General features: G+C 45.6%; 45 protein-coding genes and 3 pseudogenes (1 of these 48 running past the window's edge). 29 read left to right on the forward strand and 19 right to left on the reverse strand.

Annotated features, from left to right (window positions below; all coding sequences use genetic code 11):
* Positions 1 to 380 precede the first annotated feature (380 nt).
* The 3 genes from cas2 to cas9 form a co-directional block, all read right to left on the reverse strand.
* Complete coding sequence (gene cas2, locus DW083_RS09935) at positions 381 to 713, reverse strand: CRISPR-associated endonuclease Cas2 (RefSeq protein ID WP_122276196.1); 333 nt, start codon at positions 711 to 713, stop codon at positions 381 to 383.
* A gap of 1 nt (position 714) precedes the next feature.
* Positions 715 to 1,647 (reverse strand): type II CRISPR-associated endonuclease Cas1, encoded by a 933-nt coding sequence (gene cas1 / locus DW083_RS09940; RefSeq protein ID WP_122332272.1) that lies wholly within the window; start codon positions 1,645 to 1,647, stop codon positions 715 to 717.
* Between the two features lie 177 nt (positions 1,648 to 1,824).
* Positions 1,825 to 6,255 (reverse strand): type II CRISPR RNA-guided endonuclease Cas9, encoded by a 4,431-nt coding sequence (gene cas9 / locus DW083_RS09945; protein WP_122332273.1) that lies wholly within the window; start codon positions 6,253 to 6,255, stop codon positions 1,825 to 1,827.
* Positions 6,256 to 7,242: 987 nt separating this feature from the next.
* Here cas9 and DW083_RS09955 point away from each other — a divergent pair.
* The 3 genes from DW083_RS09955 to DW083_RS09965 are packed head-to-tail and all read left to right on the forward strand — an operon-like array spanning position 7,243 to position 9,632.
* Entirely contained in the window at positions 7,243 to 8,016 is a 774-nt protein-coding gene (locus DW083_RS09955; protein ID WP_122332275.1) for an EFR1 family ferrodoxin, read from the forward strand.
* 16 nt (positions 8,017 to 8,032) lie between these two features.
* Positions 8,033 to 9,016, forward strand: a complete 984-nt coding sequence (locus tag DW083_RS09960) for a TlpA disulfide reductase family protein (protein ID WP_122332276.1) — start codon at positions 8,033 to 8,035, stop codon at positions 9,014 to 9,016.
* 4 nt (positions 9,017 to 9,020) lie between these two features.
* On the forward strand, positions 9,021 to 9,632 hold the full coding sequence (locus DW083_RS09965; protein WP_122332277.1) for a hypothetical protein: 612 nt from the start codon (positions 9,021 to 9,023) through the stop codon (positions 9,630 to 9,632).
* Between the two features lies 1 nt (position 9,633).
* Here the strand turns inward: DW083_RS09965 and DW083_RS09970 are convergent, their stop codons facing one another.
* From DW083_RS09970 to DW083_RS10025, 12 genes and pseudogenes are all read right to left on the reverse strand, one after another.
* Positions 9,634 to 10,080 (reverse strand): RNA-binding S4 domain-containing protein, encoded by a 447-nt coding sequence (locus tag DW083_RS09970; RefSeq protein ID WP_255419808.1) that lies wholly within the window; start codon positions 10,078 to 10,080, stop codon positions 9,634 to 9,636.
* A gap of 78 nt (positions 10,081 to 10,158) precedes the next feature.
* Positions 10,159 to 10,722: an aminoacyl-tRNA hydrolase gene (gene pth, locus DW083_RS09975; RefSeq protein ID WP_122332279.1), complete on the reverse strand. Its 564-nt coding sequence runs from the start codon at positions 10,720 to 10,722 to the stop codon at positions 10,159 to 10,161.
* 102 nt (positions 10,723 to 10,824) lie between these two features.
* On the reverse strand, positions 10,825 to 11,412 hold the full coding sequence (locus DW083_RS09980; RefSeq protein ID WP_115498173.1) for a 50S ribosomal protein L25/general stress protein Ctc: 588 nt from the start codon (positions 11,410 to 11,412) through the stop codon (positions 10,825 to 10,827).
* 214 nt (positions 11,413 to 11,626) lie between these two features.
* Positions 11,627 to 12,478, reverse strand: a complete 852-nt coding sequence (locus DW083_RS09985; protein WP_122332280.1) for an SDR family oxidoreductase — start codon at positions 12,476 to 12,478, stop codon at positions 11,627 to 11,629.
* Positions 12,478 to 13,704, reverse strand: a complete 1,227-nt coding sequence (locus DW083_RS09990; protein WP_122332281.1) for an NADH:flavin oxidoreductase — start codon at positions 13,702 to 13,704, stop codon at positions 12,478 to 12,480. Before DW083_RS09990 ends, DW083_RS09985 begins: the two co-directional genes overlap by 1 nt.
* Positions 13,705 to 13,723: 19 nt before the next feature.
* Positions 13,724 to 14,485 carry a DUF1295 domain-containing protein gene (locus DW083_RS09995; RefSeq protein WP_199659166.1) on the reverse strand — a complete coding sequence of 254 codons (762 nt, stop codon included), beginning with the start codon at positions 14,483 to 14,485 and terminating at the stop codon, positions 13,724 to 13,726.
* Positions 14,475 to 15,179, reverse strand: coding sequence for a response regulator transcription factor (locus DW083_RS10000; protein WP_122332283.1), 705 nt, complete (start codon positions 15,177 to 15,179; stop codon positions 14,475 to 14,477). Before DW083_RS10000 ends, DW083_RS09995 begins: the two co-directional genes overlap by 11 nt.
* Positions 15,180 to 15,188: 9 nt before the next feature.
* Positions 15,189 to 15,482 carry a PG0541 family transporter-associated protein gene (locus DW083_RS10005; protein ID WP_122332284.1) on the reverse strand — a complete coding sequence of 98 codons (294 nt, stop codon included), beginning with the start codon at positions 15,480 to 15,482 and terminating at the stop codon, positions 15,189 to 15,191.
* A gap of 165 nt (positions 15,483 to 15,647) precedes the next feature.
* Entirely contained in the window at positions 15,648 to 18,758 is a 3,111-nt protein-coding gene (locus DW083_RS10010; RefSeq protein WP_122332285.1) for an efflux RND transporter permease subunit, read from the reverse strand.
* Positions 18,759 to 18,770: 12 nt separating this feature from the next.
* Positions 18,771 to 19,796, reverse strand: a complete 1,026-nt coding sequence (locus DW083_RS10015) for an efflux RND transporter periplasmic adaptor subunit (protein ID WP_122332286.1) — start codon at positions 19,794 to 19,796, stop codon at positions 18,771 to 18,773.
* Between the two features lie 35 nt (positions 19,797 to 19,831).
* Positions 19,832 to 21,214, reverse strand: coding sequence for a TolC family protein (locus DW083_RS10020; RefSeq protein ID WP_122332287.1), 1,383 nt, complete (start codon positions 21,212 to 21,214; stop codon positions 19,832 to 19,834).
* Between the two features lie 35 nt (positions 21,215 to 21,249).
* Positions 21,250 to 21,861 (reverse strand): annotated as a pseudogene (locus tag DW083_RS10025) (TetR/AcrR family transcriptional regulator).
* Between the two features lie 199 nt (positions 21,862 to 22,060).
* Here DW083_RS10025 and DW083_RS10030 point away from each other — a divergent pair.
* Both DW083_RS10030 and DW083_RS22725 read left to right on the forward strand, forming a co-directional pair.
* Positions 22,061 to 22,843 (forward strand): AraC family transcriptional regulator, encoded by a 783-nt coding sequence (locus tag DW083_RS10030; protein WP_233552113.1) that lies wholly within the window; start codon positions 22,061 to 22,063, stop codon positions 22,841 to 22,843.
* Positions 22,825 to 22,989: a helix-turn-helix domain-containing protein gene (locus tag DW083_RS22725; RefSeq protein WP_233552114.1), complete on the forward strand. Its 165-nt coding sequence runs from the start codon at positions 22,825 to 22,827 to the stop codon at positions 22,987 to 22,989. Before DW083_RS10030 ends, DW083_RS22725 begins: the two co-directional genes overlap by 19 nt.
* 24 nt (positions 22,990 to 23,013) lie before the next feature.
* Here DW083_RS22725 and DW083_RS10035 read toward each other — a convergent pair whose 3' ends face one another.
* Entirely contained in the window at positions 23,014 to 23,532 is a 519-nt protein-coding gene (locus DW083_RS10035) for an HdeD family acid-resistance protein (protein WP_115498183.1), read from the reverse strand.
* 349 nt (positions 23,533 to 23,881) lie between these two features.
* Here DW083_RS10035 and DW083_RS10040 point away from each other — a divergent pair, with 349 nt between their 5' ends.
* The 18 genes and pseudogenes from DW083_RS10040 to DW083_RS10120 all read left to right on the forward strand — a co-directional run bounded on the left by DW083_RS10040 (position 23,882) and on the right by DW083_RS10120 (position 43,307).
* Complete coding sequence (locus DW083_RS10040) at positions 23,882 to 24,628, forward strand: FAD:protein FMN transferase (RefSeq protein ID WP_233552116.1); 747 nt, start codon at positions 23,882 to 23,884, stop codon at positions 24,626 to 24,628.
* Positions 24,625 to 25,947: a Gfo/Idh/MocA family protein gene (locus tag DW083_RS10045; protein WP_115498185.1), complete on the forward strand. Its 1,323-nt coding sequence runs from the start codon at positions 24,625 to 24,627 to the stop codon at positions 25,945 to 25,947. The genes DW083_RS10040 and DW083_RS10045 overlap by 4 nt, the downstream gene beginning before the upstream one ends.
* A 2-nt stretch (positions 25,948 to 25,949) precedes the next feature.
* Complete coding sequence (locus DW083_RS10050; RefSeq protein WP_122332324.1) at positions 25,950 to 26,180, forward strand: hypothetical protein; 231 nt, start codon at positions 25,950 to 25,952, stop codon at positions 26,178 to 26,180.
* A 174-nt stretch (positions 26,181 to 26,354) separates the two neighbouring features.
* The gene (locus DW083_RS10055; RefSeq protein ID WP_122332289.1) at positions 26,355 to 28,370 is read left to right on the forward strand and encodes a beta-L-arabinofuranosidase domain-containing protein; all 2,016 of its coding nucleotides are present in this window, start codon (positions 26,355 to 26,357) and stop codon (positions 28,368 to 28,370) included.
* Positions 28,371 to 29,466: 1,096 nt separating this feature from the next.
* On the forward strand, positions 29,467 to 30,006 hold the full coding sequence (gene hpt / locus DW083_RS10065; RefSeq protein ID WP_122332291.1) for a hypoxanthine phosphoribosyltransferase: 540 nt from the start codon (positions 29,467 to 29,469) through the stop codon (positions 30,004 to 30,006).
* 102 nt (positions 30,007 to 30,108) lie between these two features.
* Complete coding sequence (locus tag DW083_RS10070) at positions 30,109 to 30,678, forward strand: adenylate kinase (protein WP_122332292.1); 570 nt, start codon at positions 30,109 to 30,111, stop codon at positions 30,676 to 30,678.
* An 80-nt stretch (positions 30,679 to 30,758) separates the two neighbouring features.
* A pseudogene (gene obgE, locus DW083_RS22730) lies at positions 30,759 to 31,918 on the forward strand (GTPase ObgE).
* A 10-nt stretch (positions 31,919 to 31,928) separates the two neighbouring features.
* Complete coding sequence (pgeF, locus tag DW083_RS22735; protein WP_233552144.1) at positions 31,929 to 32,714, forward strand: peptidoglycan editing factor PgeF; 786 nt, start codon at positions 31,929 to 31,931, stop codon at positions 32,712 to 32,714.
* A gap of 115 nt (positions 32,715 to 32,829) precedes the next feature.
* Entirely contained in the window at positions 32,830 to 33,144 is a 315-nt protein-coding gene (locus DW083_RS10080) for a nucleotidyltransferase family protein (RefSeq protein WP_122332294.1), read from the forward strand.
* Complete coding sequence (locus DW083_RS10085) at positions 33,141 to 33,833, forward strand: B3/4 domain-containing protein (RefSeq protein ID WP_122332295.1); 693 nt, start codon at positions 33,141 to 33,143, stop codon at positions 33,831 to 33,833. Before DW083_RS10080 ends, DW083_RS10085 begins: the two co-directional genes overlap by 4 nt.
* Positions 33,834 to 33,974: 141 nt before the next feature.
* The gene (locus DW083_RS10090) at positions 33,975 to 34,175 is read left to right on the forward strand and encodes a winged helix-turn-helix domain-containing protein (protein WP_115500898.1); all 201 of its coding nucleotides are present in this window, start codon (positions 33,975 to 33,977) and stop codon (positions 34,173 to 34,175) included.
* Between the two features lie 150 nt (positions 34,176 to 34,325).
* The gene (locus DW083_RS10095) at positions 34,326 to 34,619 is read left to right on the forward strand and encodes a hypothetical protein (RefSeq protein WP_122332296.1); all 294 of its coding nucleotides are present in this window, start codon (positions 34,326 to 34,328) and stop codon (positions 34,617 to 34,619) included.
* Between the two features lie 5 nt (positions 34,620 to 34,624).
* Positions 34,625 to 34,915, forward strand: a complete 291-nt coding sequence (locus DW083_RS10100) for a cell division protein ZapA (RefSeq protein ID WP_115500896.1) — start codon at positions 34,625 to 34,627, stop codon at positions 34,913 to 34,915.
* Between the two features lie 110 nt (positions 34,916 to 35,025).
* Entirely contained in the window at positions 35,026 to 36,561 is a 1,536-nt protein-coding gene (rny, locus tag DW083_RS10105) for a ribonuclease Y (RefSeq protein WP_122332297.1), read from the forward strand.
* Positions 36,562 to 37,500: 939 nt separating this feature from the next.
* Entirely contained in the window at positions 37,501 to 39,954 is a 2,454-nt protein-coding gene (locus DW083_RS10110; protein ID WP_199659163.1) for a SusC/RagA family TonB-linked outer membrane protein, read from the forward strand.
* Between the two features lie 35 nt (positions 39,955 to 39,989).
* Positions 39,990 to 40,835: a hypothetical protein gene (locus tag DW083_RS22260; RefSeq protein WP_199659164.1), complete on the forward strand. Its 846-nt coding sequence runs from the start codon at positions 39,990 to 39,992 to the stop codon at positions 40,833 to 40,835.
* 18 nt (positions 40,836 to 40,853) lie between these two features.
* Entirely contained in the window at positions 40,854 to 42,386 is a 1,533-nt protein-coding gene (locus DW083_RS10115; RefSeq protein WP_233552122.1) for a RagB/SusD family nutrient uptake outer membrane protein, read from the forward strand.
* Positions 42,387 to 42,407: 21 nt separating this feature from the next.
* Positions 42,408 to 43,307 carry a glycerophosphodiester phosphodiesterase family protein gene (locus DW083_RS10120; RefSeq protein WP_122332298.1) on the forward strand — a complete coding sequence of 300 codons (900 nt, stop codon included), beginning with the start codon at positions 42,408 to 42,410 and terminating at the stop codon, positions 43,305 to 43,307.
* A gap of 25 nt (positions 43,308 to 43,332) precedes the next feature.
* Here the strand turns inward: DW083_RS10120 and DW083_RS10125 are convergent, their stop codons facing one another.
* From DW083_RS10125 to DW083_RS10140, 3 genes are all read right to left on the reverse strand, one after another.
* Positions 43,333 to 43,986 carry a M28 family peptidase gene (locus DW083_RS10125; protein ID WP_370038987.1) on the reverse strand — a complete coding sequence of 218 codons (654 nt, stop codon included), beginning with the start codon at positions 43,984 to 43,986 and terminating at the stop codon, positions 43,333 to 43,335.
* Entirely contained in the window at positions 43,928 to 44,140 is a 213-nt protein-coding gene (locus tag DW083_RS23605) for a DDE-type integrase/transposase/recombinase (RefSeq protein ID WP_158582107.1), read from the reverse strand. The genes DW083_RS10125 and DW083_RS23605 overlap by 59 nt, the downstream gene beginning before the upstream one ends.
* 752 nt (positions 44,141 to 44,892) lie before the next feature.
* Positions 44,893 to 48,849, reverse strand: a complete 3,957-nt coding sequence (locus DW083_RS10140; RefSeq protein WP_122332302.1) for a hybrid sensor histidine kinase/response regulator transcription factor — start codon at positions 48,847 to 48,849, stop codon at positions 44,893 to 44,895.
* A gap of 304 nt (positions 48,850 to 49,153) precedes the next feature.
* Here DW083_RS10140 and DW083_RS10145 point away from each other — a divergent pair.
* The 6 genes and pseudogenes from DW083_RS10145 to yidC all read left to right on the forward strand — a co-directional run.
* Positions 49,154 to 50,940 (forward strand): annotated as a pseudogene (locus DW083_RS10145) (DUF1793 domain-containing protein); the annotation flags it as partial.
* A 72-nt stretch (positions 50,941 to 51,012) separates the two neighbouring features.
* Positions 51,013 to 51,990, forward strand: coding sequence for a family 43 glycosylhydrolase (locus DW083_RS22265; RefSeq protein WP_199659167.1), 978 nt, complete (start codon positions 51,013 to 51,015; stop codon positions 51,988 to 51,990).
* A 39-nt stretch (positions 51,991 to 52,029) separates the two neighbouring features.
* Positions 52,030 to 53,838 carry a glycoside hydrolase family 2 protein gene (locus tag DW083_RS10150; RefSeq protein WP_122332303.1) on the forward strand — a complete coding sequence of 603 codons (1,809 nt, stop codon included), beginning with the start codon at positions 52,030 to 52,032 and terminating at the stop codon, positions 53,836 to 53,838.
* A gap of 4 nt (positions 53,839 to 53,842) precedes the next feature.
* A complete protein-coding gene (locus DW083_RS10155) occupies positions 53,843 to 55,696 on the forward strand; it encodes a glycoside hydrolase family 2 protein (RefSeq protein ID WP_122332304.1) in 1,854 nt (617 codons plus the stop codon).
* 225 nt (positions 55,697 to 55,921) lie between these two features.
* Positions 55,922 to 57,529, forward strand: a complete 1,608-nt coding sequence (locus tag DW083_RS10160) for a CTP synthase (RefSeq protein WP_122332305.1) — start codon at positions 55,922 to 55,924, stop codon at positions 57,527 to 57,529.
* A gap of 8 nt (positions 57,530 to 57,537) precedes the next feature.
* Positions 57,538 to 57,671: the start of a membrane protein insertase YidC gene (gene yidC, locus DW083_RS10165; protein WP_122332306.1), read on the forward strand. Its footprint extends 1,771 nt past the window's final position; 134 of the gene's 1,905 nt are visible here — the first part of the coding sequence; its start codon is at positions 57,538 to 57,540; the stop codon falls past the right edge of the window.

Here is a 57,671-nt window from a genome sequence, read left to right on the forward strand (position 1 = left end):
GCTTTCAATCTATTATCTTTGAACATACTGAAAACAACTATTCAATCGAATGGGAATTCGAGTTTCTTCCGTTGTGATTTGCTTTCAATCTATTATCTTTGACATACTGAAAACAACATTTTCATGAGATTAACTTTCTTTATTGGCGTTGTGATTTGCTTTCAATCTATTATCTTTGACATACTGAAAACAACCATTTTCTGATGAAGCTATTCAATATTATAGTTGTGATTTGCTTTCAATCTATTATCTTTGACATACTGAAAACAACTGATTGTGTGCAATTAATTGTGGCTCAGTACTTAATGTTTGCAATTAGAAAATAAAAAAGTAGTTGTTGTTCAGTAAGAAATCCTGCTTGCAAGGCAGGATTTCTTATTTTAAAAAAGTTCAAGTTGCTGGCCTGGAGTGTTTATTGGTTGCTCTTTTTTACCGAAGAATAGTTCTATGTTGCCAAATTGCTTATCTGTTATGCATAGAATACCGACTTGACCATTGGGGGGAAGAAAGGATTTAACTCTTTTTATGTGTACATCTGCATTTTCTGCGCTTGCACAATGACGAACGTAGATGGAGAATTGGAACATAGTAAAACCGTCCTTCTGCAAATTCTTTCGGAAATCAGCATAGGCTTTCTTTTCTTTTTTTGTGTCTGTCGGAAGATCAAAAAATACAAGAACCCACATAATACGATATTCACTAAATCTATTCATATTACATTTCCGGATATGCTATGTGGCGAAGTTCACCACTAAAACATTTGTATAATGAAGCTGTCGTTTGACTTACAGCAACCATGAGAGGACTACGTTTCCCGTTCACAGAAACTTCCAAAGTCGGGATCGTTAATAACTTTGCTTTTATTTCTTTTGATAGATCTGCAATGTCACAATTACTGTTTATAATGCTGACTATTAATTCATCAACATACGGACGATAAGGCTCCATTATATCATCTGCCAGACAATAGGCATTGTAGCGATTATGATGATGGATGCCTAATGTTGGAAGTAAACCGCTTGATACAAGTCCTCTGGCAACCACTGCACGCAAAATGGCATATCCATAATTTAATAAATTATTGGGAGGAATACCTTCTCTATCTCTGGTAAAACCCTCAATCTCAGGAAAAAGATTTTTCCAGTAATAGGCTGCGGCACGTGCTTCTAAATTATCCGGGTCGCCACTTCGGACATCATTAGCCCATACACGCATGTTCTTAATTCCACAATTTCGACATTTAGATAAGACTGTTGCTTGATTCTCAATTTTCATCTTAATCGTTTGTTGCCAAAGTTGTTTTTTTAACGGTAAAGATGCATCCAATTGATCCCGGAAACGTTCATTTTGGGTCGTATTTCCACATAAAGGCAGCATAAGTCCAACAGGCATGCTTTTACAGTCGCATGTAATAACGGCACAGTTGTTTTCAAGAAGAGCCTCCAATACCCCGGAAGTTATTGTAATCTGCTTATGGTCTAAAACAACAATTCCAATATCTTCTATAGGTTTACTTCTAACCGTGTCTCTTTTGAAACTATCCGGTAAAGTATCATTTTTCTCTACTTCAGGAAGCTTGATTATCAATTGATTGTTTTTCAATGATAGATATGCTGGATTCCCGAAGTATAATGTGCTTTTTATCATGGTAATTTAGGTTGTATGAATTTTATTTATAGTATCTTTATAAAGTTGTTGAAACAAATTATTATATCTTATTAGGATGAGTAATATGACCTAATCTATTTACATTAATGAGTATGCAAATTTCTTTAATCATTTCATCACTCCAAGCTCTTTGTGCTTTGTTGTTACTTCCAAGTTCTATTGTTTGCATAATTGGATTGGCAATATGAGAAGGTATAAAGTGTCCTCATTTCCGGTACAACTTACCATTTTATATATTCTGCTATTATCCAATTCTTCATTAATATGTCCACTGTTAATTTCGTCTTCTGTTGGAATATACACTAAATCATTAGGAGAAAGCCAGAATAATAATTTATTCCCATTTTTGTCTTTATCAGGAACAGGTGGGCATCCTTGTTTTAGATTCTCTATGACAATATTTAAAGGAATAGTTTCGTAGGTTCGTTTTCTTTCATCTGTTTGATAAATTGCAAAAAACAAGTTTGTTCCTTTGGCTGCTTCAACATATTTATCTTTTTTATTACCTTTTGTGCCAACTGCAAATTTCTTGCCAATAGTTTCATAAACTCGTACTTTTATAATTGGTTGGTGAAACTTGCCATTATTGAATTGTATAATATTTTTATTCATTTCTTCAATTCCTTCAGGCGAAAAGGCTAAATCGGGATTATTTCCTTTTGTCGATAAGTAATTGAGTAAAATTTTCTGTATGGCTGTGTCTGTAACTGATTCTTTGATTTTCTTTTCATTGAAAGAAGTGTTAAGTGATTCCCTTACAGCGGAGTAGCCATTATCGAAGTAATAAACTTCAACTTTTGAGACATCAACATCTTGAAATTTATATTTTCTGTCTTTGAAGTATTTATTAATTATATCAGTATTATAATTGTCTTCATATAAACTGATTAGATGCTTTATCTCTTCTTTTAATCTTTTATCTACAATACTTTTCCAATTCTTAATTGCTTCGCTAAATCGTACTGTTTTGATTTTCCGTAAAGAAACTTGTGCATAAACTGTTTCTTTGTGCAGCGGTTTGCGAATGGCCCAATTAAAACCTTCTTGTTTGACCTTTATTTTTTTTCCGTCTTTGTATTTACTGTATTTATTTGTGGCTTTATTGATTATCCTTAAGTTCTGCTTGAAACTAACGATAATTTTAGACAATTCATTTTTGGCCTCAACAGTGAATTTATCCCAAGGCTTCTTGAATTCTGAGAATTTGTATCTTTCTTTGCCATCCTTGTCAATCCATTTTTCTGTGTAACGCAATTTGCGCTGTAAATCATGACGCGAATTCTCGGATTTTGCAGATTGATTATTCAGCAGATTTATATGGTCGCGTGTGACACAGGCAATTACTAAGGCATCCATTGCGTGATGACGATGGTCAATTCGCTTTTTTTGAAATCCTTTTGATAATTCTAATGGCACAGTTGGCAGAAATTTTTGGTATTGCTCATTCCAAGCGGTGAACTTACTTGTTTCAGTCAGTTGATTCATTCTCTCGAAGCGTGGTAAAATTAAGTCGTTCCAAATATCGTTCAATCCCCAATCCTGCTTTAAGATCGTTGTTATTTTCCCATTTACAGGCAGTACATTTTTGGAATTAATGCCGTCATCATTGCTGTCTGCACGAACGATGTTGGATAGAAGAGCTGAAATAAACTTGCTGATGTAACGGGTGTCATTCATTTGCCGTTCAATCATTTTATCTGGGATTTCTTCCAATAGTAGTTTCGTCTTTTTGGAACGGTTTTTAGAATAATGCCGGTTTACAAATTCCATATATTCTGCCTCTTCTAATATTTTCACAGATTGTCCAAGCCCTGTTTCAATAATTTCTCCGTGGTGATTTTTGATAAATTCTAAGCCAAGTTCTCTGTCTTTCTTTTTATTAACAGCTGCTTCGCAAATCACTTTATTACTAAGACTGTTATCAAAATAACGACTTTGTGGAATTATATGTTCAATCTCGTAGGCAGATGTAAATAGTTTTCCAAGCGGAATTATTTGTCCTGTGTAAGGCGAGCGATAACGCTGTTCGAGCCATAATTTATAACGTTGTAAATCTGCACTGGACGGTTGTGCAGTTTTGCTGATTTTGATAATAAAATCTTTATCGCTATCGCTGTCTGTAATATTTGAAATGGCATATTCTTCGTAAATTTTTAAGATTTCCTGTTGTATTGGTGAATATGGGCGAACATTCTCAACATTGCTGTCATTTTGTAATTCTGCGAGCAATGCCTTAATACGGAGATTGGTGTTTTCGTTTTCTATTACCGTATTAGCTATTTTCTTACGTTCTTCGGATGTGTTTTTCATTTCACGTCCAAGCTCAATATGAATTTCGTCGAAGAAATTTTCGTGACTGTGGCCATACTGTTTCCATATATCACGTACTACTCGCAAAGTCTCAGTAATAACCTGTTCCACAATAGGGTTACGTAATGAATGTTGCTTAAATTCATTCAGATATTCTTCCAAATCGGTAACATTTTTCCATTTTCCTGCAATTTCAGCTTCAGAATGTCTGTCATAAACAATGTATTGGGCGAGCCAAAGATGTAGGCCTTGAAAATGATACTCTTCTGTTAGTTTTATTGTTTTTTCTCGGACTCTTTCTTTTATTTTCTCATCATATTCACCTGTTATGATTTTGGAAATCCGAACTTTTGTGTTTTCATCTATGGCTGCATATTTCCAGTATTTTCCAATCCGCATCAATGGCAATAGTTTTTTGATTGCTTTTTCTGAGTATGAACCGTATTCGCTTTTGAATGGTGGAAACTTTTTAAAATTTTCTACGAAGGATTCAGTTTCTAAATTGTACTTTATCGCAAAATTTCTCAAAGCTTGTTCATATTCTTTTTTATCAGTGACAGAATAGATTATATGCCAAAGTTGATATTCGCGCGTTCCTAAATTTGCGCTTCCATGTTCTTCTGTCTTTCTGTCAATAAATTCTTTTGTGTCAATTATTTCCAAAAAATTATCAGGCACATTTTCTACTTTTGCCAAGCGTGTTGATAACATGGTATGGGTTTCGTTGCACGGATATTTCTTGTCTTCTACATAGTTCCAACGGTATTTATCTGTTTCGTTTTTCCCCTTTATATCTTTTTGTTTCAATAAATATTTAATAAGTATATTTTGTTCGATGTCTTTACGATTGTTCAAGAAGTCAAATAAATTTTCCAAATCTTCGATGTTGGTTATAAACGTTGTTGTAACCTCTGTTTCGTTATCTTTATTATAAATTTTCAAATTATACAACCATTGCCATAATCGAAATTCCTGATAATAAGGATTTGATTTGGGAATGCCTTTTAGATATTCCTTAATAGTATTGTTATTTTTGTCCTTATATATTCTGAATTCCAGTGAGCAGTTTCCTATTGACGACTTTTGACTTCGTAGCGGACGTTGATAGAAAATGATGTCATTCACAAACAGATGTATGAAATCCAGATTGCTTAAAAAGGACTGCTGTTCGGTGTTGTTTCGGTACAATTCCCTCACACAATCGTAATATTTTTCTTCGGTAAACAGTTCTGGCTGTAATTCAATTTGCTTTTTAAGAATAGCCAGAAGCTCCTCTTTATAAAACTTACGTTCGATAGTACGTACTAATTTACCACGAATTTTTTGTGTTGGATTTTGTAAAAGAGCCTCGTAAATGAATGCTCCGACTGTTTTTTGTGAATGCTCAATATCTGCTTCGGTTTTCTTTTTGAGCAATGTCCAATCATTCTCATTTGGTGCTCTAAATGAGCGTTTTTCATTACCGTCTTTATCGGTTTTTGTCGTACCGTCATCATTTAAATCGGTTGTAACAATAAAATCTCGTACTTTGTCTTTCCAATCGTATAAAGGGTTTTTGCTTGAACGACGATAAATCCAACCGTTTTCTAAATGTAGTGAATACCAAGTTTCGCCTTTGCTGTTTGGTTTTTCATCTGCAACAACATCAATAATTTTTAAAGAGTGAAATTCTACAGATTTGTTCGGCATTTCTTCTTCCTCTTCTCCACGCAACTGGTAATAGCCTCGTTTTGTATTGAAATTTAGAATGATCCATGCAAGTTCTTCTTTTAGAATTTTATGAGTTAAAGCTTTTTTGCGGAGATAGTAGATTGTCCAATCATAGGGAATTTTTATTTCTTGTCCGTTTGCTTTGAAATCATTAAGCATTTCATCGAAAGAACTTTGGAATAAAAATTTGAATTTTCCATCTTTGTTTCTAACCCAAGGTAGTTTTGTTTCTGTTTCAGGAATGAATTTACCAAGATTGTTGACAAAGTCAATGCTTTCTGCGTAATGCTTAGGTAGAAAGCCTAAAATATTAAGTACTCTATGTAGACGCTCGCGCCTTAAATTACAACGTTCATATAATCTTCTCGTTCCTCTGAAACTAGTACGTTCTGCTGTTTGAGAAATGGAATTTCCAGCATCAAAATTCCCTAATATATCTTGGCTCATAGGGATAATTCGACTCCCAATTCCCAATATCTTTCCTTGTTTACTGTTGAAATCTTGTTCTATCAATGACCAGCCGACACTATTTGTTCCTAAATCCAGTCCTAATATGATCTTTTCCATGGCTTTATTTGTATGTTTTTTCAAAAATAAACAATAAAAACAAATAAGCACTTGTTTTTGACGAAAATATGAATATCTTTGCCTCTACAAAGATAAATTGAAGCAAATCACAATAAGGATTATTCCGTTGTGAAAACATTTAGGGCGGGGCAACTCGCCCTCTTTGTTTTATGGGGAAATGGAGGTTCACCCGATATTATCCTCTCACCCGATAATCATTGGAGATAAACACAAGGATGAGGTAGGTGATACAGATCAGTTTAAACCTGGCAAGTTTCGAATCTTCCGCAAACCTGAAGATTACAATAACCCCCTTTTTAGCCGTTTTTCTATTTCATCCGAAATTCTGATCGATTTTGGATTGACTTTTTTCATGGTTTTAACCTGATCGGATGACAATAGATAAAATGAGGTGCCGAGCCCATTCCAAAAAATGTGCAATTTGATAGCCGAGAACTGGATACGGCAGCAAAGTGATAAAGTTTAACTCCCGGAGAATCGAATATTTGAAAATAAAACGGACGGCGTTCCAAATATACAAAGGAAATTCAGGGGGCTTTTTGCCCTGAAGACGGTCCTTTTTTCAATTACGACCGTCCTAATCGCCATTACGACCGTTCTAATCTTCGCGAGGTGCCGAGTGCACTACACATTAGCACGGTCGTAATGGCAAAGAGGACGGTCGTAATGGCGGAAAACGCTCAAAAAAGAGGAAAAAGTCCCTTTTTGAGGTTAAAAAAGTGGATTAACATTTGTTTTGTTTTGGATGTCTTTTAGACTTGAAAAATGCGTTTTATACAATAAGTCCCCCCTGCGGCAGGCTCTCTTTTGTCAAATAATGAATTTATTTATCCCCAATGATTAGCGGGTGAGCCTAAATTTAATTCCATTGTAGTCATAACACTGTTATTTAGGTTTCTTAATAAGGAAAGGGTAAGATATATTCTTCAATTATACCTACTTTTGCATTTGAAACAAAATAGGAATATGATATTTTACTTTACAGGAACAGGTAATTCGCTTTGGGTGGCAAAAGCCTTGGGAGAGGCATTAGGAGAACCGTTGGTTCCGATTGCAGATGAATTGCGTAAGGAGGACAAAGACTTGGTTTATCCGCTCCGCCAGGATGAAAAGATACTGTTTGTCTATCCAGTACATTCCTGGGGTCCGGCGGTGCCGGTGGCCCGTTTTATCTCCCGGTTGGTGTTGGATGGATATGCCGGACAGTCCGTATATTCCGTTTCTACTTGTGGAGATGAATGCGGATATGCAGATCAGCTTTTGGAAAAAGCCTTGCGCAAACGACGTTTACCGCTTACTGCCGCCTATTCCGTGATTATGCCGAACAACTATATCCTGCTGCCCGGTTTCGACGTGGACAGTAAAGAGGTGGAAGAACAGAAGTTGCAGGAAGCGCCTGCACGGGTCGGGGAAATCATTGAAGCGATCTGTAGTGGGCAAGATTCCAGTTTATATACGCAAGGAAGCATGCCTTTCCTGAAAAGCCGGCTTGTCTATCCTCTTTTTGCCCATTTGGCAATCGGGAGAAACTCATTCCGGGCGACAGATGCCTGTATTTCCTGCGGATTGTGCGAACGCATTTGTCCTACCGGAACGATTACCTTGCAGGAAGGGAAGCCGGTCTGGTCGAATACCTGTGTGCAGTGTGTCGCCTGCATCCACCGTTGTCCCGTCCGAGCAATCGAGTATGGCAAGGAGACGCTGAAAAAAGGAAGATATCATCATCCTCAAGTTAAATAATAAATAAACAGATAAAATGAAACGATTAGCAGTAACAGCCCTGGTGGCCCTGACGTTGGCAAGTTGCCAGGAAACGCCGAAAGGTTATGTGATAAACGGTGAGGTAGCCGGTATGCCGGAAGGTAAAATCTACCTCAAGTCATTCCGGAATAAAATGTTTTTTGATGTCGACACAGCTGAGGTGAAAGACGGGAAGTTCACGTTTAAAGGAGAAGTAGACCAGCCGTTATTGTTTGGTCTGGCAACCGAAAATATGGATTATCCGGTTCAGCTCTTTGTCGAGAATACGACTATGGATGTAAAGATCGGTGATGACGGAGAAACGATTACGGTACAGAACTCACCGGTAAACGCCGTCTTTCAGGAGAATGCCGACAAGGTTTTTGAGGACGGCTACGACATTGATAGCCTGATTGCCAAATATCCGGATTCGCCTGCTGCCGCCTTCTACCTCTATCGCTATTTTACCTATCAGTTGCCGCTGGACGACTTGAAGGCGACCCGCGCCCGGATTTCGCCGGCATTAGCCGATTGCCCGTATGTGAAAGATTTGGACGGCATCATCAAGCAGCTTGAAAATGTGCAGATTGGTAAGACTGCGCCGGAGTTTTCTTTACCTGATACGGCAGGCGTTTCGGTATCGCTTTCCGATTTCCGGGGCAAATATGTCTTGTTGGATTTCTGGGCATCCTGGTGTCCGCCCTGCCGTCGCGAGAATCCGAATGTCGTCAAGGCATTCAACGAATATAAGGATAAGAACTTCACCATCATTGGGATTTCCTTAGATAAGGATAAAAGCAAATGGCTGAAAGCGATTGCCGATGATAACCTGACCTGGACACATCTTTCCGACCTGAAATACTGGGATTCCGAAATACCGGCGCTCTACGGTGTGCGTGGCATTCCGGCCAATGTTTTGTTGGACCCGGACGGCGTGATTGTCGCCAAGAATATAACCGGTGAGGATTTGCATCAGAAACTGAAGGAAGTAATCAAGTAGAGCGATGCGTACGTATAGCGTTATGACTTTATTCCTGCTTCTCTGCCTCTCTCTTTCGGCGGCGGAGAAGCAGGATTTTGATACGGCAGTGCGTGCCGCCGTATCCCGTCAGATGCAGACTTATCCGAAATCGACATTGAAAGACCTGTATAAGAATTTCTTTCAGGATAAGTTCGGCCCCGGGCATATCATCGGCGATACGGCGGCGGCCGGTAATTATCTGCGCCGCGAACTTGCTTCCTACACGGAATGTTCCGGCGATATTGCCGAGCCGACCGGCTGGGAAGGTAATTTTCTTCGGGTGAACCTCTCGGTTATCAAAACCGGACAGATTCCCTATGCGACCTTTTTCGATGCCTTTGTCCGCAGTGTAAACGGGATTCAGCCAGTAACGGTTGCCGAATGGAAAAAGGAGTGGCTTCAGATCGAGGCGATTATCCGTTCCATGGAACTGGCTTTACCTGGTTACGAAGCCGACCGGAAAGAGATTGAAGAACGGTTGGACAGGGGAGAGTATGTCGGACATCACAGCAAAGTCTTTGAAGAAACCTACTCGCCTCATTACCGTATTGTCAGCAAGGATATATTTGAGAAGGAATTGAAACCGTTGCTGTAGTTTATTCATCCTCGTCCGGATCTCCGAAATCAAAGTCGAAGTCGAAACCGTCTCCGGCCATTCCCGGATCAGTGAACTGTTCCAGTTCGCGGCGGTCCTTTTTGGTCGGACGGCCTAAGCCGCGTGCGCGGTCGACAAAACCGGAGATGCGGTTCATTTCCAGGATTTCATACTGGTCGGGTGTCGTTACGTTTTCCAAAAAGCCCGGCACCAGTTTGGCTCCCATGCGGTGCTCCGTTAAGTCGAGCACTTTGAATGAGTAGGTGATAGGCGGTTTGCGCACCTGTATCACTTCGCCGACTTTGATCATGCGGGAAGGTTTTATTGTGACGCCGTTTATCATGATCCGGCCTTTCTTGCAGGCCTCGGCGGCTATCGTACGTGTTTTGAATATGCGGGTAGCCCACATCCATTTATCTATACGGACTCGTTCATAATAATTGACAATTGATAATTGACAATTGACAATTGGAAAACTGACAACTCTCTTTAATTGTCAATTGTCCATTGTTCATTGTCCATTTATTTATTTATTATTGTATAGGTTCATCGTATTCTGTACTCCGGCCAGGCAGAAACTTTTGACGATTTCCACGGCCCGTTTCATTTTCTCCGGCATAAGCTGGAGTTCTTCCGGCGGAAATTTGCCCAGCACATAGTTGATCTGTCCGCCACGCGGGAAGTCGCTGCCGATACCGAAGCGGAGGCGACTGTATTCTTGTGTGCCCAACAATTGCTGGATGTTCTTCAAGCCGTTATGCCCGGCATCACTGCCTTTGGGTTTGAGGCGGAGCGTCCCGAACGGAAGCGCGAGGTCGTCTACTACAACCAGCAGGTTTTCTACCGGGATATTTTCTTTCTGCAACCAGTAGCGGACGGCATTGCCGCTCAGGTTCATGAATGTGTTCGGTTTCAGTAGAATCAGCTCACAGTTCTTGACACGCATCCGGGCAATTGCGCCATAACGTTCTTCTGTAAAAGGAACGCCGGCATCTTCCGCCAGTGCGTTTACCACACGGAATCCGACATTGTGGCGGGTTCCTAAGTATTCGGAGCCGATATTACCAAGTCCTGTTATCAAATATTTCATTGTCTGTTTATTTTGGGATGTACATCAGGTATCTTATATATAGCAAAGGGAAGAATACTCCGTTAGAATATCCTCCCCTTCGATTATTTGATACAATACTGATTATTGTGCTTTTGCCTGAGCACCACGAGCGGCACGAGTCAACTGAACGGCGCAGACAACTGCGTTCTTAGCGTTTATCAGTTCAAGACCTTCGAAGTGCAATGAACCAACCTGCATAGTCTTTCCTAAGCCCAGGTGGTCAACATTGATAAATAATTTTTCGGGGATAGCAGTGTAGATCGCTTTTACTTTCAGCTTTCTCATCTGCAGGCTCAACTTACCACCGGCTTTAACACCTTCAGCGTGACCTTCCAGAACAACCGGAACTTCCATTACAACCGGTTTCTTATCAGATACTTCCATGAAGTCCATGTGCATGATAGCATCTGTTACAGGCTGGAACTGGATGTCTTTTACGATAGCCATCGTCTTTTTGCCGTCGATAGTCAATTCTACGACAAAGATTTCAGGAGTGTAAACCAGGTTACGAACGCTGTCTTTTGTGATGATGAAGTGAGTTACTTTTTCACCGCCGTACAGTACAGCAGGGATTTCGTTGTTCTTACGCATAGCTTTCAAAGCTCTCTTCTGGTCTGCAGAAGTAGCTGCTACTTCTCTTGACTTTCCTTCTAATTGAAATGTCTTCATTCTTTTTTAATTTTTGTGTTACTCAAAATTAGATGTTTATGCTTTCTAATTTCCCATCACACGTACGGGGGTTAAAAGCGGTGCAAAGGTACGATTTATATTTATATCTGCAAAATCTTGTCTGCATGAAATTTTAGTTCCATAGGCATGAAACTAAAATTCCATGGGCATGGAACGGAAGTTCATGCCTATGGAACTAAAAAGGCATGCCGGTTCAAAAATGGAATCCCTTTTGTCTGAGCAAAATTTCCGTGTCGTCCCAGAGCTGTTTTTGCTGAATATGATGCAGGATGCGTTCCGGAACTTTTGTCTCTTTGCAATTGGCATAACAACAACCGCTTTTCTCTTTCGGTTCATCCGATAGGGCGAGATGGATGGCTGTAGCGGCTCCTTGTGCCGGCGTTTTGATAAACGGGCGGAAGAAGATGTCGGTCAGCGGGTCGAACCAGGCTTTCATCGTGATCATATTGGTGCTGACAATTCCCGGATCCGAAGCGTTTACCGTAATTCCTTTTTCCCGGATACGTCCGGCAAGTTCCTGTGTGAACAGCAATAAAGCCAACTTGGTATTTCCGTAGACCGGGATGCGGGAGAAACGTCCGCTCTTTCCTTTTTCAAAGAAGTCGGGACCGATCTTGCCGATGGCATACGTGCAAGATACCGTGTTCACGATACGGCAACCGGGTTGTATCAGCGGTAATATTTGCCGGGTGAGCATGTAAGGCGCCACGTAGTTGACGCTTACGATTGTTTCCAGCCCATCCTCGGTTCTGCGTACCGGAGTGGTCAGGATTCCGGCATTGTTTATCAAACGGCTGACGGGACGGCCTTCTTTCAACAATTGGGCGGTGAAGGTGTTAACGGCCGACAGGGATGCGAGGTTGACAGGGCGTACTTCTATCTGCGTGTTTCCGGTTTCGTTTTTGATCCGTTCGCAAACAAGGGCCGCTTTCTGCGGGTTGAGGCAAGCCATGATCACCGGATAGCCCTCTTTTGCGAGCGCTGTCGTGATGACTTGTCCCATGCCTCCGTCGGCACCGGTTATGATGGCTAATCCTTTTTCCATTACTTATATTCCAGTTTTTCTATTTCTTTGATGATACTTTTGGGTAAGTTCTGAATATGTTTGTGGCAAGCCATTTCGATGGAATACATGCGGGCGATGCAATAGTTGCTGTGTCCGCAGTCGCAACGGGCATGCTCGTCTTCCTTCATCTTATTGACGAATGAAGGATCGTTCAGCAAGGCGCGTGCCATGCTGACAAACTCGAAACCGTCGCCCAGTACTTCGTCTATCTTCTCGCGTGAGATCAGTCCGCCTACATACACAAGCGGCATTTTCAATGCAGCCCTGAACTTCAGCGCGTCTTCGAGGAAGTAAGCCTCTTTGAACGGCTCGGACGGGATCATGAGGTGTCCGGCCATTTTAACGCCGATCGGCAGCCAACCGAAAGGCATATAATGCGTCATCGTATGGATCGGCATCGTACCGCGCATCACATACATCGGGGCACGGCTGACGAAACCGCCGCTCAGCACCAACGCCTGCGCTCCGCATTCGTCCTGCAGGGTGCGGGCTACTTCGATCGTTTCGTCGAGTTCCATTCCGCCTTTGAATCCGTCGCGCATATTCACCTTGACCAGCACGGCCATATCCGAACCGGCTGCTTTCATCACCTCGTCCATGCACATTTTCATGAAACGCATCCGGTTTTGCAGGCTGCCGCCATATTCGTCTTTCCGGTGGTTGGTGTAAGGAGAGAGGAACTGGCTGATCAGGTAGCCGTGTCCGGCATGTATCTCGACTGCATCCATGCCGGCTTCGCGTGCCAGATGCACGGCCTGCCCGAATGCTTTGGAGATTGCTACGATCTCGGAGGGTTTCATGCCCCGGACAAGCGTAGGGGAGTAGATATTGAAACCGCTGGATGCCGATATAGGCGTACATCCGCAGATATTTTTATGAGACATGTTCCCGCAATGTCCGAGTTGTACGGAAGCGGCTGCACCTTCTTTATGGATCGCATCGGTGATACGTCTTAATCCCGGAATGATCTCCGGCTGCATCCACAATTGCCTTTCAAAGGAAAGTCCGCTCTGGGTGACGGCCGCATAAGCTAATGTCGTCATCCCGATTCCGCCGGCTGCCACTGATGTGTGGTAGTCGTACAACATATCGGAAGGCGCGTTTCCCGGACACATGCTTTCGAATGCTGCCGCCCGTATTGTCCGGTTCCGCAAGGTCAACGGCCCGATCTTCGCAGGTGTGAATAGAACAGATTCTTTTTCCATAACTGTATGTGTTTATCTTTCAATATATAAAAGGGATCACCTGTTTCCGGTTTCCCAGTTCGTTTCCAAACATAGCTTTATATTTATGATAGATGGTGTTGGCGCGAGGCACCAGATTGGCAAAGGTCCACCAGGCGAATACGGCTCCGCTTGCGCTCCAGGTCAGGATGGCAAAACCGCACCATTCCACTATTTCGCCGAAATAATTAGCCGAAGTTACATAGTTGAACATTCCTCCTTTGGGCAGGTAATGCTTTGTGTCGCCCGGTTTGCGCAGATGGCGGACGATATGGTCCGAATGAATATTGATCCCCATGCCGGTGAAGAAAAGGATTGTCCCGATGATGAATTGCGGACTGTACAGCCAGCTTTCGGTGTACATATCTTGCGGGGCCAGGTGGAAAATCCATTCTCCTTGCATATATCCGTTCAATATGTTGAAAGTAATCCCCATCAGCATAATTCCCGCCGGCATCTTGCTATTGCCTTTTATCAGCAGAGGGAAGATAAAAGCTCGCTGGAAATAATGCAGTTCGAAGAACAGGAATATCAGCAACGGCACCGTTTCAAACTGCCTTTCCGAGCCGTTCCATAATAGGAACATCACAATGAAAACAGGTGCTTCCATACAAATCCAGGCAATCCGGTTCGGTATCGGAAAGCCCCATTTCTTGTCGAACAGCATTCCGTAGCCGGCTTCCACAAAGTAAAGCGTGATGAAAACAATGGCGGCAATGGCTGCCATTACAATTAGAAATAAGGTGAAATGTTCAGTCGTCATCATCATCGTATGTTGATAATTTGTATCCTTTCCCGTGAATGTTCACGATCCGGATTGTCGGATCGTCTTGTAACAGTTTGCGCAACTTGGTGATATAGACATCCATACTGCGGGCATTGAAATAGTTGTCGCTTTTCCAAATGACTTGTAGGGCCTGCATCCTGTCTATCGTCTGGTTGGCATGCTGGCACAAAAATGTGAGCAAGTCCGCTTCTTTGGTTGTCAGCTTGGTCGTTTTGTCTTCGATAGACAAGAGTTGCTTTTGTATGTTGAATTTGAACTTGCCGAAGATGTAGATTTTTGTCTCTTTCCTCTCTTCCGGATGATAGCGCTTTTGTATCGCTTTCATACGTGCCAGCAGGATTTCAAAGTCCAGCGGCTTACGTATCACGTCATCGGCATGGAAAGAAAATAATAAACTGATATCTTCTCTGGTTGGGTGATCACATAAGAAAATAACAGGGATTATTTTCTCCGAACTCTTCATCATAGCGACAAATGTTCGCGTCTCTTTTACGGCCAGATTATTATCTATAATACAAAAATTGAAATGACCGGAGAGGAAACTCTCGTACGCGGTTGTTTCCTGGTCAAATACCTGTGAGTCGTATCCGGCGGCTTTCAAATTGTCTTGAATAATAGCTCCCTGGTCATTGTCTTTACTAAAAATAAGAATGTTTGAGTGATCGTCCATTATCTCCTTTTATATTGTTTTTTCGATGTTCCAGACGAAAGCCCGTAACCCTTGGGCTTCTGTCTTTTGATCCATCTGGCGAAGTATTTCCAGGAAATTGTCGACCTTTTCATCGTCCACCATTGCCAGGATTGCCGAGTTTGATGTCGGCCAGGCATGGCTTCCGTAATGAGGTTCACCTGTCTTACTGCCACGTCCCTGCACTTCGTCCCAGTATGTGAAGCCCCGGATATTATTTCGGTCCATCACACTAAGGATCATTTCGTAATATGCTTGATTAAATGATACAAATATAGCTTTCATATATGTTATTTCTATTATAATTTACTCTTTTTTTTAAATGTATATTCATCTATATGCTTAGATAGCATACTGCTTATATCTGTAGATGACATATTATTCATCCTCTTAGATAGGGTATTATCTTTGTTGTAGGATAATACCTTATCCAAAAGAATAGAGCTTTATTTATCTGCTTTTTGCCAGCTTCCGCCGTCTGCGGCGAACTCCGTTTCCGGCAAATACACTGTACACGACCGGTACGATCACCAACGTAATCAATGTGGATACCGAAAGTCCCCATGCCACCGTCATACCCATCGAGCGCCACATTTCCGAACCTTCGCCTGTCCCGATCGCCATCGGAATCATACCTAATACGGTTGTCAGCGTTGTCATCAATACCGGGCGGAGACGGGATTTACCGGCTGCCACGACTGCCGTCAGGATTCCCATGCCGCGTTCACGGCAAAGGATAGTGTAGTCGATCAACACAATACCGTTCTTTACTACGATACCCATCAACATAATCAGACCGATCAGTGCCATAACACCCAATGGAGTCTGTGTTATTGACAGTCCCAGTATGATACCCGTAAAGGCAAACGGTATGGAGAACATGATCACAAACGGGTCTGTCAACGATTCGAACTGGGCGGCCATTACGATAAATACCAGGATAATGATCAGAATCATCAGGATGGTCAGGTCGAAGAACGTATCCATCTGGTCTTCATACGTACCGCCTAACTGCCAGCTTACATCCGAAGGAATATCCATTTGCTTCAGCTGGGCGCGGGCGGCAGTTACGATATCACTCATCGCCGCACCTTTTCCGACTACGGCCGAAACGGTGATGATACGCTCGCGGTCTTTACGTTCGATAGTCGGCGGAGTCATGCGTTCGACGACTTTTCCCAAGTCGCGGATGCGGATTCCCTGGCCGGAAGCATTGTAGACCATGATGTTCTCGATGTCTTCGACCGACTGGCGGAATTCGGGCGCATAGCGGACTTTGATGTCATACTCGTCGCCGTCTTCACGATATTTAGATGCGGTAGAACCGTTGATGCGGTTACGAAGCGCCAGCGCGGCTGTCGTAATGTTCAGGCCGTTTATCGCCAACTTCTCACGATCGAAGTCTACCTGATATTCGGGAATATAGTCCTCACGGCTGATATTGACCTGCGAGCAGCCTTTTACTTTACGCATCCGTTCGGCCAGTTCAGCTGCCACTGCATCGGTACGGCCGAAGTCGAAACCGTAGATCTCGATACTGACGGCATTCTGTCCGCCCATACCTTCTTCCTGTCCGCCTTCGATCACTTTGAATGTCTTGATCTCCGGATATTTGGCCAGATCTTTACGCATCTCCTCGCATATCTCGACCATACCGCGTTCACGATCGCCGACGCTCAACATATTGATATAGAAGTCGACGATATGTGTTCCGTTATTGCTTAACTGCGCCCAGGTGTTGTCGGAATCGGCCTGTCCTTCGGTGAAGTTACTGGTCTTTATTTCCGGATATTTCTGGCGGAACAGTTCGTCTATCTCCAAAGCTAACTTACGGGTGATATCTTGCCGCGTGCCGACAGGCAGTTCGATATGGACGCTGATCTGTGCATTATCCTGAGTCGGGAAGAACTCTGTCTTAATCGTCGGAACCAACATCATACTGCCGGCAAAGATCAAAGTTGCCCCTGCTATCACGGTTTTTCTGTGACGTACCGCCCAATAAAGGAAGCGGGAATAACCATGATCGAGTGCATCCAGCGCCTTTTCGATCGGAGTGAAGAACAGGACATACAGACGCCCTTTGTTCGGATTCAGCCTGAGCAGTTGCGAACTCAACATCGGTGTCAGCGTCAAGGCTCCGACCGTAGATACAATCATGATGATACTGACGATCCAACCCAATTGCTTGAACAAGATACCCGCCATACCCGTCACCATTGTCAACGGTAGGAACACCGCCAACATCGTCAGGGTGGAAGCGACAACAGAGATTGCCACCTCATTGGTCGCATGGACGGCCGCCTGTTTCGGTGCGCTACCCCTCTCGATATGGGTCGTAATGTTTTCCAATACCACGATCGCATCGTCCACAACCATACCGATCGCAATGGAAAGGGAGCTCAGCGAGATAATATTCAGTGTGTTGCCCGATGCCAGCAAATAGGCGAACGAGGCAATCAACGAGATCGGAATGGTCAGGATGATGATAAACGTCGCCCTCCAACGTCCGAGGAAGATGAATACCACTAACATAACGATGATGAAGGTGATGAAGATCGTCTCTTTCAAACTGTCGATTGTATTCAGAATGTTAGTCGAAGTATCCATGATAACTCCTAACTTAACATCCGACGGAAGGCTTTCCTGGATTTCCGGTAACCGCTGGTGTACCTTTTTGGCAATGTTCACCGAGTTGGCTCCCGATTGCTTCTGGATCACGATCATACCGCCCTTCTTTCCGTTGTTGAAAGTTTCCTGTGCACGTTCTTCGATGCTGTCCTCGATACGCGCAACGTCGCGGAGGTAAATCGTTTTATTGTCCTTGTGCCCGATGACCAGGTTGTCCATCTGGTGGGCGTCCGTAAACTCACCTTGCACGCGGAGTGCATAAGCATTGGAACCTATATCCACGCTTCCGCCCGGCGTATTCCGGTTTTCCTGTGCGATGATGGAGGAGATGCCTTCGATCGAAATGCCGTAGGCTTCCAGCTTGTAAGGATCGCAATAGACTTGTATCTCGCGTGTCGGCGTACCGGAAATAGACACGGCGCCTACGCCGCTGATACGGGCCAACGGGTTTGAAACCTTATCATCCAGTATCTTGTACAGGGCATTCGTGCTTTCTTCCGCCGTAACCGACAGGATAATAATGGGAATGTCGTTCGTACCGAATTTGAAGATAATGGGATTGTCCACATCATCCGGCAGCATCGGTTCGGCCACGTCCAGTTTATCGCGCACATCATTTGTCGCCACGTCGATATCCGTACCGTAGTCGAATTCGAGTGTGATGATCGATATGTTTTCACGTGACTGTGACGTGATGTGTTTCAGGTCGCTGACACTGTTCAGCACATTCTCCAACGGTTTGGAGACGTTCATCTCGATATCCGCAGCACTGGCACCGGCGTATGAGGTCATGACCATGATGGTGTTTGTCTCGATCTCCGGCAGCAAGTCCACAGATAATCGGGTTAATGAAAAAAGACCGAAGATAACGATTGCCACAAAGACAAGGGCGGTCGTAACCGGCTTTTTTACCGCTGTTGCATATAAGCTCATAGTATTTGTCTCTTACTTTTCGATTTCTACTTCCATTCCGTTGTTCAAGCGGCTCTGACCGGATACGACTACCTGGTCGCCGCTGTTGACACCTGAAATGACTTCATATTTGTTACCCATACGACGTCCGAGTTGTACCTTTTCATAGGAAACTTTGCCGTCTTTATATACATATATATAACGGTCGCCTGCACCTGACTGTTTTACGATAGACAAATCCGGAGCGACTACATGGTTTTGTGTACCGAAGCCCATTGTGACACGGGCGAACATACCCGGACGGACACGTTCGTCGCTGTTGTCTATCTTGATTTCGACCGGGAACGTACGCGTGTTCGAGTCGATAGTCGGGTAGACCAGGCTGACTTTCCCTTTGAAGACCTCGTCGCCGTACACATCCAGCCGGATATCGACCTCTTTTCCCTTCTTGACTTTTGTGAAGAGGCTCTCGGATACGTTGACCATCAGTTTGACCGGACGGATTTGTTCTACAGTGAAAATAGGCGAACCTCCGTTGTACATGTCGCCGCTGTCATAATTGCGGGCGGTCACGATACCTGTCACCGGGCTTAGCAACTGCGTGTTCTCCTCCAGGTTCTTGTAGGCTGCACGGCTAACATCCAACTGCGTCTTCTGGGCATCCCAGGCCGATTTGGAGGCGCCGCCCACTTTGTACAGTTCGTCGATACGCTTAAATTCCAGCTCCTGGTTGTCCAACTGTATTTTAGTCTGTTTGAGGTTCGTCTCATCCATTTTGACCAGCAACTGGCCTGCTTTTACATGGTCGCCCACTTCGGCAAACAGTTTCGCGATGCGCACCGGTGTCTGCGGGGCGATATTGTTAGAGATGTTGGCTTCGACAGTTGCCGTAAACTCACTGATCTGCTCCACGTCTTGTGCCGAAACGGTTTCCACTCTTACGAGAACCTTGTCATTGGTTGTCTCTGCCTGCGCCGCCTCTTTCTTTTCTCCTGAGCAAGACAGCAGTAAAGGCAAAATGAGAAGGGATATGAAGTGTTGTTTTCTATTTGTTTTCATATTGTGATGTATTATTCTGTATGTATTTCTGTTTCTTAAAACTCTTGTTGGCCCAATACTTTTTCCAGGTCTGCTTTTGCGACCATATAATCGTAAATAGCTTGATTGAAATTTAGTTTGGCCTGCGTCAGCGCCAGCTCCGAATCATTCATTTCAAGCAGCGTCCCGGCTCCCGTATCATAGCGCTTTTGTGAAATCATGTAACCCCGTTCGGCCTGTTCCACTCCCTTTTGCGAAGCGTCGAACCGTTTGACACAAGTGTTCATGTTGTCCACATATTGCTTGATGGCAAGTTGCAGGTTCCGCTGCGTATCTTCCCGCTGGAGGTTGAGCTGTTCGATAGAGTTTCTCGTCTGTTTGATTTTGTAGAACTTGCTCCCGCCGGAAAAGATCGGAATCGAAAGGGAAACGCCGATCATCGAATAAGGATTCCACAGATAGTTCTTAAACTTGAAATCATTGTTCATCGCTGTCCACTGGTACATCCCCGTGAGTGAAAGCGTAGGCAGATAATCGAATTTTTGCATCGTCAACGTCTTATCCAACTGTTTGGCCTGCAAGTCCATTTGCCTTAAATCCGTGTTGTCGGCCAATGTCGTGTCTGTCGACAGGAAATCGCCGAACAGGTCCGATTTGAAATCGGTCAGTTGTCCTTCGCACTCGATGTTTATGTCCAGGTCCATGCCCAGCAATGCTTTCAGTTGCCATTTGGCAAGCACCAATGCATTTTCAGCCTGCAGCATATTCGGTTCGCTGTTCTTCACAGTAACGTTTGCACGTATCAGGTCGTATTCGGCAACTGTTCCCTGGTCGAATTTCTGTTTGATGTCCAGGTAGTTCTCCATTGCATTGTCGTAACTTTCTTTGAATACGCGGTATGAGTCATTAGCAAGAAGTACGCCGTAATAGCTTTTCTTTACCTGGTTGACCATCGCTATCTTGGAAGAACGTGCCTGCTCGATGGCCATTTCCACGTCGACAGCCGAAATACTCAAGCTTTTCCACAGGGCTGCGTTTACAAGCGGTACAGAAGCGTTGAAGCCGAGACTCCAGTTGTTGTCACGCCCCACTTCGATCCCTTCGTCCATGCTCGGCATGTCTTCCATCCCCGGTATTTCCGTGCTTCCCATATCGAAACCGTCCATATACATCACCTGCTTTTTCAGGGTGCGGTTGTAGTCGGCTGCGAAACTGATTTGGGGAAATAAAGAGGCATAAGAACCTTTTTGCGCATATTTTTTCTTTTGGATTTCCTTATCTGCCACTTTTACGGTGGGATTCTCGCTCAGCGCAATCTCCAAGGCTTTCCCTATGTCAAGGACAAGCGTGTCCTGGGCTTTGACAGGGATGAAGACCAGTGCGGACAGTGATACCAGTACGATCCGCATCATCTTTTTAGTAATTAAGATTTGTTCCATTTAAAGTAAATTTGATTTTAAATAAAATCACCTGTTCAGTCTAATTGTTTGTGAATATGTTTTTGTAAATAACGGTCTAAAATAGCAATTCCTTTTTCCGTGGATATTCCTCGCAGAAAGGCAAACAGAATCGTGTTGTACACTTCAGCAACGGAATGATTCGAGAGGGCGTCGGACGGGCGGATCATTTTAGCCTGCTCTTTAGCCAATAACGCTACAATCTCGAAATTGACATTTGGCTCGAAAACCCCTTCTTTGGCACCTCTTGACAGTAATTTGATGCACTTTTTCAAAAACCGGGACTTTTCTTCTTCCGTCTTTTGCATCGCTTTAGGATAACGTTTCAAGTCGTCATAAAACTTCTTGTTAAACCAGCGGGGGCGCTTCATCAGTTCTTCATAAAAGAGCATAACGACATCCAATGCTGTTATCGGTTCGGATTCAAGTTGTTTCATCTAGACTCTCATCTTATTGTAGCTCATGCTGAGACATTGCATCAGTAGTGTTTCCTTATCTTCAAAGAGTTCATAAAGAGTCCGCTTGGACATACTTGTGCTACGCTCAATGTCGTCCATGCTGACATTCTTTATTCCATGCTCCGAAAATAAGTCGAATGCCGTTAACATTATTTGTTCTTTCAGAATCATTGATTTGAATGATTATTTTGAATGCGATCAGATGCTGCAAAGGTCTGTCTAATTTAGAAAACTAAAAAGGTTTATTCTGTTACGGAATTAGTCGAAAACGAAAAGATATGGGGAAATGTATTCTTAAAAAACCGTTATTCATTGGTAAAAAATGAAACTTTACTGTGCTTAATGAAAAAATGTTTATCTTTGCAAATGTATGATTAGTAAATATGTAGAGATGGAAAAGCTTCCTTTGATAGAGTTGGCGGAACTAAATAAGAGCATCATATTCCGTGATAGTTTTCAGGATATATTTTCGGTAGCGGATCTGGACGGCAGCATTGAATTTGGGGATGTCGACGCCCCGGAACGTTATGCCCCGATGAGGCTGGATGCACTTTTGATGGTCCTGACCTTTGAGGGTACGCTCGAGATCAGCCTGGATTATGTGCCTTATACGATTAATCCGAATACTTTTATCACGATCATGCCGACGCATGCACTTCAACTTAATAAAATCAGTCCGGATTTTAAAGGCCGCCTGCTGATTGCTTCCAAAGAATTTCTGGATGACTGCAATACCAGCTATGGCAACCGGAACCATTCGATTGCGAACTATATGGAAGTCCGCAAAAATCCTTGTACCGAGCTTGAACCCGAAGAAACTCAGAAATTGGAGGAAAGCATAGGTGTTATACAGGAGAAGATGAAGGAACGGACGCATTTTTATCAGAAAGAATTGGTACAGAATGCCTTTATCGGCTTTCTGTTGGAACTGGCGAATATCCTGTTAGGCAAAAAGGATCGTCTGATCCGGCCGACCCTTTCCCGCAAGGAGGAATTGTTCGAACAGTTCCTGCAATTGTTGTTCGAGCATTGCAAAGAACAGCATGTGGTCACTTTTTATGCGGAGAAGCTGTTTATCACGCCGCAATATCTTTCGCTTATCCTGAAAGAATTGACCGGCAAATCTGCCAATAAATGGATAGACGACGCCTGATCGTCGAGGCTAAAATTCTGTTGAAAGCCCCGCAGGCCACTGTCCAGCAGGTTGCGGATGTCCTTCATTTCTCCGACCAGTCCACTTTTGGAAAGTTCTTTAAGAAACATATGGGGATTTCCCCGATGGAATACCGTAAGTCCTGAGACATACGGTATTCTTTTTATTTGTTATCTTTTTCTGAATTTATACCAGTTGATCAACTCGGATATTCCGTAAATCAGGCAGGCAACGCCGAAGATCACGAATGTGTTGGCTGCCGCCCCGAACGGATAGGCGAGAATCATAATACCGGTTATCAGGATCAATGCCGGTATGATATAAAAGCCGTAAGGCACGATACTCCATTTACGGGCCGAAACAAGCGAATATATCTGCTGTGCCCCTGCAATAACCAGTAAAGCTCCCAGGATATACATTAATATACTGACAAAAAACTGCGGCATGATTACTAACCATGCTCCGAACAGGATGCTGCCGGCGCCGTCGATCGGAAACATCGGACTGGGTTCGCCCTCCACCTTCTCACGGGTGAAATAGTTTAAGAGCGAGAATATCCCGGGTATGATAAAACAGATTCCGATTGTAATAACCAGATAAGTGACAGCCGCTTCCGGCCAAAGAACCAAAACAAGCCCCATTACGATCGCAAATATGCAGCGCAGGACCGAACCATTTAAACCTTTCATATAAATTGTATTTAGAATCTATCTTTTTTATATAACAACGAGGTACGTTATTTTCTTCTGAAAGTAAAGAGAAAATTGATTTTCCCGGTAACCCGTCCGGGTGAAATAGACAGTTCCGGTAAGTTTCAGAAAGCAGGCTTGCCGGACACATAAACAAAAATAAACGCTAATTTGAAAACCTTTTGAGAAAAAGACTGTTTCATTGCCTTTGTAAAACGAACAAATGGCTTATATTTGCAACGTGTGTACGCACACCTCTTGAACCTGTGTAAAAAATAACAAATGGCTTATGTCTTATTCTAATTACTATGCTGCTTCCGGGCTTTTTCATGGATCTATGTCGTCGGTAATGGGAACACAGTTTGACATTCTGATGGTCGGCAGTGATTCCGCGCTGCTTGGCACGGTTTGGGAAAAGGTCGAGTCGGAGGTCCGGCGGTTGGATAAGATGTTGAACCGCTTTGATCCGGAAAGCGAGGTGTCGTTTGTCAATCGGGAAGCCGGGCATTATCCGGTATCGGTAGGTGAAGAACTTTGGGATATATTGCAGAACTGCAAGCGTTATTATGAATTGACGGAGGGATATTTTGATATTACCTTGCAAGGATTTGATCAGTTATTGCTTACGGAAGAAGACAAAAGCATCTTTTTCTTCTCCGAATCTTTACATATCGATCTTGGCGGGTACGGGAAAGGATATGCGCTTGCAAAAATACGGGAGTTACTGGAAGAAAATAGGGTCACTAAAGCGCTTGTGAATTTCGGAAACAGCTCGGTGCTGGCTGTCGGCACGCATCCGTGCGGGGCATATTGGCCTGTCGGGCTCGATAATCCGTTCACGAAAGAAAGGGTGGCGGATCTGAAACTGTGTGACAGTTCGCTTTCGACATCGGGCAACATGCCTTCACATCCGCGCCACATCGTAAATCCGCATACCGGGGCGTTTGTGGAAGACAAGAAAATGGTGTCGGTTGTCGCGAAAGATCCGGTGGTGGCGGAAATATTGACTACCGCTTTTATGATTGCCGATGAGGAGCGTATTCCGGAAATTGCCTCGCAATTTGATATTTATGAAAAACATGTATATAAGTTATGAAAAATGATGAGAATTCAGTCAATTTAAGCCGACGGGACTTCTTCAAGGAGCTGGGAATGATCGGTGGAGGCGGTGCGCTGCTTTCCGCATTTCCCTGGTTGCAGTCCTGCAGTGCTGACGACAAAGCGCTGATCGCCAAGGAGAAAGTGCGGATCGGTTTTATCGGTACAGGTTCACGTGGGCAATACCACCTGAATAACTTGAAGACAATCCCTTATGCCGATGTGGTTGCCTTATGTGATAATTATCCTCCCCATCTGAAAGAGGCTTCCGCGCTTTATCCGAAAGCAAAGACGTATGATGATTACCGGAAGTTGCTGGAAGACAAAGATGTCCAGGCTGTCATGATTGCTACCCCGTTATACGAACATGCGCATATCACAATCGATTCCCTGCATGCAGGCAAGCATACGTTCTGTGAAAAGTCGATGGCGATGACCTGTGCGGATTGCTTGGATATGTATAATGTATTCAAGGAATCGGGAAAAGTGATGTTTATCGGCCAGCAACGTTTGTACGATCCTAAATATGTGAAGGCGATGGAGATGATTCATGCCGGTCTGTTGGGCGAAATCGGCTCGATACGGGCTTATTGGTTCCGTAATAACGACTGGCGCCGTCCGGTTCCTTCTCCCGATTTGGAGCGTAAGATTAACTGGCGTTTATATAAAGAATACTCATGCGGTCTGGTGACCGAGTTGGCGACTCATCAGTTGCAAGTCGGTAACTGGGCGTTGAAAATGTTGCCTGAGAAAGTGGCCGGTATGGGCGATATCGTCTATTGGAAAGACGGCCGCGATGTCTACGACAGCATCAACCTGATCTATCATTACCCGAACGGCGTGAAGATGACCTACGAATCGATGATCGCCAATAAGTTCTATGGCCTCGAAGAAGAAATCTTAGGCAGCAAGGGAACGATGGAACCGGAAAAAGGCAAATATTATTTTGAAGATGCCGAACCGGCTCCCGGTATCCTGCAACTGATCAACCAGATCGAACATAAGATGTTCGACAATGTTTCGTTTGCCGGTCCGAGCTGGGTGCCTGAAACGGCGTCGGTCAACAAGGGACATCTGATTATGGACAAGGTGACTTCAATCAGCGGACAGTCGTCTGTCGGCGCTGCAGGTGACGGTTCCGTCGAGTTGGTTACCGCTTTCTGTGAGTCCGCCATTACCGGGAAACCGGTCCCGAACCTGGTGGAAGAAGCCTATTATTCTTCTGTGCTCGGCTTGTTAGGCCTGCAGGCGATAGATGAAGGACGGGTGATTACTTTCCCGGATGAATATAAAATACCGTATCTAAATTTTGCATGATTATGAAAGACATCTTATTAACTGTAAAGAGACAAAAAACGGAAATTAAGGTTTTCTGTGTTTGTATCGTGCTTGCTTATCTGATGAACATCATTGCGATCATTGCATACGGTACAAGTTGGTCCGAACTTTGGACACAATCCTTATGGATGCTGCTTATCACTTGCGGCTTTTATGGATTGTCAATTGCGCTTCGCCTGCTGTATTATGGAATACGGCAGTTAAGGAAATAATCTTCCATGCCCATCCATCTAAAATTTCATGCCCATGTAATTCAATTTTCATGGGCATGAAATTTATTTCTTCATTCTCTCCCCCTTTTGCATGATTCGTGAATGTTTTTGATTGATTTCTTATCCTGTCTTTCTGTCGGATTACTTTCCTTTGTCCTATAATTCTGATTAGACATGAAAAAGACAATTTTACTATTCTCAATTCTATTAGCGTCGTGTGCCGGAGAGCAGACGCAGGAGATACAGACGGTGGAACGTCTGTCCACAACATCTCGAAATGACTATTATGTAAGTAACCGGTCACCTTTGCAACCACAGCAATTTATCAAGCTGCCTGCCGGAAGCATCGAACCCGAAGGCTGGATACGGGAACAGATCGAATTACAGAAAAACGGCCTCTGCGGCCATCTGGGAGAGATCAGCGCCTGGTTACAAAAAGGCGACAATGCCTGGCTGAAGAACGGAGGCGAATGGGGCTGGGAAGAAGTGCCTTACTGGCTGCGCGGTTATGGAAATATGGCTTATGCGCTGAAAGACGAGGCGCTGCTCAAGGAAACAAAGTTCTGGATAGAAGCCATCCTGGCAAGCCAGCGTGAAGACGGCAACTTTGGCCCTGTCCATCTGAATAACGGCAAGCAGGATTTCTGGCCGAACATGATTGTCCTCTGGATCATGCAATCTTATTTTGAATACACGAATGATAACCGGGTGATCGATTTCATGGCAAATTATTGCCATTATCTGCAAACGGTTCCGGATGATGCTTTCCTTTCCAGTTATTGGGAAAACAGTCGCGGAGGCGATAATCTTTGGAGCGTGGTCTGGCTGTACAACCGTACGGGCGACGAATCCCTTCTTTCGCTGGCCGATAAAATCCACCGGAATACGGCTGACTGGACGAAGTCGACGCAACTTCCGAACTGGCATAATGTGAATATCGCCCAGTGTTTCCGCGAACCGGCCACTTATTTCCTGTTTACAAAAGACTCGGCCATGCTGGATGCCACCTATAACGCGCAAAGCCTGATACGCCGCGCTTTCGGACAGGTCCCGGGTGGAATGTTCGGAGCGGACGAGAATGCCCGCATCGGTTTCTTCGATCCCCGGCAGGGAACGGAGACTTGCGGTTTTGTGGAGCAGATGGCGTCCGACGAGATTATGCTCCTGATCAGCGGCGATCCTTATTGGGCTGACAATTGCGAAGATGTGGCTTTTAACAGCTATCCTGCCGCTTTGATGCCGGATTACCGGGCGTTGCGCTATCTGACTTGTCCGAATATGGTCGTCAGCGACTCACGCAACCACCATCCGGGTTTGGACAATCGGGGACCGTTCCTGGCAATGAACCCGTTCAGCAGCCGTTGTTGCCAGCATAATCATGGCTTCGGTTGGCCTTATTATATGGAACATTTGGTATTGGCAACGCCGGATAACGGAGTGGCAGCCGTTCTTTATAACGCTTGTAAAGCGAATGTGAAGGTGGGCGACGGAACGGAAATCACGTTGCATGAACAGACAAATTATCCTTTTGAAGAAATGACACGTTTTACGGTCGGGACACCCAAAGCAATTTCTTTCCCGTTCTATCTCCGCATACCTTCCTGGTGTAAGAATGCTTCTATCCTGATTAATGGCAAGCCGCAACAGGCAACGTTGGAAGCCGGGACTTACGCCCGTATCGAACGGGAGTGGAATAATGGTGACGAAATTGTGTTGAACCTTCCGATGGACTATTCCGTCCGCCAATGGCAGGTGAACAAGAACAGTGTCAGTGTCAATTACGGCCCGCTTACGCTCTCGTTAAAGATAGATGAAGAATACAGGCAAGTTCCGAGTACCGAAACGGCTGTGTGGGATTCCAAATGGCAGGAAGGCGCCGATGCTTCCGCTTGGCCGACTTTTGAGATTCATCCGGCAAGCGCGTGGAATTATGCTTTGAAAGTAAAGTCTCCCATAACATTGCAGCGCAAGAACTGGCCGGCTGATAATAATCCGTTCACCTTGGCATCCGTCCCGATGGAGTTCAAAGCCCAGGGCCGTTTAGTACCGGGATGGAAAGTTGATGAATACGGACTGTGCGGCGTTTTACCTTACGAAAACGCTCCTAAATCTGACCGCCTGGACGAAATAACACTGGTCCCGATGGGAGCAGCCCGTTTGCGTATATCTTCGTTCCCGGTGGCGGAGTGAGGTTCAGGGCATAGGGGTTCTATCGGTAAGACGCTACGTTTGTATTACTGGACGCAGACGGGCGCTGATAACGCAGACGAACGCAGATCATTTATTGTTTTAAAAGAAAATAAGTCTGCGTTTCTCTGTATTATCTGCGCCTGTCTGCGTCCGATAAATACGAGCAAACACCCTGTTAAATCATCATTTATTTGTCAAATTTAGAATCTCCTGTAATTAAAGAAAAGACAATAACCCCCTTTTCAGCCGTTTTTCTATTTCGTCTGAAATCTTGATCGATTTTGGATTGACTCTTTTCACGGATTTACCTCTTCCGGCTGACACCGGACGGAATGAGGTGCCGGGATCATTCTAAAAAGCGTGCAATTTGATTATCGAAAACAGGAAACACCGACAAAGTGATAAAGCTTAACTCCCGGAGAATCGAATATTTGAAAATAAAACGGACGGCGTCCCAAATATCCCAAGGAAATTCAGGTGCTTTTTTGCCCTGAAAACGGTCCTCTTTCCAATTACGACCGTTCAAATCTCCATTACGACCGTCCTAATCTTCGCGAGGTGCCGAGTGCACTACACATTAGCACGGTCGTAATGGCAAAGAGGACGGTCATAATTGCGGAAAACGCTCAAAAAAGAGGAAAAAGTCCCTTTTTGAGGTCAAAAAAACGGATTAACATTTGTTTTGTTTTAGATGTTTTTTGATGCTGAAAAATCCGTTTTTTACAATAAGCCTCCCCTCTTCCTGCCCCTGTGTTTGTTCAGTTTTTTACGCCTTGCATGATCCCGGAGTCTGTATCCATATTGTTGATCTGTTTTCTACGGCTGCTGGATTGTTTGCCGTAATTCAGGTTCAGGCTTAATTTAACCAGGAAAGACCTGTTGTTTGTCGTGTGTATTATTTCTGTGTTTTAATTTATTACTTTCTGAGAGCTCTCTATCTATGCAGACAACCGGGACGAAAATATATTTTCCGGGGAACATTATTTTTTGCAAATTAGTTGTTCTCCGCTTGGATGAACTTCTCCGAATCTGTACAAAAATAGTAATAGTTACCCGAAAAAGTTGTACATTTGTCCCCTCGAAAATCAGACGGAATATGGATAAGATCCGATTAAAAGACAAAGAATTTGAACTCTTTATCCCGGAAGCGGAGATAAAAGAAGCGATTGCAAAGGTGGCGGAGCGTATCCGGGCCGATGTGAAAGGTACGAATCCGTTGTTTGTGGGAATCCTGAACGGAGCCTTTATGTTTACGGCCGAACTGATGCGCCAGTTGGACGAACCGTACGAGATTACTTTTGCCCGCTATTCTTCCTATAAGGGGACCAGTACGACCGGCGTTGTCCGTGAGATCATGCCCGTGCAAGCTGATGTAAAAGGGAGGACTTTGATTCTGATTGAGGATATTATCGATACCGGGTTCACGATGCAATACGTGATGGACAAGCTCCGTAAAGACGGTGCAGCCGATGTAAAACTGGCAACGATGCTTTTCAAACCCGATTCGTTGAAGTGTGATTTGAAACCCGATTATGTCGGTATCCGGATTCCGGGCGATTTTATTGTCGGCTACGGACTGGATTATGACGAGATGGGGAGGGCTTACCGGAACATCTATAAGATAATTGAAAGTTGAGAGTTGAAAATTGAAAGTTATTAGATTAATGTATAATGGGTGGCAATAGGGGGGTGATTACAATTATTCATTCTTAATTGTCAATTAAAAAGCAAACTTTTTATGTTGAACATTGTTATTTTTGGTGCTCCCGGTTCAGGAAAGGGAACACAGAGCGAATTGATTATTGCTGAATATGGCGTAGACCATATCTCTACGGGTGATGTTTTGCGTTCTGAAATGAAGAACGAAACTGAACTGGGCAAGATTGCTAAGGATTACATCGAAAAAGGACAGTTGGTTCCGGATGAACTGATCGTCGACATGCTGGCAAAAGTTCTGGACAGCAAAGAGAACTCCAAAGGTGTTATCTTCGATGGTTTCCCCCGTACGATCCCGCAGGCAAAGGCACTGAAAGAAATGTTGAACAAGCGCGGTACGGACGTATCGGTTATGTTGAACTTGCAGGTTGAGGAAGAAGAACTGATCAAACGTCTGCTGGAACGCGGTAAAGTATCAGGGCGTTCAGACGACAACCTGGAAACAATCAAGTCAAGACTGGATGTTTATCACAAACAGACCGCTCCTCTGGCTGACTACTATATTGGCGAAGGCAAACATGTTGCTATCGAAGGTATGGGTACCGTCGAAGAAATCTTCGGCCGTATCAAAGAAGCAGTGAATAATTTGTAAATTGATCAATGTGCCAATATGCCAATTTAAGTATCATTATTGGCACATTGGCATATTCGCACATTAAATAATTATTTTTTATGGCTGAATCAAACTTTGTAGATTATGTAAAGATCTATTGCCGTTCAGGTAAGGGCGGTAGAGGGTCTTCTCACTTTCGCCGCGAGAAATACATTCCGAAAGGAGGTCCCGACGGAGGCGATGGAGGGCGAGGAGGCCATGTGTATCTTCGTGGGAACCGGAACTACTGGACGCTCCTGCACCTGAAATACGAACGCCATATTATGGCGACGAACGGTGAAGGAGGCGGTGCCAAGCGCAGTTTCGGGAAAGATGGCGAAGACCGTGTGATCGAAGTTCCTTGCGGAACTGTCGTGTATGATGCCGATACGGGCGAGTTTATCTGTGACGTGACCGAAGACGGACAGCAGGTTATGCTGTTGAAAGGCGGTCGCGGCGGCTTGGGTAACTGGAACTTTAAGACTTCGACCAATCAGGCGCCTCGTTATTCGCAGCCCGGTGAGCCGGCGCAGGAACGGATGGTGATCATGCAATTGAAGTTGCTGGCCGATGTCGGTCTGGTCGGTTTCCCGAACGCGGGTAAGTCTACGTTGCTGTCGGTGGTTTCGGCGGCTAAACCGAAAATCGCCAATTATCCGTTTACGACGCTGGAACCGAACCTCGGTATCGTGAGCTATCGCGACAACCGTTCGTTCGTGATGGCCGATATTCCCGGTATTATCGAAGGGGCCAGCGAAGGTAAAGGATTGGGATTGCGCTTCCTCCGCCATATCGAACGTAACTCGCTGCTTCTGTTCATGGTGCCGGCCGATGCGGACGATATCAAGAAGGAATACGAAATCCTGTTAGGCGAGTTGGTCAAGTATAACCCCGATTTGCAGGATAAGAGCCGTGTGTTGGCAATCACGAAAAGCGATATGCTGGACGAAGAGCTGATCGAGGCCCTGTCGGAAGATTTGCCGGAAGGCGTTCCGCATGTCTTTATTTCTTCGGTTGCCGGAATGGGAATTGTCGAGTTGAAAGACCTTCTGTGGAAGGAACTGAACAAGGAGACTTTCCATGAGGTGGAGCGTATCGTACACAAGAATATCGATGTCAGTTCGCTTGCGCTGGATGATGACGATTTCATTATTCCTCTTGAAGAGGACGATCCGGACGACGATGAGGAATATGAAGAATACGAGATTGGGACGACGAAGATGAAGATACTTCAAAATGATAAAGTAAAGATGTTGCAATTTCCCGGGTTAAGCGGGGATTGCAACATCTCTCATTTTATAACCACCCGTCGGGGCGGTGTGAGCGAAGGGGCGTATGCTTCCTTTAATCCCGGCGAATATAGCGGAGACGATCCAGAGGCCGTCCGGATGAACCGGAAGCTTCTTTCGGATGCTATCGGAATCCCTCCCGAAAGGATTTTTGCCCCTTTTCAGGTACATGGCGCGGAGGTCCGCTCGATCGAACCTTTCTTTCTCTCCCTTCCTTTGGATGAACAGCGGATTTATCTGGACGGCGTAGATGCTTTGGCCACCAATGTGCCGGATGTTTGCGTCGCGGTTTCGACTGCCGATTGTGTTCCCGTATTGCTTTATGCTCCCGATGTAAAAGCCGTAGCAGCCGTTCATGCCGGTTGGCGGGGAACGGTACGGCAGATTGCGGTTAAAACAGTCAGCTTTCTTATGAAGGAATATGATGCCGATCCGCTTTTGATGAAAGCCGGAATCGCACCTTCTATCGGTCAGGATGCCTTTGAAGTAGGGGAGGAGGTGGTGGAAGCGTTCCGGGAGGCTGGTTTCGATCTGTCACGTATCGTGAAACGGAATGCCTCGACCGGTAAAGCCCATATCGACCTCTGGGAAGCCAACCGTTTGCAGCTATCGGACTGCGGACTTGCCGCCGCAAATATCGAAGTCGCCGGAATCTGCACCTACACGCACCACGACGAATTCTTCTCCGCCCGCCGTCTGGGTATCAAAAGCGGACGTATTCTTTCCGGAATTTGCCTTCATGCCTGAAACAAATAGAAAAGTTGTTTTCTGTAAGGATTTGTGTTATCTTTGTGATACATTGTTGGATGTATATTTATGGAACTGTTGGCTTGATCCGATTTAATTACTAAACATAAGAGTTATGAGACGAACGGATGTAGTGGAACAAATCAAGAAGGTGGTGCATGAAGTTGCTCCTACAGCTAAAGCAATTCTGTTTGGCTCGGAAGCACGTGGTGACGCTCGCCCGGATAGTGATATTGATTTATTGATTTTAATGGATGGAGATAAACTCTCACTGGAAAGCGAAGAGGCTGTTACATTGCCCCTCTATGAATTGGAATTAAAAACAGGAATCGCTATCAATCCTATTGTTATGTTGAAAAAGTTATGGGATAATCGCCCATTCAAAACGCCTTTTTATGTTAATGTTGTAAATGAAGGAGTTGTGCTATGATACAAGTTTCAATATCAGAAGAAGTTTCCAGCGCTTGTCCGGACCTGCAAGTCCTGGTGATAGCCTGTCAGGTCAGGAATTCGGAGCCGGATGAACAACTCTGGCGGGAGATCAAGGCAGAAGAAGCGGCTGTCCGGGCGACGGTCAAACTGGAACAAATCAATAAGTGGCTTCCTATTCAGGCTACGCGCCAGGCCTATAAACGGCTGGGAAAAGATCCGAACCGTTACCGTCCTTCTGCGGAAGCCTTGCGCAGGCGTATTCTTCGCGAGTTGCCCCTTTATAAGGTCGATACATTGGTCGATCTGATCAATCTTGTTTCTATCCGCAGCGGTTATTCCATAGGAGGTTTTGATGCGGACAAGATCGAAGGCGGTAAGCTGGTGCTGGGTGTCGGAAGGGAAGGCGAACTTTATCATGGGATCGGTCGCGGCGAACTGAATATTGCCGGATTGCCTGTTTATCGCGATGCCATTGGCGGCATCGGAACACCGACCAGCGATGAGGAGCGGACGAAAATCGGGTTAGACACCACAAGCCTGTTAATGATTCTGAATGGTTACTCCGGGTTGGACGGTTTGATCGATGCCGGAAAGTATGCGGCAGGCCTATTAAGCAAATATGTTTCAGCTACAAACATTGAAATGGAACTTGTTTCGGCCGGTAAACGGACGGAAATAGTACTATAATAGTACTGTAAGTGTGTTAAATATGCTTGCAAAGTATAAAAAGCGCCTGTTTTTATGCTAAAAAACATCTATTTCCTTTTGTTTTAATGGATTAATCTATAAATTTGTCCCCGTTAACGAATTAACAAAACAAAAAGAAACATGATCGAATTGATTGGAACAAACGCCGGCCTTGTTTGGACAGCACTGAACGAAGGCGGTAAAATGAGTGTTAAGGCAGTAAAGAAAGCAACTAAAATTAAAGCAGAAAAAGATATGTATGCTGCTTTTGGTTGGTTGGCAAAAGAAGGCAAGTTAGCTTTCGAAGAAGTTGAAGGTGAATTGTACGTTGCGTTGGTATAATAGAGCGTAACTGAAACTATTAGAAGGAGGGCTGTTCGGATTTTGGTTTGAACGGCCTTTTGTGTATCCGGACGTTTTCTGTCAAAAAAACAAACTGATTGTTGTTTTATTCAAATCTAAAGTTTACTTTTGTGTAGAATTTGGTGTGAAATGACCGAAGATCATAAAAGATTGTTGGCTGTATTTGAGGTTAGAGTTCGTGATTTGATGGAGCTTTGCGATAAGCAAAAACAGAGAATCGGCGAGCTCGAAGGTTTTTTGGTTCAGAAAGGAGAAGAACTTCAGCAGGCGATAAAGACGATCGAAGAGTTGAATACTAAATGTGATAACATGCTGACGGCGCGGGTTGTTTCCGTAAACGAAGGAGAAATGAAAAGCGCAAGGATGCGGTTATCGAAGTTAGTGCGGGAAGTAGACAAGTGCATTGCACTATTAAACGAATAGAGGCGATGGACGATAAATTTCTTATACATGTAGAGATAGCCGGTAAAAGTTATGGTATCAGAATCGACCGGAGTGAGGAGCAGGAAGCCCGTAAGGCTGTCAAGCAAATCCGGATGAAGATGGACCAGTACCGGAAGAAATATTCCGAAGTGGATGTAAAAGATTTGTTAGCCATGGTGGCCTTTCAACTATCGGTGGAGAACGTGAAGTTGGAGGAAAAGAATGACACAAGTCCCTTTACTGAAAAGATACAGGAACTGACCGATGAACTGGAAAGTTACCTGAAGGATAAATAGTTGTAAGAATTAAGAAGATGCGTTTCCGCACTGCTTTGCATGGTATATCCATGTGAGGGTAGTGCTTTTTTTGTATATAATAATATAATAGAATTTAAACTATAAGTAAAATGGGAATGAGCATAATCATAGCACTGGTAACCTTCATCGTTGGGGGCTTGCTTGTGTGGTTCGTGATGAGAGTCCTTATGAAGTCGAGGTATGACGCCGTCATACGCGAAGCTGAAAAGGAGTCGGAAGTAATGAAGCAGAAGAAGCTCCTTGAAGTAAAGGAGAAGTTTCTTCATTTGAAAGCGGATCTGGAAAAACAGGTTTCCGCACGTAATTCAAAAATCCAGTCGGTTGAGGCTAAGTTGAAACAGCGCGAATTGAGCCTGAACCAGCGTCAGGAAGACCTGCAACGCAAAAACAGCGAAATGGATGCCGTCAAGGAAAACCTGGCTGCCCAATTGGAACTGGTTGATAAAAAGAAACAGGATCTTGAGAAACTGTACCAGCGTGAGATCGAACATCTGGAAACCCTTTCCGGACTTTCTGCCGAAGAAGCAAAAGAACGTTTGATCGAATCATTGAAAGACGAGGCCAAGTCCGAAGCTACTTCCTTCATTAACGAGATCATGGAAGAAGCTAAGATGACAGCCAACAAGGAAGCGAAAAAGATCGTTATCCAGTCTATCCAGCGCGTTGCTACCGAAACGGCGATCGAGAACTCGATTACCGTATTCCATATCGAATCCGACGAAATCAAAGGCCGTATCATCGGTCGTGAAGGGCGTAATATCCGGGCGTTGGAAGCAGCTACCGGTATTGAAATCGTGGTAGACGATACGCCTGAAGCAATCGTGTTGTCCGGCTTCGATCCAGTTCGCCGCGAGATTGCCCGTCTGGCTCTGCACCAATTGGTACAGGACGGACGTATCCACCCGGCCCGCATCGAAGAAGTCGTGACGAAGGTAAGAAAGCAGGTGGAAGACGAAGTGGTGGAAACCGGTAAACGTACGGTGATCGACCTCGGTGTCCATGGCTTGCATCCTGAACTGATCCGTATGATCGGTAAGATGAAATACCGCTCTTCTTACGGTCAGAACCTGTTGCAGCATGCACGCGAAACAGCCAATCTTTGTGCCGTAATGGCATCCGAATTAGGACTGAACCCGAAGAAAGCAAAACGTGCCGGATTGTTGCACGATATAGGTAAGGTGCCTGATGATGAACCGGAATTGCCGCACGCAATCTTAGGTATGAAACTCTGTGAGAAATATAAAGAGAAACCGGATATCTGCAATGCCGTAGGCGCTCACCACGATGAAGTGGAAATGCAGACGCTGTTGGCTCCGATCGTACAGGTTTGTGATGCCATCTCAGGAGCCCGTCCGGGTGCCCGTCGTGAGATCGTAGAGGCTTATATCAAACGTCTGAATGATCTGGAACAATTAGCACTCTCTTATCCGGGTGTCGTAAAGACATATGCTATCCAGGCCGGTCGTGAACTCCGCGTGATCGTGGGAGCTGACAAGATCGACGATAAGGATACCGAAAATCTGTCAAATGAAATTGCAAAGAAAATTCAAGATGAAATGACTTATCCGGGACAGGTTAAGATCACGGTTATCCGTGAAACCCGTGCGGTAAGTTATGCTAAATAGTTTTTTTCATTTAAGATTGATTATAATAACGTGTGGGCTGGTCTGTGGAAGATCGGCCCTCTCTTTTTTACTCCCGCCTGTGGGATAATTCCTCATTATGTATGGATTAGTAGATAGGAAGGTTTGGATTAGTTATTAGGAAGTGATGATTAGACAGAGTATGTTGGACAAAGGAACAAAAGAACAAATGATGATTTAGCGGTGTGTCGCGGAAGCCTCGTAGCGGTTCGCGAACCGCCCCTACGAGGCCGTGATCCGCACCCCGTTAAATCATCATTTACAGGTTTACAATTTCTTAAATGTGATCCCTTATAACTTTCAACTATCCGAGGGGGCTTATTGTAAAAAACGTGTTTTTCAGGTTCGAAAAACATCCGAAACTAAACAAATGTTAATCCGTTTTTTTGACCTCAAAAAGGGACTTTTTCCTCTTTTTTGAGCGTTTCCAACAATTGCGACCGTTCTCTTTGCCATTACGACCGTGCTAATGTGTAGTACACTCGGCACCTCGCGAAGATTAGGACGGTCATAAGGGCTAAAAAGCACCTGAATTTCCTTGGGATATTTGGGACACCGTCCGTTTTATTTTCAAATATTCGATTCTCCGGGAGTTAAGCTTTATCACTTTGTCGGCGTTTCCACCTTTCGGTAATCAAATTGCACGTTTTTTGGAATGGGCTCGGCACCTCATTTTATCTATTGTCATCCGATCAGGTTAAAATCATAAAAAGAGTCAATCCAAAATCGATCAAGATTTCGGACGAAATAGAAAAACAGTCGAAACAGGGGGTTATTGTATTAAAATATAGTTGACGCTTAGCTTTGTTGCCGATTGGCTGAAATATAAAATTAATGCCTTTGTTATACCTTGACAATATCGTTTAAAGTTCTTTGCAGGCGAAAAATAAATAAGACTGTGTAAAATTAAAAAAGAGAAGGATGAAAAGAAAGTACTTGGCTTTTACGGTGCCTGCTTTGTTCTTTGGTGTTGCCGGCATACATCCGTTGTTTGCTTCGCCTCTGGATGCAAAAGGATCGATCGAACGTATGGTTGTCAGCCAGCAAGTCGCTGTGGTTAGCGGAGTTGTGTCGGACATGAATGGCGAGCCGATTATTGGAGCGAATGTTGTCGAGAAAGGAACGACTAATGGGACTGTTACGGATATCGATGGTAAGTTCACATTGTCTTTGCAGAATAAGCAGGGACTCATTGTCGTATCTTACATCGGTTTTAATCCGAAAGAATTGCCGGCAAAGACAGGTGAAACGCTGTCTATCCGGCTGGAAGAAGATAGCCAGAATCTGGATGAAGTGGTTGTGGTCGGATATCAGACCATGCGTAAAACAGAATTGACCGGTGCTGTTGCCAGCCTGAAAGCCGGAGAATTGAACCTGACAACACCGAACGTAGGACAGAGTATGGTCGGTAAGGTGGCCGGTGTACAGATTTCGCAGGTGAGTGGTGCCCCTTACAACGGAACGAAGATCCGTGTGCGTGGTACGGCTTCCATTAATGCAAGTTCTGACCCTCTGTATGTGATTGACGGTTATCCTTCCAATGAAGATCTTGTTATAAATCCGGAGGATATCGAGTCTATAGAAGTGCTGAAAGATGCAGCTTCCGCCGCTATCTACGGTTCCCGTGCGGCCGGCGGTGTTGTCTTGATCACGACCAAAAGGGGGAAGACCGGCAAAGCGCGTGTCGACTATAATTTCCAGTTCAGTGTCAACCAGCTGGCAAAGAAGGTCGATATGCTGAATGCGCGTGAATTTGCCGAGCTTCATGTCGAAGGCCATAACAATGCGTATAAGAACCTGTTGCTGAATGCCGGTAAGGAATGGAGCGATTCTTATTTCGGCGATACCAACGAGGTGCGTGCCCAACGTCTGGGATCGAGCAACAGTGCTGCCATGATTCCGGAATTCATGTATAATTTCGCCACACAGGAAATCTTGGATCCGAAATACGATACGGACTGGCAGGACGAGTTGTACAGGAACGCCCCCAGCCACCGCCATTCTGTTTCTGTTTCGGGTGGTAGTGAAAGTATCCGTTACCAGGTGAGCGGCGGTTTCCAGAACCAGGAAGGTATCGTCTTGTCTACCGGCCAGAAAAGAGCGAACTTGCGCAGTAACCTGGATATAGATGTAAACCCGAAGTTGAAGTTGGGAGTGAATTTCTCCATGTCGGCGAATTGGAACCATGAAATCCAGGAAGGCCGCTTTAACCAGGGACCTGTATTGGGCGCACTGGTTTACGCTCCTATATTCCGTTGTTATGATGACAGCGGCAATTTGGTCAAAAATGAAATGGCTTCCTATTCGAGTGCGTATGGCATGCAGCAGATCGAGAACCCGGTGACGCTGGCCACGGAAACAAAGATTTCCCGGGATGGAATGCGGAATACGTATAATGTGTTCGGAACATACGAATTGGTCAAGAACCTCTTCTTCAAAGCGAACTTGGCCATGTACAATTATAATGAGAAGTATGAATTTTATAAGCCGACCAGCTTGAGCAGCGGAGCCAATCCCCCTTACTCGGACGAAGCTAAGGCCGATGCATATGCCCTTTCCAAAAATACGGGAGTAAGGGATTACCTGGGTGAGTTTACGCTAAGCTATAATAAAAGCTGGAATGATATTCATAACTTCAGTGGCGTAGCCGGTTATTCGTTGCAACAGAACGAAAGAGACATTGTGGAAGTCAAGGCAACCGGTTTTGAGGACGACCATATTAAGGAAGTGACCGGTCATGGGGCGGATGCCAGCAATCTGACGCTGACTAACAATACGTTAAAGTCTATCTGGACAATGGTTTCCTATTTTGCCCGTTTGAATTACAACTTTACCAATAAATATTATCTGACGGCTTCTTTTCGTGGAGATGCATCTTCGCTCTTCGGACCTTTGAACCGCTGGGGATATTTCCCGTCTGTATCCGGTGCTTATACGATCTCGAACGAATCTTTTTATAAAGACAGGCTGGGCAGTTCTTCTTCTCTGAAGTTGAGGGCAAGCTGGGGTATGAGCGGAAATAACGATATCGGGAACTATAACTTTTTACAGGTGATGAGTTCGCCGACGGGCGTTGTGATGGGGAATGGCTCTGTCAATTCGGCTATGTATCCGGGAGCATTTAAGGACCAGGCTTTGGGATGGGAGTCGACTTCGCAGTTTAACGCCGGTTTCGACTGGTCTTTCATGAATAACCGCTGGTCATTGTCTGCAAACTACTACCTGAGTTATACGCGTGATCTGCTGTTTGAACAGCCTGTTTCCGCCATTTCGGGTACGACTTCCATGTTGACAAACCTCCCGGATTCCAAAATCCGTAACCAAGGTGTCGATATCCAGGTGGATGGACGTATCTTCCGAAGGATTATGAGCTGAAGCTAAGCGGCAATATCTCGGTAAACCGTAACAAGGTGATGGATTTGGGCGGTGGCAATACGATTATTACCAATGGTGCGGAGCGTTCCTATAAGACACATATCACAGAAGAGGGACAGCCGATCGGTATGTTTTATGGTTTCAAGGTGGCCGGCATGGTGCGCGAATCGGATATGGCGAATATCGCGGAAGACGATAAATATTATAACAGTTCTACCAAATCTTTCCCGGAAGGCTATGTCCTGAAAGGTCCGGCCCGCTCTTTGTCCCAGACAACGGCTTTGGCTCCCGGCGACATTTATTTTGAAGATGTGAACGGAGACGGGGTTGTGGATGATGATGACAAACAGGTGATCGGTTCACCGCATCCGAAGTTCACGTATGGTTTCAATTTGAGCGGACGCTACAAGGATTTTGACCTGGCAGCTTCGTTTAACGGCTCTTATGGCAACAAGGTGTTGGACGGGCAGGACTATTATATCTTCAATATGGAAGGTTCCGGCAACCAGTATAAAGTGGTGACCGAACGCTACCGGAATGAGGCAAACCCCGGCAATGGATGGATCTATCGTTCTTCGCGCGGCGGTACGCAGAGCAACAGTACCCGTCTGTCTACGTTCTACCTGCAGGATGGTTCGTTCTTCCGTTGCACGAATATAACACTTGGCTATACAGTTCCCGGCATCGCACGTTTTGCGAATGGGTATATTAGTAATATCCGTTTGTATGTCGCTGTGGATAATCCGTTTACCATTACAAAATATAGAGGGTATAATCCGGAGGTGGATTATAATGACGGTTCAAACCTGACGCCGGGTGTGGATTATGGTAAATATCCCCTGGTACGTGCCTACAATGCAGGTATCCAGTTATCTTTTTAATTGTAAAAAATAAGTAGAATGAAAAAGAATATTATAATATCGACGGCATTGGCAGCCATGCTTTTATCCTTTTCTTCGTGCGAAGGTTTCCTGACACAGGAAAACCCGAACAAGATTGCTGCCGAATCTTATTTCCAGACGGAAAATGATGCAGAAAGGGCCTTGAATGGCGTTTATCTGGCTTTAAGGAGCAACAACTGCCTGGGAGAAGGGAGTACCATGTTCACGGAAGAGCGTTCGGACAATATGGGACGTCTGGATAACCAGTCCAGCTCAGGCGAGCCTTTCCAGTTTACCGATTTCTCCTTGTTGCCCAGTAATACCTATTTGAAGAACCACTGGGTGGCGATGTTTACGGCAGTAACCCGCAGTAATTTCCTGCTGACTTATATAGATGAGGTAGCCTTTGAAGATGAGGCGGTCCGCACGAGATATAAGGCGGAAGCCAAATTTGTTCGCGCCCTGGTCTATTTTCATCTGGTACGCAAATGGGGAGACGTGCCTTTGGTCACGACCTACCTGACGACAACAGAGGAGATCAATGCCAATACGTTCCGTGAAAAGAAAGAAATGGTGTATGCTCAAATCGTGCAGGACCTGAAAGATGCGTTGAACAGCAACCTGCCGGATATCCAGCCGGAGTCGGGGAAGGGACGGGCTTGTAAAGCCGCTGTCAGCGGATTGTTAGGACAGGTCTACCTGACGATGGCTACGACCTTGTCCGATGGAAACAAGGATTCGTATCTTCAGCAGGCGAAGAGCTATCTGGAGATGTGTTATGGTATGCGTAAGTTCGGTTCACTGAGCGAAATACCCTACGAAGATGTATTTGATGTGTCCAAGAAGTCGACCTGCCCGGAGATTATTTTCCAGATTGTGTACAAACAGGGGGATAAGGATTATTACTCCTCCATCGCTGCCAACAACCAGGCAAAAGGCGAAACGATAAACTCCCAGAAGAAATCGACCGGTGCCGGTAATTATGTGAATACGGATATCGTAAAGGAGTATGAAGAAACGGATTTTCGTAAGGAATGGTCGGTGAAATATGCGGATGATGCGGTTGCGAAGTCCTATTTTATCACGAAATTCCGTGATGTCAGCGATGCTGCGGGAACGTTGGGATATGGTGGTAATGACTGGATATTGATGCGTTATGCCGATGTTATTCTGATGCTGGCGGAAGTCAATATGTATCTGGGGAACGAAACGGCGGCTATCGGTTATCTGGATGAGGTGCGTGCACGTGCCGGAATGCCGGGTTATGCGGCAATGCAAAGTAATGCCGCTTATAAGACCTTATGCCCGACTCTCAAACTGGCAATCCTCCATGAACGCCGGGTTGAACTGGCATTTGAGAACCATCGCTGGTTCGACTTGCTCCGCTTCTTTACGGCGAACGAGTTGGTTACTTATATCCATAATAAGAAACAGGATGATTATGGCATCTCCAATATAAAGAATTTCGGTACGAAGGATATCTATTACCCGATTCCCTTCGACGAGTATAAGTTGAATCCGGAATTAATGTATCAGAATCCGGGATATTGATCAGACACAGAAAAGAAGCAAATGAAAAGAATACTTTTTATTATAGTTAGTTGTTTAGTCATGCATTGCACGCTTTCCGCCCAGGAAAGTGTGCAATCACTAATCCAGGCGTTGAGAGATCCTGCCTCGAAGAAAGTGTTGGTGGTTTCTCATCGTGGCGACTGGCGGCATGCGCCCGAAAACTCGTTGCAGGCGTTTGAGAATTGCATCCGGATGGGAGTGGATATGGTTGAAATCGATTTGAAGATGACTAAAGACGGTCATTTGGTATTGATGCACGATAAAACCATTGACCGGACAACGGATGGCAAAGGTGCGCCTTCTGATTATACGCTCGAAGAGATACGGCGCTTCCATTTGAAGGACAGTGCGGGCGAACTTACCTCTCACGTAATCCCGACATTCGAAGAAGTGCTAGATTTATGCAAAGGAAAGATACTGATCAATGTCGATAAGGGCTACGAGTTCTTTAAAGAAGTATATGCCTTGACAGAGCAGACGGGGACAACGGAACAGGTCGTGATCAAGTCCGGCAACCGGTTGAAGAAGGTGCAGGAAGAAAACGGCGATGTCCTGAATCGGGTAATTTATATGCCTATTATCAGCTTGGACAGTCCGGATGCCAGCCTGATAGTAGACGAATACTTGGCGATTTCCCCCGTGGCCATAGAGTGTTGCTTCAAGACCGAAATGCCCGAGGTTATACAGCTTTTACAGAAGATAAAATCTTCCGGAAAAACAAAGATATGGATCAACTCCCTTTGGCCGTCATTAAATGCCGGACATGATGATGAACGGGCCGTCACCCGGAACCAACCGGACGAATCGTGGGGTTGGATCCTTTCCCAAGGGGCTTCCCTGATTCAGACGGACCGTCCTGCTGAGTTACTGGAATATCTGGAGGGAAAAGGCCGTAGATGAATGAATAAAAGTTCAGCTTCCGGCGTTACTTGTATAGTCCTTCTCGCGACAAGAGGTGGTCCAGGTTGGCAACGCCTAACGTTACGATCGCCATCACCGTAGCAGCCTGTTCCTGGTATTCCGGGATGCTCTTGCTGTAGGTGTCGCGTTCGGTATGCCAGATTTCGCCGTAGCTGAAGTTATAGCCTTTGATATCCTGTTCATTGAAGTCGATGGTGGGGACTGCTTCTATTGCAAAGACGGAAGCATCCGTGCCTCCCGGTTGTGTCGGCTTGGTGAAAGGACCGGCTTCTTTTACTTCGAACGGATAGTCGGGGCGGATTTTCTTGATAGGTTCGCAAATCTTGACGAAATCCTTATACATCGCCTTCGGCACGTCGATACCTACCGGAGGTGTCGGGCCGCCGTCGCGGTTGAAGAGGTTGGAGATTTTGTCTAACTTATCTTTATTCACTTTCACCCAGGCTGTAGAACCGAGCAACCCGAATTCTTCGCCGGCAAAGGCGCAGAACAGCATTGTCCGCTTAGGCTTTGCCCCGGATTTCATAATCATACGGGCTGCCTCCATGACCGGGCTCATTCCCTTAAGCCTCATTTTAATTCTATCATTATTATACCAATCAATATATGCCTCTAGTTCCTTCTTGAACTCTTTCATGGATTTTAAATTCCTTGTTATATAATAGTTCTGACTTCATAAGCCCAAAGAAGTTTTCCATAACAGGGTTATCCAGGCAATTTCCCTTTCGTGACATGCTTTGTAATATACCATGTTCGGTCAAGGCTTCTTGATAATTTTTATGTTGATATTGCCATCCTTGATCAGAATGCAATATGATTTGATTCTCTTTTGGTCATTTGTCGGTAATGGCAAACAGGTCATTCAGCATTTTGTTTATTTGTTCTAAGTCCGCTCTATCGGCTATATTATAACTTAGTATTTCTCCGTTAATATCTATTACAGGTGATAAGAAACTTTCCTGTTGGCCAATTGATATTTGCGACACATCTGTGGCAAGCTTACGGTAAGGGCGATCTGCCCTAAAATCCCTGTTCAGGATGTTGGGGGCAATCTTACCGACAGTTCCTTTATATGACCGATACCGTTAGAAGGTAGAACGAGCCATCCCTTTAATCTCTAACAGCAGGTCGAGACTATGTTCCGGTCTTACTCGAATGGCTAACGTCATACTTCACGCAGAGCTGCCACAAAGGTAAGCAATCGACCTCATACTCTTGGATTATTTGCTCTTTCAATTCGAAGCTTACAACTGCTTTCTTATAATTTTCTAAACCAGAGAGACCATATTTCTTATATCTGCCAAAAAGAATATATAAATAATGGTCGCTTACATGAGAACGAGTCATCAACTCAACCATGCTAACTCCTGCTTCATGAAGTCGGAGAATCTCCTGCTTTTCTTCTAATGTGTGATGTTTTGACATAAATAAACCCCAAAAGTTAGACAAAAAACTTTTGGGTTTACTTCATTTTGACACACCCCCATTATCAATTGTACCGGCCTGACCGAAGAAGAAATAGCTTCTTTATAAGAATATTTGAACCTGTAAATGATAAACCATTCTATTTGTCACCGACTAACAGTTTAATATACTCCGTCGGACTTTTTCCATACTGCTTCTGGAAGCAGGTGGAGAAGTAGGCCGGGGAAGAGAAGCCAACCTGGAAAGCGATCTCGTTGATGCGGTTCTCACCGTTTTGCATCAGCAGGATCGCTTTCTTTAACCGGGCGATCCGGATGAAATCGTTGGGGGAGAGGCCGGACAGACCTTTTACCTTGCGATAGAGGCTGGAGGTGCTCATGCCCATTGTGTCGGCAAGCATTTCGACGGACAGGGCCTCATTGTTGAGGTGCTCTTCCAGATAATCGTTCAGTTTGCGCAGGAAAATATCGTCTACCTGTGAGACAGCTAACGTTGCAACCGGGGCAAGCGGTTTTTCGAGATATGTCTTGTTCAGCAATTCCCGGCTTTTCAATAGGTTGCCGACTTGGGCCGCCAGCAGCTCGATGGAGAACGGTTTCTCCATATAAGCGTCCGCCCCCGTGTTCAATCCTTTCAGACGCGATTGCAGGTTATGTTGGGCAGTCAACAGGATAAAAGGAATATGACTGATGTTGACATCGTTTTTCACTTCATTGCAGAGTTCGAAACCATCCATCAACGGCATCATGACATCACTTATAATCAGATTGACCGTTTTCTTGCGAATCAGGTCGAGGGCTGCTTTTCCGTTTTCAGCTTCCAACACCTGATAAGTCTCTGCCAGCTCGCGGGCGATGAAACGGCGCATATCGTCCTGGTCTTCGACGATCAGGATAACCGGCTGTCCTGTTTCGGGCAAGGTGATCATTTCCGGCTTTTCTTTTTCATTATCGGTTTTTATCAGGAAGCTGTCTTCCTGCTGTTCCGGTAACATAAGGACAAACTGGTTCAGTCCGTCCGGTGTTTGCCGGTAGAAGAGCCTGCCCCGATGAAACTCCGTCAGGGAGTGGGCCAGCGACAAGCCGATGCCGCTTCCCTGCTGGTTTTCTGTCTCTTTCAAACGATAGAATGGGCTGAATATGTTTTCTGCTTCACTTTCGGGAATCAGATGGCCGTCATTGGTGACAAGGATCGTGAACATCCGTTCTTCGCCTGCCGGCGGTAATAGTTCGAGCGATATGCTGCTGTCCGAATACTTCAGTGCATTGCTGAGCATATTGCTGACAATCTTGGCAAACGCTTCCCGGTCCAGACAAGCCTCGAAAGGAATCTCCGGCAGCTTGACGGTGAAGCTCTTGTTCTCTTTTTCGAAAGCCGGCCGGAACGGATGCAGGATGGTTTCGAGCCAAAGCACGACATCGGTCGAGACATAGTTCAGTTTGAATCCCCGGCTTTCCGTCTTGCGGAAATCCAACAGTTGGTTGCTGAGGTCCAGTAGCCGCCCGGTGTTTTTCTCGATAATCTCGAGATTTTCCCGGGTGGCGGGAGTGCCGTCTCCGGAGCGGAGGATTTTCTCTAACGGCGCTTTGATCAGCGTCAGCGGTGTCCGTATCTCATGCGTGATAAAGGTGAAGAACTGTATTTTGGCATTATAGAGCTCTTTCTCCTTTTTGCTTTCGAATATTTCGCGGTTGATCCGGTGTTTCTCTTCTAACTTTGCCTTTTTGTAATTATACCAAAGCACGATCAGCAGGCACAGGATCAGAAAATAGATGAGTAGTGCCCATCCTGTAGCCCAGAATGGCGGCGTAACCGTGATTTTGAGCATAGTCTCGTTGTCCTGCCAGACACCGCTGCTGTTGGTCGATTTGACACGGAAAATATATTTCCCGGGCGATAGATTGGCAAAGGTCACATCTTTGTTCTGGTTCATATAAATCCAGTCTTTGTCGCTGCCTTCCAGTTGATAGGCATACTGGATGGCGTCCGGTGAAGTATAGCTTAGGGCTATGTACGAAAGGGTGAAGGTCGAGCGGTTGTAAGGCAGTTTCAATTCGCCGTTTTCCATGATCCGATTGACATTATACTTGGGGGCGCCGATGCGGTCGTCCCGCACGAATATACGGGTGATGCAAAGGGGAGGCGAGGAGGGATCTTCCTTGAAATCGCGCGGATTGAAAGCGATCATGCCGTTGATAGTTCCCATGAACATGGTCCCGTCGGGCATTTGGTAGGAGGAGCAATAGTTGAACTGTGTTTCGGGCAAGCCTTCCGTGTAGGAGAATGTCTTCATTACATAAGTTTCCGGATTGAAACGGACCAATCCGTTGGCTGTCGCGATCCAGAAGAAGTGTTCCTCGTCTTCCATAATGCGGTGTACGATATTGCTGGGAAGCCCGTTCTCCACCGTGATGCGGTTGAATGAATCCGACTGGTCGTTATAGAGGGAAAAACCGTAGACGGTCGATACCCAGATACGTCCTTTCGAATCTTCGAAGATGGAAGTGACATTATTATCGCCGATAGTCTGGGAACGCTGTCGGCTTGCCTCGTAGCGCGTGATCTTTTTGTCTGTGCCCGAATAGCGATAGGCCCCGGTTGTCGTAGCGATCCAGATATCATCTTTTGTGTCTTTATAGATTTGGCGGACCATTGACCGTATTTCTGTCCCCCACGGGATAAAACGTCCTTCTTTCTTTTGGAAGAGGACGAGCCCGTCGGAAGTCCCGATCAGGATTTCATTGTCCGACAATTTGCAGAAGCAGAGCACGAAATCCGATGGCAGCCGGTTTTGAGTACCGGCACGCGTATATCGTTTGACGATTTTCCCTGTCGGGATGTCCATCAGGTCGATTCCCGTATTGAACGTGCCGATCCACAGTTGGTTTCCGTCGGCAAGCAGGCCGTGGATGTTGGTAGCCGACAGCGGATGGGTAGGATTGCTGCGTGAGAAGTTCGTGATCTCGCCGGTTGCCGGGTTATAGCGATTGATCCCATTGTCTTCGGTTCCTAACCAGAGGTTGCCGTACTGGTCGGGGCAGATTTCCCGCACGGCATTGCCCAGCATCTTGGGATGTGTTTTTCCCCCGATAAAATAGGTAAAGGGAAAATATTCTTTAGGCAGATAGTTGATCCCTCCGAAGAATGTCGTAGCCCACATGCCGCCCTCGCGGTCCCTTGTCACCGAGTAGACGGCATTGTCGGAAATGGTATATTCGTTGGTCAGCGATTTCTGTAGATGCGTAATGCTGCGATTTGCCATATTAAAGATGTGGATACCGGATTCGGAAGCGATCCAGTAGGTGTTTTTCCCGTATTGCGTAATGTCCCGCACTTGTATGTCCGGGATAATCGTTTCCACTTTCCGGCTGCGTTCGTCGTAAAACTTGAGTCCGGCCCGGTCTGTTCCCACCAATACGCCCCAGTCAGGCACATGGCAGAGCGCGGAGAGGCTGATCGGGTTTTCTTTTTCTTTTTCTGTCAGGATCGGGATGCGGACGAATTTATCGGTCTCCGGTTTGTAGAAGTACAGGTCGTAGTGTCCGGCCAGCAATGGCTCGCCCTCTTCGGTCATCGTGATGTCCACCGGATTGATCTGTTCTCCTTCAGGGTAAAAATGCGGACTTTTTTCGCCCGATACTTCATAGCGGGCGATCCGGTTGTAGCTTATCAGCCAAAGATTCCCTTTCTTGTCTTCCCGGATTTGCTGGAAATATTCCGGTGCGTTGTCGCTGTCTGAAAATGTCAGCGGATGGAAAGAATCCGTTTTATAATCGTAGTAGCAGGTATAAGAGTTCGTACACACCCACAGCCTGTTTTTCGAATCTTCGAAAAGGCTGATGATGCGGTCGTTCGGCAAGCTCTCCGGGTCGTATGAGTTATAGCGGTAGATACGGAAATTATGGCCGTCGAAACGGTTCAGCCCGTCATCTGTCCCGAACCACATGAATCCCTTTTTATCCTGGAGGGTGCAATAGACAGTGTTGTGCGACAGCCCTTGCTTATTGGTATAATGCCGGAAATATAAGTCGTGAGCCTTGCCCGGTACGGGAAAGAGCGATAGAAGCGCGAGGATCGTAATAAGAAGAAATCTCATAAGATGTTGTGTTTCTCTATTAGTATAGGGCAAAAGTAAGCAAAAAATCAGTATGGAAACGGGTTTTGATTGATATTTGAAAGGTTATGATTGATGCTTGAAAGGGGTTTTGAGGGGTGAAAACTACCTTTGCGCTGTCAGTGAATATTAAATGTTGTGTTTTAATAAATATAAAGAAAGAATGAAGAGAACCGCTCTGATACTAATGATTTGCTGCCTGTGGGTACTGAATGTGTCCTGCGGTTCAGGAGATTTATTTCAGCCGGATAAGAAGAACGCTTTACGCGCTCCTTCTTATCCGCTCATTACAATTGATCCTTACACCAGTGTGTGGTCGTTTGCGGACAAATTGAATGAAGATGCCACCCGCCATTGGACCGGAAAGGAACAATCCCTGTTAGGTGTTCTCGAAGTCGACGGAACCGCTTATCGCTTTATGGGAAAAGAAATTCCGGCGGAAAACGCTCCGGAACGTTTTGCGACAGCGGCTGTCCAGCAGTCGGTGAATGTCCTTCCTACACAAACCTATTATACCTTTGAATGCGGTCCCGTATTGTTGGATCTTGTTTTTACCGCCCCTTTATTGTTGGATGATCCGGACCGGATGTCCACACCCGTTAATTATATATCCTGGCAAGTGCGTTCGGCCGACGGAAAAGAACATAAAGTCCGGGTGGTCGTGGAAGCATCGCCCGCCTTGGCTGTTCATTCGGCAGAACAGGCAGTTGTGGTTACCGGCGAAGAAGAGAATGGCATTTCTTATCTGAAAACAGGAACAGTGGAACAAGCTGTCTTGGCGCGTAAGGGAGACGATGTCTGTATCGATTGGGGCTATTTCTATTTGGCGGCTCCGACAGAGGTGCAGACCGAAATGAAAATAAGCGACCGGAACCAGCTTGTTTACAGCCATGATCCGGGCTCTGTATCGGCATCACCCGCCACTGGTTTCCTGATGGTTGGCTATGACGACCTCTATGCTATCCAGTATTTCAAGGATAACCGCATGGCTTATTGGAAACATAACGGAGAAAAAAATATCCGGCAGGCTTTTGAAGAGGCCTCCGCGCAGTATCGTTCGCTCATGAACCGTTGCCGCCGTTTTGACAACCGCTTGATGGAAGATGCGGAAAAGGCGGGAGGAAAAGAATATGCCGAACTTTGTGCCGTGGCTTACCGGCAGGCGATCGCCGCGCATAAACTGGTGGAAGATGCCGAGGGCAACCTGCTTTTTCTTTCCAAAGAAAATTTCAGCAACGGTTCGATCGGCACGGTGGATGTGACTTATCCGTCCGCCCCTCTGTTTCTGCTCTATAATCCGGAACTGCTGAAAGGCATGTTGAACCCGATTTTCTATTACAGCGAAAGCGGACAGTGGAACAAGCCCTTTGCCGCACACGATGTCGGGACTTATCCGCAGGCGAACGGACAAACCTACGGAGCGATATGCCGGTGGAGGAAAGTGGCAATATGCTGATCCTGACTACAGCCATCGCCCTGCGCGAAGGAAATGCCGAGTATGCCCGCCGGCATTGGGATGTGCTGACCGTTTGGGCGAACTATCTGCTGAAAGAAGGCCTGGATCCCGATAACCAGTTGTGCACCGACGACTTTGCCGGTCACTTCGCCCATAATGCGAATCTGTCCATCAAAGCGATTATGGGAATCGCCGGATATGGAAAACTGGCCGGTATGCTGGGGGATCAGGAGACCGCTGAAAAATATATTTCCGCCGCCCGCAAGATGGCGAAGAAATGGACTATGATGGCGGACAACGGTGATCACTACCGCCTGACATTCGACCAGCCCGACACCTGGAGCCAGAAGTACAATCTGATCTGGGACAAACTTTTCGGAATGAATATATTCCCCGCCGGAATTGCGGAAAAAGAAATGGACTATTACCAGACTGTCCAGCAGCCGTACGGGCTTCCGCTCGATAGCCGCAAGACTTACACCAAATCGGATTGGATCGTTTGGACAGCTTGCCTGACAGACAATCCGGATGATTTCCGCCGGTTGGTTTCCCCCGTTTACAAATATGCAAACGAGACGGAGACGCGCATGCCTTTGAGCGACTGGCACGAGACGACTAACGGCCGTTCCGTCGGATTCCGCGCCCGTTCCGTTGTAGGCGGCTATTTTATGAAGATGCTGGAACAACAGATGTATAAGCCTTCTGTCCGTCCGCAACAGACGGAACAGCCGGTTGCCGAAGCAAAGCGGACATATCGCAATCCGATCATCGATTACAGCCTGCCCGATCCGACGATCATCAAGGCTGCCGACGGCTATTTCTATGTCTATGCCACCGAGAATATCCGCAACACGCCGATCCACCGTTCCCGTAACCTCGTGGACTGGGAAGAAGTCGGGACCGCTTTTACGGAAGAGACACGTCCGACCTTTGAACCGAAAGGCGGCCTTTGGGCGCCGGATATCAATTATATCAACGGACAATATGTGTTATATTATTCAATGTCCGTATGGGGAGGCGAATGGACTTGCGGTATCGGTGTCGCCACATCCGACAAACCGGAAGGGCCGTTCACGGATCATGGACCGCTGTTCCGTAGCAAGACAATTCAAGTTCAAAATTCAATAGACCAATTTTACATGGAAGATAACGGGAAAAAGTATCTCTTCTGGGGTAGTTTTCGCGGTATCTATGGGATAGAGCTGTCGGACGACGGCCTGTCTATCCGGGACGGAGCCATCAAACAGCAGGTTGCCGGAACCGCCTACGAAGGTACTTACATCCACAAAAGAGGCAATTATTATTATCTGTTCGCCTCGATAGGGAGTTGTTGTGAGGGATTGAAAAGTACCTATACCACAGTCGTAGGCCGCTCTGACAACCTGTTTGGCCCGTACACCGACAAGCAGGGACAGCCGATGATGGAAAATCATCACGAAATATTGATTCATGGCAATGAGGCGTTTGTCGGAACCGGCCATAACTCCGAAATCGTCGCAGACGATCGGGGCAACGACTGGATCCTCTACCACGCCGTGAGCCGTGCAAACCCGACAGGCCGTGTCCTGATGATGGACCAGGTCCGTTGGAAAGACGGCTGGCCGGAAGTCGAAGGGGCAACACCTTCATTGGAGGCGGAAGCACCCACTTTTTTAGTTGAAAATTGAAAGTTGAAAGATAATTCATAAATCATAAATTCGTAAATCATGAAAAAGACGTTGTTAATATGTTGTGCTTTGGCACTGGCTTTGGGCGCACAGGCCCAATGGAAACCGGTTGGAGATAAGATTAAGACGCAGTGGGCGGAACAGGTGAATCCGGCAAATGTCCTTCCCGAATATCCCCGTCCCCAGTTGGAACGTGGCGACTGGCAGAACCTGAACGGTGAGTGGGAATATGCCATCAAACCGGTTGGTAATGCCGAACCGGCTGCTTTCGATGGCAAGATATTAGTTCCTTTTGCTGTCGAATCTTCCCTTTCCGGTGTTCAGAAAGAAGTTGGCGAAAACAATGAACTGTGGTATAAACGCACTTTCACGGTTCCTTCTGCCTGGAAAAATAAAGATATTGTTTTGAATTTCGGTGCAGTAGACTGGAAAGCCGATGTTTTTGTGAACGACATCCTGGTTGGCACTCATCAGGGAGGCTTCACTCCGTTCTCTTTCAATATCACCCCGTATCTGACCGGCAAGAGCGGCCAGAAATTAGTTGTCCGTGTATGGGACCCGAGCGATAAAGGATTTCAGCCGCGTGGAAAGCAAACATCCCGTCCGGAAAGTATCTGGTACACGCCTGTGACAGGTATCTGGCAGACTGTCTGGTTGGAACCGGTTGCTTCTGCACATGTGACTTCAGTGAAAGCAATTCCTAATATCGACACGAATACATTGAATGTAACAGTCGGCACTTCCTGCAACTGCCCTTCCGGCATCGTGACTGTAAAACTGTTGGATAAAGGCCAGGTTGTCGCTTCGGCTAAGGGTGTTCAGGGCAAGGAACTTCGCCTGAATGTCCAGAACCCGACACTTTGGAGCCCGTCCAATCCGTATCTGTACGATATGACGGTTTCATTGGCAAAAGACGGCAAAGTGCTGGACGAAGTGAAATCCTATACAGCTTTCCGTAAGATATCTTCCAAACGCGATGCGAACGGCATCATGCGTATGCAGCTGAACAATCAGGACCTCTTCCAATACGGCCCGCTGGATCAAGGCTGGTGGCCTGACGGACTTTATACGGCTCCGACGGACGAAGCTCTATTGTACGATGTCAAGAAGACAAAAGACTGGGGTTTCAATATGATCCGTAAACACGTGAAAGTGGAACCTGCCCGCTGGTATTATCATTGCGATAAGGAAGGTATGCTCGTTTGGCAGGATATGCCGAGCGGTGACATGGGTAACAGCTGGGCGCCTCATACTTACAATGGTGGAACAGACAAAGACCGTACGGCCGAATCCGTTGCCAATTATTATCAGGAATGGAAAGAGATCATGGACTTGTGTGTCTCCAATCCTTCTGTTGTTGTCTGGGTTCCTTTCAATGAAGCATGGGGGCAGTTCGATACGGAAAAGGTGGTTGAATGGACTGCGTCTTACGATCCTTCCCGTCTGGTGAATCCGGCAAGCGGCGGTAACCATCGTTCTTGCGGCGATATCCTGGATTTGCATAACTATCCGGCTCCCGATATGTATCTGTTCGATCCGCAGCGTGTAAACGTGCTCGGTGAATATGGCGGTATCGGTCTTCCGGTGGAAAACCATTTGTGGTGGGACAAACGCAACTGGGGGTATGTACAGTTCAAAAACAGCGCTGAAGTGACAGCCGAATATGTGAAGTATGCCAATATCCTGAAAGATTATGTGAAACGTGGTTTCTCGGCTGCTGTCTATACGCAGACAACCGATGTGGAAGGCGAAGTCAACGGCTTGATGACATACGACCGTAAAGTGATCAAGATCGACGAAGCGGCCGTACGGAAAGCAAACCAGGCAGTTATTAACGAGTTGAAATAAAAGTATGAAACGGATCAGTCTTGCTTTTTTATCACTCTTTCTATGCGTGGCCTCTGTCTGGGCCATGCCCCGTCCCGAATATCCGCGCCCGCAGTTCGAGCGGGCGGATTGGGTAAATCTGAATGGCGAATGGACTTATTCATTTGACTTCGGCGGTTCCGGGATGGAACGTGAGTTCTATAAATCAAACGGATTTAATGATAAGATAACTGTCCCTTTCTGTCCGGAGAGTAAATTGTCCGGCGTAGGATATACGGATTTTATCAATCATTTCTGGTATCAGCGCCCGATTACGATTCCGCAGGAATGGAACGAGAAGAATATCCTGCTCAATTTTGGAGCGGTGTATTATAAATCGGAAGTGTATATCGACGGAGTTTTGGCTAACCGGCATTTTGGCGGAACCTCTTCATTTGCCGTCGATATAACCTCTTTGGTTAAACCGGGCCAGACGCATAGCTTGGTTGTTTACGTCGAAAGCGACCTGCGCGGAGCTAAACAGGCTGGCGGTAAACAAAATTTGCAATATGCATCTTATGGTTGTAACTATACCCGTACGACCGGTATCTGGCAGACCGTTTGGATGGAAGCCGTTCATCCGGAAGGTTTGCAGTCTGTACAGGTTCTGACGGATATCGACCAGCAGCAGTTGGTGGTTCGCCCCCGTTTCTATAAAGAACAGGGAGGGAAGTTGCAGGTGACATTGAAAGACAACGGCAAGGTGGTGGCCAACCAGACGGTTTCGGCAAGCTCTTTGTCCTCTGTTGTCCTTCCGGTCAAGAAGATGAAAACCTGGAGTCCGGAAAATCCTTTCCTGTACGATTTGGAATACAAAGTGCTGGATAAGAACGGCAATATTGTTGATGAAGTAAAAGGATATGCCGGTATGCGCAAAGTCCATATCGAAGGCAATAAGATTTATCTGAACAACAAGCCTTATTACCAGCGTCTGGTGCTCGACCAGGGATTTTATCCTGACGGTATCTGGACGGCTCCGAGTGACGAGGCATTGAAACGGGATATCGAACTGTCGATGGAGGCCGGATTCAATGGCGCACGCCTGCATCAGAAGGTTTTTGAAGAACGTTTCTACTATTGGGCGGATAAGATGGGATATCTGACTTGGGGGGAAGCTTCCAGTTGGGGAATGGATTGTAACGATACGGAAACGGCTCGTAATTTCATTACCGAATGGAGTGAAATTGTGCAGCGTGACCGTAATCATCCTTCGCTCCTGATCTGGACGCCGACGAACGAGGAGTTTTGGCCGGACCGTGTACAATATCCGCGCCTGATGCATGACCTCTACAACTTGACGAAACTGATCGATCCGACTCGTCCTTTCCACGGTGCAAGTGGTGGTACGCATATAGCAACGGATATCTGGACTGTCCACAACTACGAACAGGACCCAGCCAAGTTGAAAGATAAGCTGTACAACGGCGGCAAATTGATGGAGGCTCCGAAATGGGAAATCCATCTGATGCCGATGAATATCGGTTATAACGGCCTGAAATATACGGATCAGTATGCTTTCCCGGAATACAGGAAGGATATGCCTTATCTGGTGGATGAGTTCGGCGGTATCAAATGGAATCCCGCACAACAGACGGAAAGCGCCCAGAATACATCCTGGGGATATGGCGAACCTCCCCGTTCGCTGGAAGAGTTCTACACACGCCTGGAAGGCCAGGTCGATGCTGTCCTTTCTCTTTCAAATGACATTTGGGGATATTGCTATACGCAGCTGACAGACGTAGAACAGGAGCAAAACGGTATCTATTATTACGACCGTACTCCCAAATTCGACATGAAGCGCATCCACGCTATTTTCAGCAAAACACCAGAATCAAAATAATTACGGACTAAATTATTTATGGATCCGAATGGAAAGGGACTGTCAAAAGTCCCATTTCCTTCGGATCTTCTATTTCCTTTCTGCCTGCAGGCGTGTTTCTTTATAAAAGGTTACGTTCCGAATAATACTTCTATATCTTTCCCCTTGCCATGTGGATGAAAATATGTAACTTTGCAGTTTTGAAATGCGAGTGTGCAATTAAAAGATAATTAAAATATTACTATCGTGGCAGATACAAAGTACATCTTCGTTACGGGCGGCGTGGTCTCTTCTTTAGGTAAGGGAATTATTGCCGCATCTTTGGGTAAACTACTTCAGGCAAGAGGTTACAAGGTTACCATCCAGAAATTTGACCCCTATATTAATATCGATCCGGGAACGCTGAACCCGTACGAACATGGGGAATGCTATGTTACCGTAGACGGACATGAAGCGGATTTGGACCTCGGACACTACGAACGTTTTCTGAATGTCCAGACGACCCGCGCAAACAACATCACTACAGGACGCATCTATCAGAGCGTTATCAGCAAGGAACGGAAAGGGGATTACCTGGGTAAGACTGTTCAGGTGGTGCCTCATATCACGGATGAGATCAAACGCAACGTGAAATTGTTAGGTTCCAAATATAAGTTCGATTTCGTGATTACGGAGATCGGAGGTACTGTCGGTGATATCGAATCTCTTCCTTTTATTGAAAGCGTACGCCAGTTGAAGTGGGAGTTAGGTAAGAATTGTATTTGCGTACATCTTACTTATGTGCCTTACATCGCTGCGGCAAAAGAGTACAAGACGAAGCCGACACAGCATTCCGTAAAGCAATTGCAGGAATTAGGTATCCAGCCGGATGTGCTGGTGCTGCGTACCGAGCATGAATTGAACAGTAATATATTGAGTAAGGTCGCCCTGTTTTGCAACGTAGCACAGGATGCGGTTATACAGTCTATCGACGTTCCGACAATCTACGAGGTACCGTTGGTATTGCAGCGTCAGAAGATGGACGAAGTGATCCTGCGCAAAGTAGGGCTGGAAGTCGGACCGACGCCGGAAATGAAGGCTTGGCATCAGTTCCTGCAACGGAAAGTCGATGCAACCGAAACGGTGAAGATCGGGCTGGTCGGTAAATATGTGGAGTTGCAGGATGCGTATAAGTCTATTGACGAATCTTTGTTGCAGGCTGCTATTTATAATGACCGCAAGTTGGATCTGCACCTGTTCCATTCTGAAAAACTGAACGAGGGCAATGCTGCCGAATTGTTGAAAGACATGGATGGTATCCTGATTGCACCGGGCTTTGGCCAGCGTGGTATCGAAGGCAAGTTTGCCGCTTTGAAATATGCCCGCGAAAACGATGTGCCTTGCTTAGGTATCTGTCTGGGTATGCAGTGTATGGTGATCGAGTTTGCCCGTGATGTCATGGGACTGGATGACGCGAACTCCACCGAAATGGAGCCGAACACGCCGCATAAGGTGATCGACCTGATGGAAGAGCAGAAGAATGTGACCAACATGGGTGGTTCCATGCGTTTGGGTGCTTATGACTGTATTTTGAAGAAAGGTTCCAAGGCTTATGAAGCATATGGAAAAGAACATATCCAGGAGCGCCACCGCCATCGTTTTGAATTTAATAGCGAATACCGTGATCAGTTTGAAGCTGCCGGTATGATGTGTGTCGGTGAAAATCCGGAATCGAATCTGGTGGAAGTGGTCGAAATCCCGTCTCTGAAATGGTTTGTGGGCGTTCAGTTCCATCCCGAATATAACAGTACAGTTGTCAATCCTAACCCTCTTTTCGTTAGCTTTGTAAAGGCTGCAGTTGAGAATAAAAAATAAATTTGTAGATGGATAAAAACACGATAATAGGTTTTCTGCTTATTGGAGTTGTCTTAATTGTATTTACCTGGTTGAACAAACCTACACCGGAGCAGATGGAAGCACAGCGCCGGATGCAGGATTCGATAGCACAGGTAGAGTA

This window comes from Parabacteroides sp. AF48-14 (assembly GCF_003477465.1).
Taxonomy (GTDB): domain Bacteria; phylum Bacteroidota; class Bacteroidia; order Bacteroidales; family Tannerellaceae; genus Parabacteroides; species Parabacteroides acidifaciens.

Bases quoted from the DNA above. Each gene is read 5' to 3' on its own strand.
- cas2 (WP_122276196.1), bottom strand. From the start codon at position 713: ATGAATAGATTTAGTGAATATCGTATTATGTGGGTTCTTGTATTTTTT.
- cas1 (WP_122332272.1), bottom strand. From the start codon at position 1,647: ATGATAAAAAGCACATTATACTTCGGGAATCCAGCATATCTATCATTG.
- cas9 (WP_122332273.1), bottom strand. From the start codon at position 6,255: ATGGAAAAGATCATATTAGGACTGGATTTAGGAACAAATAGTGTCGGC.
- DW083_RS09955 (WP_122332275.1), top strand. From the start codon at position 7,243: ATGATATTTTACTTTACAGGAACAGGTAATTCGCTTTGGGTGGCAAAA.
- DW083_RS09960 (WP_122332276.1), top strand. From the start codon at position 8,033: ATGAAACGATTAGCAGTAACAGCCCTGGTGGCCCTGACGTTGGCAAGT.
- DW083_RS09965 (WP_122332277.1), top strand. From the start codon at position 9,021: ATGCGTACGTATAGCGTTATGACTTTATTCCTGCTTCTCTGCCTCTCT.
- pth (WP_122332279.1), bottom strand. From the start codon at position 10,722: ATGAAATATTTGATAACAGGACTTGGTAATATCGGCTCCGAATACTTA.
- DW083_RS09980 (WP_115498173.1), bottom strand. From the start codon at position 11,412: ATGAAGACATTTCAATTAGAAGGAAAGTCAAGAGAAGTAGCAGCTACT.
- DW083_RS09985 (WP_122332280.1), bottom strand. From the start codon at position 12,478: ATGGAAAAAGGATTAGCCATCATAACCGGTGCCGACGGAGGCATGGGA.
- DW083_RS09990 (WP_122332281.1), bottom strand. From the start codon at position 13,704: ATGGAAAAAGAATCTGTTCTATTCACACCTGCGAAGATCGGGCCGTTG.
- DW083_RS09995 (WP_199659166.1), bottom strand. From the start codon at position 14,485: ATGACGACTGAACATTTCACCTTATTTCTAATTGTAATGGCAGCCATT.
- DW083_RS10000 (WP_122332283.1), bottom strand. From the start codon at position 15,179: ATGGACGATCACTCAAACATTCTTATTTTTAGTAAAGACAATGACCAG.
- DW083_RS10005 (WP_122332284.1), bottom strand. From the start codon at position 15,482: ATGAAAGCTATATTTGTATCATTTAATCAAGCATATTACGAAATGATC.
- DW083_RS10010 (WP_122332285.1), bottom strand. From the start codon at position 18,758: ATGAGCTTATATGCAACAGCGGTAAAAAAGCCGGTTACGACCGCCCTT.
- DW083_RS10015 (WP_122332286.1), bottom strand. From the start codon at position 19,796: ATGAAAACAAATAGAAAACAACACTTCATATCCCTTCTCATTTTGCCT.
- DW083_RS10020 (WP_122332287.1), bottom strand. From the start codon at position 21,214: ATGGAACAAATCTTAATTACTAAAAAGATGATGCGGATCGTACTGGTA.
- DW083_RS10030 (WP_233552113.1), top strand. From the start codon at position 22,061: ATGATTAGTAAATATGTAGAGATGGAAAAGCTTCCTTTGATAGAGTTG.
- DW083_RS22725 (WP_233552114.1), top strand. From the start codon at position 22,825: ATGGATAGACGACGCCTGATCGTCGAGGCTAAAATTCTGTTGAAAGCC.
- DW083_RS10035 (WP_115498183.1), bottom strand. From the start codon at position 23,532: ATGAAAGGTTTAAATGGTTCGGTCCTGCGCTGCATATTTGCGATCGTA.
- DW083_RS10040 (WP_233552116.1), top strand. From the start codon at position 23,882: ATGGGAACACAGTTTGACATTCTGATGGTCGGCAGTGATTCCGCGCTG.
- DW083_RS10045 (WP_115498185.1), top strand. From the start codon at position 24,625: ATGAAAAATGATGAGAATTCAGTCAATTTAAGCCGACGGGACTTCTTC.
- DW083_RS10050 (WP_122332324.1), top strand. From the start codon at position 25,950: ATGAAAGACATCTTATTAACTGTAAAGAGACAAAAAACGGAAATTAAG.
- DW083_RS10055 (WP_122332289.1), top strand. From the start codon at position 26,355: ATGAAAAAGACAATTTTACTATTCTCAATTCTATTAGCGTCGTGTGCC.
- hpt (WP_122332291.1), top strand. From the start codon at position 29,467: ATGGATAAGATCCGATTAAAAGACAAAGAATTTGAACTCTTTATCCCG.
- DW083_RS10070 (WP_122332292.1), top strand. From the start codon at position 30,109: ATGTTGAACATTGTTATTTTTGGTGCTCCCGGTTCAGGAAAGGGAACA.
- pgeF (WP_233552144.1), top strand. From the start codon at position 31,929: ATGTTGCAATTTCCCGGGTTAAGCGGGGATTGCAACATCTCTCATTTT.
- DW083_RS10080 (WP_122332294.1), top strand. From the start codon at position 32,830: ATGAGACGAACGGATGTAGTGGAACAAATCAAGAAGGTGGTGCATGAA.
- DW083_RS10085 (WP_122332295.1), top strand. From the start codon at position 33,141: ATGATACAAGTTTCAATATCAGAAGAAGTTTCCAGCGCTTGTCCGGAC.
- DW083_RS10090 (WP_115500898.1), top strand. From the start codon at position 33,975: ATGATCGAATTGATTGGAACAAACGCCGGCCTTGTTTGGACAGCACTG.
- DW083_RS10095 (WP_122332296.1), top strand. From the start codon at position 34,326: ATGACCGAAGATCATAAAAGATTGTTGGCTGTATTTGAGGTTAGAGTT.
- DW083_RS10100 (WP_115500896.1), top strand. From the start codon at position 34,625: ATGGACGATAAATTTCTTATACATGTAGAGATAGCCGGTAAAAGTTAT.
- rny (WP_122332297.1), top strand. From the start codon at position 35,026: ATGGGAATGAGCATAATCATAGCACTGGTAACCTTCATCGTTGGGGGC.
- DW083_RS10110 (WP_199659163.1), top strand. From the start codon at position 37,501: ATGAAAAGAAAGTACTTGGCTTTTACGGTGCCTGCTTTGTTCTTTGGT.
- DW083_RS10115 (WP_233552122.1), top strand. From the start codon at position 40,854: ATGAAAAAGAATATTATAATATCGACGGCATTGGCAGCCATGCTTTTA.
- DW083_RS10120 (WP_122332298.1), top strand. From the start codon at position 42,408: ATGAAAAGAATACTTTTTATTATAGTTAGTTGTTTAGTCATGCATTGC.
- DW083_RS10140 (WP_122332302.1), bottom strand. From the start codon at position 48,849: ATGAGATTTCTTCTTATTACGATCCTCGCGCTTCTATCGCTCTTTCCC.
- DW083_RS22265 (WP_199659167.1), top strand. From the start codon at position 51,013: ATGTATAAGCCTTCTGTCCGTCCGCAACAGACGGAACAGCCGGTTGCC.
- DW083_RS10150 (WP_122332303.1), top strand. From the start codon at position 52,030: ATGAAAAAGACGTTGTTAATATGTTGTGCTTTGGCACTGGCTTTGGGC.
- DW083_RS10155 (WP_122332304.1), top strand. From the start codon at position 53,843: ATGAAACGGATCAGTCTTGCTTTTTTATCACTCTTTCTATGCGTGGCC.